At 73.5% G+C, this 56615-nt stretch carries 53 protein-coding genes and 1 other RNA gene (2 of these 54 running past the window's edge); 19 read left to right on the top strand and 35 right to left on the bottom strand.

The window, feature by feature from the left end; genetic code table 11:
• A protein-coding gene (mdlC, locus tag ACIBPB_RS00775; protein WP_396837571.1) for a benzoylformate decarboxylase crosses the window boundary here: on the top strand, positions 1-231 show its 3' portion. The gene continues 1365 nt to the left of window position 1, outside the view; only the last 231 of its 1596 coding nucleotides appear in the window; its start codon lies beyond the left edge, outside the window; the stop codon is at positions 229-231.
• Here mdlC and ACIBPB_RS00780 read toward each other — a convergent pair.
• From ACIBPB_RS00780 to pruA, 10 genes are all read right to left on the bottom strand, one after another.
• Positions 224-1234, bottom strand: coding sequence for a hypothetical protein (locus tag ACIBPB_RS00780; RefSeq protein ID WP_396837572.1), 1011 nt, complete (start codon positions 1232-1234; stop codon positions 224-226). The two genes, mdlC and ACIBPB_RS00780, sit on opposite strands and share 8 nt — an antisense overlap.
• A 39-nt stretch (positions 1235-1273) precedes the next feature.
• Entirely contained in the window at positions 1274-1744 is a 471-nt protein-coding gene (locus tag ACIBPB_RS00785; protein WP_396837573.1) for a hemerythrin domain-containing protein, read from the bottom strand.
• 172 nt (positions 1745-1916) lie between these two features.
• Positions 1917-2585 (bottom strand): hypothetical protein, encoded by a 669-nt coding sequence (locus tag ACIBPB_RS00790; RefSeq protein WP_396837574.1) that lies wholly within the window; start codon positions 2583-2585, stop codon positions 1917-1919.
• 90 nt (positions 2586-2675) lie between these two features.
• Positions 2676-3051: a transfer-messenger RNA gene (gene ssrA / locus ACIBPB_RS00795) on the bottom strand.
• Between the two features lie 107 nt (positions 3052-3158).
• A complete protein-coding gene (smpB, locus tag ACIBPB_RS00800; RefSeq protein WP_396837575.1) occupies positions 3159-3638 on the bottom strand; it encodes an SsrA-binding protein SmpB in 480 nt (159 codons plus the stop codon).
• Positions 3639-3769: 131 nt separating this feature from the next.
• The gene (gene ftsX, locus ACIBPB_RS00805; RefSeq protein ID WP_396837576.1) at positions 3770-4645 is read right to left on the bottom strand and encodes a permease-like cell division protein FtsX; all 876 of its coding nucleotides are present in this window, start codon (positions 4643-4645) and stop codon (positions 3770-3772) included.
• A gap of 70 nt (positions 4646-4715) precedes the next feature.
• Complete coding sequence (gene ftsE / locus ACIBPB_RS00810) at positions 4716-5396, bottom strand: cell division ATP-binding protein FtsE (protein ID WP_357315495.1); 681 nt, start codon at positions 5394-5396, stop codon at positions 4716-4718.
• Between the two features lie 118 nt (positions 5397-5514).
• The gene (gene prfB, locus ACIBPB_RS00815) at positions 5515-6636 is read right to left on the bottom strand and encodes a peptide chain release factor 2 (RefSeq protein WP_357315498.1); all 1122 of its coding nucleotides are present in this window, start codon (positions 6634-6636) and stop codon (positions 5515-5517) included.
• A 157-nt stretch (positions 6637-6793) separates the two neighbouring features.
• Complete coding sequence (locus tag ACIBPB_RS00820) at positions 6794-7309, bottom strand: PadR family transcriptional regulator (RefSeq protein ID WP_357315502.1); 516 nt, start codon at positions 7307-7309, stop codon at positions 6794-6796.
• A gap of 256 nt (positions 7310-7565) precedes the next feature.
• Positions 7566-9194: an L-glutamate gamma-semialdehyde dehydrogenase gene (pruA, locus tag ACIBPB_RS00825; RefSeq protein ID WP_396837577.1), complete on the bottom strand. Its 1629-nt coding sequence runs from the start codon at positions 9192-9194 to the stop codon at positions 7566-7568.
• Positions 9195-9608: 414 nt separating this feature from the next.
• Between pruA and ACIBPB_RS00830 the strand changes: the two genes are divergently transcribed.
• Positions 9609-10646 (top strand): hypothetical protein, encoded by a 1038-nt coding sequence (locus ACIBPB_RS00830; RefSeq protein ID WP_396837578.1) that lies wholly within the window; start codon positions 9609-9611, stop codon positions 10644-10646.
• Between the two features lie 15 nt (positions 10647-10661).
• On the opposite strand, the gene ACIBPB_RS00835 is transcribed toward ACIBPB_RS00830, so the two are convergent.
• Entirely contained in the window at positions 10662-11171 is a 510-nt protein-coding gene (locus ACIBPB_RS00835; RefSeq protein ID WP_357315510.1) for a DUF6912 family protein, read from the bottom strand.
• 206 nt (positions 11172-11377) lie between these two features.
• Here ACIBPB_RS00835 and ACIBPB_RS00840 point away from each other — a divergent pair, with 206 nt between their 5' ends.
• The gene (locus ACIBPB_RS00840; protein WP_357315513.1) at positions 11378-11605 is read left to right on the top strand and encodes a helix-turn-helix domain-containing protein; all 228 of its coding nucleotides are present in this window, start codon (positions 11378-11380) and stop codon (positions 11603-11605) included.
• 105 nt (positions 11606-11710) lie between these two features.
• Complete coding sequence (locus ACIBPB_RS00845) at positions 11711-12298, top strand: Rv3235 family protein (protein ID WP_396837579.1); 588 nt, start codon at positions 11711-11713, stop codon at positions 12296-12298.
• Positions 12299-12418: 120 nt separating this feature from the next.
• Here the strand turns inward: ACIBPB_RS00845 and secA are convergent, their stop codons facing one another.
• Entirely contained in the window at positions 12419-15325 is a 2907-nt protein-coding gene (secA, locus tag ACIBPB_RS00850; protein WP_396837580.1) for a preprotein translocase subunit SecA, read from the bottom strand.
• 168 nt (positions 15326-15493) lie between these two features.
• Here secA and ACIBPB_RS00855 point away from each other — a divergent pair, with 168 nt between their 5' ends.
• Both ACIBPB_RS00855 and ACIBPB_RS00860 read left to right on the top strand, forming a co-directional pair.
• Positions 15494-16651 carry a GNAT family N-acetyltransferase gene (locus ACIBPB_RS00855; protein ID WP_396837581.1) on the top strand — a complete coding sequence of 386 codons (1158 nt, stop codon included), beginning with the start codon at positions 15494-15496 and terminating at the stop codon, positions 16649-16651.
• Complete coding sequence (locus ACIBPB_RS00860; protein ID WP_396837582.1) at positions 16648-17808, top strand: GNAT family N-acetyltransferase; 1161 nt, start codon at positions 16648-16650, stop codon at positions 17806-17808. The genes ACIBPB_RS00855 and ACIBPB_RS00860 overlap by 4 nt, the downstream gene beginning before the upstream one ends.
• Before the next feature lie 34 nt (positions 17809-17842).
• Here ACIBPB_RS00860 and hpf read toward each other — a convergent pair whose 3' ends face one another.
• The 5 genes from hpf to mtrA form a co-directional block, all read right to left on the bottom strand.
• Positions 17843-18493, bottom strand: a complete 651-nt coding sequence (gene hpf, locus ACIBPB_RS00865; protein ID WP_357315530.1) for a ribosome hibernation-promoting factor, HPF/YfiA family — start codon at positions 18491-18493, stop codon at positions 17843-17845.
• Positions 18494-18742: 249 nt separating this feature from the next.
• Positions 18743-19495 carry a ComF family protein gene (locus ACIBPB_RS00870; protein WP_396837583.1) on the bottom strand — a complete coding sequence of 251 codons (753 nt, stop codon included), beginning with the start codon at positions 19493-19495 and terminating at the stop codon, positions 18743-18745.
• 20 nt (positions 19496-19515) lie between these two features.
• Positions 19516-21357: an LpqB family beta-propeller domain-containing protein gene (locus ACIBPB_RS00875; RefSeq protein ID WP_396837584.1), complete on the bottom strand. Its 1842-nt coding sequence runs from the start codon at positions 21355-21357 to the stop codon at positions 19516-19518.
• Positions 21354-23051 carry an MtrAB system histidine kinase MtrB gene (mtrB, locus tag ACIBPB_RS00880; RefSeq protein WP_396838147.1) on the bottom strand — a complete coding sequence of 566 codons (1698 nt, stop codon included), beginning with the start codon at positions 23049-23051 and terminating at the stop codon, positions 21354-21356. Before mtrB ends, ACIBPB_RS00875 begins: the two co-directional genes overlap by 4 nt.
• Positions 23052-23120: 69 nt before the next feature.
• A complete protein-coding gene (gene mtrA, locus ACIBPB_RS00885; protein ID WP_091670731.1) occupies positions 23121-23810 on the bottom strand; it encodes an MtrAB system response regulator MtrA in 690 nt (229 codons plus the stop codon).
• Positions 23811-24026: 216 nt separating this feature from the next.
• Here mtrA and ACIBPB_RS00890 point away from each other — a divergent pair, with 216 nt between their 5' ends.
• The 7 genes from ACIBPB_RS00890 to ACIBPB_RS00920 all read left to right on the top strand — a co-directional run bounded on the left by ACIBPB_RS00890 (position 24027) and on the right by ACIBPB_RS00920 (position 30213).
• Positions 24027-24866, top strand: a complete 840-nt coding sequence (locus ACIBPB_RS00890) for a hypothetical protein (protein WP_396837585.1) — start codon at positions 24027-24029, stop codon at positions 24864-24866.
• Positions 24863-25459, top strand: coding sequence for a DUF4129 domain-containing protein (locus ACIBPB_RS00895; protein ID WP_396837586.1), 597 nt, complete (start codon positions 24863-24865; stop codon positions 25457-25459). The genes ACIBPB_RS00890 and ACIBPB_RS00895 overlap by 4 nt, the downstream gene beginning before the upstream one ends.
• Positions 25456-26772, top strand: a complete 1317-nt coding sequence (locus ACIBPB_RS00900) for a DUF4350 domain-containing protein (protein WP_396837587.1) — start codon at positions 25456-25458, stop codon at positions 26770-26772. Before ACIBPB_RS00895 ends, ACIBPB_RS00900 begins: the two co-directional genes overlap by 4 nt.
• The gene (locus tag ACIBPB_RS00905) at positions 26769-27755 is read left to right on the top strand and encodes an AAA family ATPase (RefSeq protein WP_396837588.1); all 987 of its coding nucleotides are present in this window, start codon (positions 26769-26771) and stop codon (positions 27753-27755) included. The genes ACIBPB_RS00900 and ACIBPB_RS00905 overlap by 4 nt, the downstream gene beginning before the upstream one ends.
• Positions 27752-29062: a DUF58 domain-containing protein gene (locus ACIBPB_RS00910; RefSeq protein ID WP_396837589.1), complete on the top strand. Its 1311-nt coding sequence runs from the start codon at positions 27752-27754 to the stop codon at positions 29060-29062. The genes ACIBPB_RS00905 and ACIBPB_RS00910 overlap by 4 nt, the downstream gene beginning before the upstream one ends.
• 49 nt (positions 29063-29111) lie before the next feature.
• Positions 29112-29684 carry a TetR/AcrR family transcriptional regulator gene (locus tag ACIBPB_RS00915; RefSeq protein WP_396837590.1) on the top strand — a complete coding sequence of 191 codons (573 nt, stop codon included), beginning with the start codon at positions 29112-29114 and terminating at the stop codon, positions 29682-29684.
• 103 nt (positions 29685-29787) lie between these two features.
• Positions 29788-30213 (top strand): ester cyclase, encoded by a 426-nt coding sequence (locus ACIBPB_RS00920; protein WP_396837591.1) that lies wholly within the window; start codon positions 29788-29790, stop codon positions 30211-30213.
• Between the two features lie 33 nt (positions 30214-30246).
• Here ACIBPB_RS00920 and ACIBPB_RS00925 read toward each other — a convergent pair whose 3' ends face one another.
• Positions 30247-31251, bottom strand: a complete 1005-nt coding sequence (locus tag ACIBPB_RS00925; protein ID WP_396837592.1) for a stage II sporulation protein M — start codon at positions 31249-31251, stop codon at positions 30247-30249.
• 41 nt (positions 31252-31292) lie between these two features.
• Between ACIBPB_RS00925 and ACIBPB_RS00930 the strand changes: the two genes are divergently transcribed.
• On the top strand, positions 31293-32267 hold the full coding sequence (locus ACIBPB_RS00930) for an RDD family protein (protein ID WP_396837593.1): 975 nt from the start codon (positions 31293-31295) through the stop codon (positions 32265-32267).
• 129 nt (positions 32268-32396) lie between these two features.
• Here the strand turns inward: ACIBPB_RS00930 and efeB are convergent, their stop codons facing one another.
• Genes efeB through efeU form a run of 3 tightly spaced genes read right to left on the bottom strand, consistent with a single transcriptional unit; the run spans position 32397 to position 35799 of the window.
• Positions 32397-33749 (bottom strand): iron uptake transporter deferrochelatase/peroxidase subunit, encoded by a 1353-nt coding sequence (gene efeB, locus ACIBPB_RS00935; RefSeq protein ID WP_396837594.1) that lies wholly within the window; start codon positions 33747-33749, stop codon positions 32397-32399.
• Complete coding sequence (efeO, locus tag ACIBPB_RS00940; protein ID WP_396837595.1) at positions 33746-34879, bottom strand: iron uptake system protein EfeO; 1134 nt, start codon at positions 34877-34879, stop codon at positions 33746-33748. Before efeO ends, efeB begins: the two co-directional genes overlap by 4 nt.
• Before the next feature lie 29 nt (positions 34880-34908).
• A complete protein-coding gene (gene efeU, locus ACIBPB_RS00945) occupies positions 34909-35799 on the bottom strand; it encodes an iron uptake transporter permease EfeU (RefSeq protein ID WP_396837596.1) in 891 nt (296 codons plus the stop codon).
• A gap of 174 nt (positions 35800-35973) precedes the next feature.
• On the opposite strand from efeU, the gene ACIBPB_RS00950 reads away from it, so the two are divergent.
• Together ACIBPB_RS00950 and ACIBPB_RS00955 are read left to right on the top strand one after the other, a co-directional pair.
• The gene (locus ACIBPB_RS00950) at positions 35974-36426 is read left to right on the top strand and encodes a hypothetical protein (protein ID WP_396837597.1); all 453 of its coding nucleotides are present in this window, start codon (positions 35974-35976) and stop codon (positions 36424-36426) included.
• Positions 36423-37292 carry a tetratricopeptide repeat protein gene (locus ACIBPB_RS00955; protein WP_396837598.1) on the top strand — a complete coding sequence of 290 codons (870 nt, stop codon included), beginning with the start codon at positions 36423-36425 and terminating at the stop codon, positions 37290-37292. Before ACIBPB_RS00950 ends, ACIBPB_RS00955 begins: the two co-directional genes overlap by 4 nt.
• A gap of 78 nt (positions 37293-37370) precedes the next feature.
• Here the strand turns inward: ACIBPB_RS00955 and ahcY are convergent, their stop codons facing one another.
• From ahcY to ACIBPB_RS01015, 12 genes are all read right to left on the bottom strand, one after another.
• Positions 37371-38870: an adenosylhomocysteinase gene (gene ahcY, locus ACIBPB_RS00960; protein WP_396837599.1), complete on the bottom strand. Its 1500-nt coding sequence runs from the start codon at positions 38868-38870 to the stop codon at positions 37371-37373.
• A 313-nt stretch (positions 38871-39183) separates the two neighbouring features.
• Positions 39184-40335: a mannose-6-phosphate isomerase, class I gene (gene manA, locus ACIBPB_RS00965; protein WP_396837600.1), complete on the bottom strand. Its 1152-nt coding sequence runs from the start codon at positions 40333-40335 to the stop codon at positions 39184-39186.
• A gap of 2 nt (positions 40336-40337) precedes the next feature.
• Positions 40338-41345, bottom strand: a complete 1008-nt coding sequence (locus ACIBPB_RS00970) for a cation diffusion facilitator family transporter (RefSeq protein ID WP_396837601.1) — start codon at positions 41343-41345, stop codon at positions 40338-40340.
• A gap of 25 nt (positions 41346-41370) precedes the next feature.
• Positions 41371-42567 (bottom strand): SIS domain-containing protein, encoded by a 1197-nt coding sequence (locus tag ACIBPB_RS00975; RefSeq protein WP_396837602.1) that lies wholly within the window; start codon positions 42565-42567, stop codon positions 41371-41373.
• Complete coding sequence (locus ACIBPB_RS00980) at positions 42564-42776, bottom strand: Trm112 family protein (RefSeq protein WP_396837603.1); 213 nt, start codon at positions 42774-42776, stop codon at positions 42564-42566. The genes ACIBPB_RS00975 and ACIBPB_RS00980 overlap by 4 nt, the downstream gene beginning before the upstream one ends.
• A 186-nt stretch (positions 42777-42962) precedes the next feature.
• Positions 42963-43967 carry a hypothetical protein gene (locus ACIBPB_RS00985; protein WP_396837604.1) on the bottom strand — a complete coding sequence of 335 codons (1005 nt, stop codon included), beginning with the start codon at positions 43965-43967 and terminating at the stop codon, positions 42963-42965.
• 139 nt (positions 43968-44106) lie between these two features.
• Complete coding sequence (gene nfi / locus ACIBPB_RS00990) at positions 44107-44793, bottom strand: deoxyribonuclease V (RefSeq protein ID WP_396837605.1); 687 nt, start codon at positions 44791-44793, stop codon at positions 44107-44109.
• Positions 44790-45461, bottom strand: a complete 672-nt coding sequence (locus tag ACIBPB_RS00995; protein ID WP_396837606.1) for a tetratricopeptide repeat protein — start codon at positions 45459-45461, stop codon at positions 44790-44792. The genes nfi and ACIBPB_RS00995 overlap by 4 nt, the downstream gene beginning before the upstream one ends.
• Before the next feature lie 159 nt (positions 45462-45620).
• Entirely contained in the window at positions 45621-46061 is a 441-nt protein-coding gene (locus tag ACIBPB_RS01000) for a hypothetical protein (RefSeq protein ID WP_396837607.1), read from the bottom strand.
• Positions 46058-50365: a toxin glutamine deamidase domain-containing protein gene (locus ACIBPB_RS01005; protein ID WP_396837608.1), complete on the bottom strand. Its 4308-nt coding sequence runs from the start codon at positions 50363-50365 to the stop codon at positions 46058-46060. Before ACIBPB_RS01005 ends, ACIBPB_RS01000 begins: the two co-directional genes overlap by 4 nt.
• Positions 50366-50383: 18 nt before the next feature.
• On the bottom strand, positions 50384-50740 hold the full coding sequence (locus tag ACIBPB_RS01010) for a hypothetical protein (RefSeq protein ID WP_396837609.1): 357 nt from the start codon (positions 50738-50740) through the stop codon (positions 50384-50386).
• Positions 50741-50744: 4 nt separating this feature from the next.
• Entirely contained in the window at positions 50745-51176 is a 432-nt protein-coding gene (locus ACIBPB_RS01015; RefSeq protein WP_396837610.1) for a YbaB/EbfC family nucleoid-associated protein, read from the bottom strand.
• Between the two features lie 61 nt (positions 51177-51237).
• Between ACIBPB_RS01015 and ACIBPB_RS01020 the strand changes: the two genes are divergently transcribed.
• The gene (locus ACIBPB_RS01020; protein ID WP_396837611.1) at positions 51238-52470 is read left to right on the top strand and encodes an SUKH-3 domain-containing protein; all 1233 of its coding nucleotides are present in this window, start codon (positions 51238-51240) and stop codon (positions 52468-52470) included.
• A gap of 7 nt (positions 52471-52477) precedes the next feature.
• Here ACIBPB_RS01020 and ACIBPB_RS01025 read toward each other — a convergent pair whose 3' ends face one another.
• Both ACIBPB_RS01025 and ACIBPB_RS01030 read right to left on the bottom strand, forming a co-directional pair.
• Positions 52478-53092 (bottom strand): DUF2625 family protein, encoded by a 615-nt coding sequence (locus tag ACIBPB_RS01025; RefSeq protein WP_396837612.1) that lies wholly within the window; start codon positions 53090-53092, stop codon positions 52478-52480.
• Between the two features lie 30 nt (positions 53093-53122).
• Positions 53123-54562 carry an aldehyde dehydrogenase family protein gene (locus ACIBPB_RS01030; protein WP_396837613.1) on the bottom strand — a complete coding sequence of 480 codons (1440 nt, stop codon included), beginning with the start codon at positions 54560-54562 and terminating at the stop codon, positions 53123-53125.
• Between the two features lie 140 nt (positions 54563-54702).
• Here ACIBPB_RS01030 and ACIBPB_RS01035 point away from each other — a divergent pair, with 140 nt between their 5' ends.
• Both ACIBPB_RS01035 and gabT read left to right on the top strand, forming a co-directional pair.
• Positions 54703-56139 carry a gamma-aminobutyraldehyde dehydrogenase gene (locus ACIBPB_RS01035; RefSeq protein WP_396837614.1) on the top strand — a complete coding sequence of 479 codons (1437 nt, stop codon included), beginning with the start codon at positions 54703-54705 and terminating at the stop codon, positions 56137-56139.
• A gap of 123 nt (positions 56140-56262) precedes the next feature.
• On the top strand, positions 56263-56615 hold the start of the coding sequence (gabT, locus tag ACIBPB_RS01040) for a 4-aminobutyrate--2-oxoglutarate transaminase (protein ID WP_396838148.1). Its footprint extends 919 nt past the window's final position; the window shows 353 of its 1272 coding nt (coding positions 1-353); the start codon lies at positions 56263-56265; its stop codon lies beyond the right edge, outside the window.

Consider the following 56615-nt stretch of genomic DNA (forward strand, 5'->3'; position numbering starts at 1 on the left):
CAGCAGTACGCCATCCTGAAGGCGTTCGCCGAGCTGAAGCACGCCCCGGGGGTGCCGGCGCTGGACCTGCCGGGGCTCGACGTGACCGCCATCGCCCGCGGCTACGGCTGCGCGAGCCGGGTGCTGGAGTCACCGGAGGCGCTCGGCCCGGCGCTGCGGGCCGCGCTGGCCGCCGACCGGCCCACCGTGCTGCCGGCGCCGATCAGCACCGACGTGCCGCGGATCATCTAGGCCCCCTCGCGGTGAGCGGGGTGCCACTCGCCACGTCCAGCACCGCCCGGCCGCCGAGCGGGGCCTTCAGCGTGACGCTCACCGGCTTCATCACCAGCTGCATGGTGCACGGGCCGGTGGACCGGGTGACTCCGGCCCCGACCACCACCACGTCGTCGCGTTCCAGCACCAGCGGGGTGATCCCGGTGTCGCAGGCGCCCACCCCGACCCGGTAGTCGAGCCGGGTCCCGTCCGCGGTGTCCAGGCTCTGCGCGGTCACCAGGCCGTCGGCGAGCGGGCGTTCCGGGTCGGTGGCCGCCGGCACGGCCCCGATCGCCGGCTTCGCGACGGCGAGCCGGGCGACCGGCGTCCGCAGGCCCTCTACGGTGAACAGCCAGGCCGGCACGGTCGCCTGCCCCCGGCTGGTGCGGACCGACGCGCTGCCCAGCTTCACCCCGGTGACCGTCAGCGGCACGCACGGGTGGTCCGCGGTGATGGAGACCGGCCCGTCCGGCCCGGGTTCGACGGTGGGGCCACCGCCGGGCTTCGGCACGCCGCCGTCCGGCGGGGGCTCCGCCGGCCGCCCGGCGCAGGGCGGTGGGTCGCCCTTGTCCAGCTGGGCGTACGCCTCGGCGGCGCTGATCAGCGGCACCCGGAGGGTGCCGTCGGGGAAGCGGATGGTGCCGGCGGCCGGGGTGGCGGTCGGCAACTCGATCTGCTCCCGGAACCAGCCGTTGCCGAACGCCATCTTGGCGTCGGCGGTGAAGCCCGGATCGCCGGTCAGCACGGTGCCCTCCTCCAGCGGCACGTAGCCGCTGCGCCACGCCTGGCCGGGACGCCAGGCGTCGGCCACCTCGCCGGCCCGCTGGTAGAAGGCCGCCCACCGCTGGTCGGGGGTGGTGGTCGGCGGCGCGGACGCCGGCGCGGCCGGTCCGGAGCCGGGCGCGGCCGGTCCGGAGCCGGGCGCGGCGCAGCCGGCGAGGACCAGGATCGGCAGCCCCAACAGGGCGATCGAGCGACGCATGCCCGGTTGGACGCGGGCCGCGCCCGCCCGGTTCCGGGCTCAGTCCTCCCCGCCCAGATCGGCCTGGTACGCCTCCCAGAGCAGGTCGGCGCCGCGCTGCCGGTGCCGGCGCAGCGCCCGGAGCAGCTCACCGACCCGCGCGCGCAGTTCCTCGGCGGGCACCTCGGGCAGCGCGGCGGCGTGGTGCAGCGCGCCGAGCGCCGTCACGATGAGGGCGTGCTCGCGGGTCAACCGGCGTACGCCCCGGGTGAGCCGCGGGGCTTCGCAGAGCACCTCGGCGTAGAGCCCGGTCGGGCCCTCGGTCAGCCGGACGTGCTCGGCGAAGCCCTGCCGGACCGGGCCGAGGTGCTGGATCAGGCGCTCCCGCCAGTGCGGCTCGCCGACCGGCCCGTCGAGCGCCCGGACGAGGGCGGGCACGGCGCCGGGCAGGGTGGGCCAGGGCAGGGACGCGGCGGGCGGTCGGGCCACCGCGGCGACGGTGGACGGCTGCGGGATCGGACCGGTGACCATGGCGCCTCCCGTCCGACGACTCCGGCTCGGACGCGTCTGCCGCCACGCCGCAGACCCAGGGCCGTCAGCTGCTTCGCTATCGCGTACAGCGATGGTGGACCCGGCCGGGATGGCTGTCCAGGCCCGTCGACCGCCTCATCTGCCCCACCGGCCCCTTCCGTCCCAGGCGTCCCTACCGCCCCAGCGGGTCGGCCGCCATGGTACGCAACTGCCCGGCGAGCGCGTGCGCGTCCGCGTCCCGGCCGCCGGTCGGCCGGCCGGCGGTGATCGCGTCGGCGAGCGCGCGCAGTTCGTACGGGGGCAGCGCGGTCAACCCCACGCCCTGCAGCGGGACGGTGACCCGCCGGCCGCTGTCCGGATCGCGGGCGACCAGGGTGGGCACCCGCACCGCCGCCTCGTCGCCGACCGGGTGCCGGAGCACGCCGCCGCCCCGCACCTCGGCGGTGGCCAGGTCGACGGTCCGGGTGCCCAGCGCGCCACGGACCGAGGCCCGGGTCCCGTCCAGCCAGGCGGCGGTGCGCAGCACCCGCAGGAGCAGGTAGAGCCCGAGCAGGACGACCGGCAGTCCGCAGAGCCCGACGAACCGGGCCGGCCCGAGGGCCGACGTGGTGGATCCGTCGTGCAGTTCCGGCGGGAGCAGCCCCGGGGGCAGGTCCCGCGCCTCGTCGTACGACGGGAAGGGGTCGCCGGTGCCGGTGAGCCGGGACAGCAACCGGTCGGCGAGGAGCGGCAGCAGCACGAAGACCGCCCCGAAGGCGGTGCAGAGGACGCCCACGACCGCGGCGAACACGCGCTGGCCGGGCGACGCGCCGACGGAGAGCCGGATCTTCTCGTTCGTCACAGGCCGCAGCGTAGAGCGCGCCGGCGGCGGCACGGAAGGTGCAGACGACTGTGCGCCCCGGTCCAGGTGGACCGGGGCGCACAGGTCAGGTGGTGGAGGTGCCGGGAATCGAACCCGGGTCCTTCGCCGCCTTGTCAGGGCTTCTCCGAGCGCAGCTCGCTGTGCCTCTACTCGGCCCCTCCGATCACGCGAGCGAGTCGGTGTGACGGGCCCAGTCGCTGATTGATCTCGCCGCACGGACCCCGCGACCGGGTCCGATTGGCCAGCCTCCTAGCTGATGCCGGCTATCTGGGTCGAAGGCGCTCCCAGGCCGACAGACTCGCTACTCGCCTCAGGCGGCGAGAGCGAAGTCAGCGCGATTGTTCTTGGCGCTTATTGGTTTCCGACGACCGATTCACGAGACGACGTCGGCTTCCTCGGCTCGCTTCCCCTGCCGCAACGTACGAAGTCGAAACCAGTCACCCCCTCGACAGGCCGCCCAACTAACTGGCGGCTCCGACAAGCGTAACGCCTGCCGCAACGGGTTTCATCCCGCACCCCGGCCGGCACGCCGAACCGGACAGAACGGACAGGTCAGCCGTCCATTCCCTTGCCGCGCCGGCCCGCCACCCGGGCGATCTCCCGGTCGGCGTCCCGCTTGGCGAGGTCCTGCCGCTTGTCGTACGTCTTCTTACCCCGGGCCAGGCCGATCTCCACCTTCGCCCAGCCGTCGGAGAAGTAGACCTGCAACGGCACCATGGTGAGACCGCTCTCCCGGGTCTTGCCGATCAGCCGGTCGATCTCCAGGCGCTTGAGCAGCAACTTCCGGGTCCGCCGGGGCTCGTGGTTGGTCCAGGTGCCCTGGGTGTACTCCGGGATGTGCATGCCGTGCAGGTAGAGCTCGCCGTTGCGCTCCTGGGCGAACGCGTCGACCAGCGACGCCCGCCCGGCCCGCAGCGACTTGACCTCCGTGCCGGTCAGCGCCATGCCCGCCTCGTACGTGTCGAGGATGGCGTAGTCGTGACGGGCCTTCTTGTTGGAGGCGACCACCTTGCGGCCCTTCTCGCGTGGCACCGGCGCCACCCCCTTCCGATCGGTCCCCGACCACCGGTCGCGGAGCGGAGATCATGCTACCCCGTACACAAGGGCCCTCCCGCGCCGTTTATTCCGGCGCGGAAGGGCCCTCGGAGAGCCGTACGCGGAAACTAGACCCGCAGGTAGAAGCGGAGCGTGACCCAGGCGGTGATCGCGCTGACCAGGCCACCGACCGCGGCCATCAGCGGGAAGGTCAGCATGATCTCCGACCACGAGATGGGGGTGATCAGGCCCTCCAGGGCGGCCAGCGATCCGCCGCCGGCGACCAGTTTCACCCCGATCAGGGCCACCAGGCCGAGGATCGAGCCGAACAGACCGGCGACCACCGCCTCCAGCACGAACGGCGCCTGGATGAACCAGTTGGAGGCGCCGACCAGCTTCATGACCGCGACCTCGCGCCGCTTGCTGTAGGCGGCCACCTGGATGGTGTTGGCGACCAGCAGCAACGCGGCGATCGCCATCACGATCGCGATGGCCAGCGCGAAGTTCTGGATCCCGGTGAGCACCCCGAACACCTTGTCGAGCAGCTTGCTCTGGTCGACGATCTCGTCGACGCCCTCGCTGTCCTTGTACTGGTCGTAGATGTTCTTGTACTGCTCCGGGTTCTTCAGCTTGAGCCGGAACGACTCGGGCAGCTGGTCCGGCTTGACGGCGTTGACCAGGTCGGGCGCGTCGGCGTACATCTGCTTGAAGCGGCTGTACGCCTCGGCCTTGTCGACGTAGGTGACCTCCTTGACCAGCGGGTCACCCTTCAGCTTCGCGTCGAGGTCGGTGCGCTGCTGCTCGTTGACATCGGTCTTCAGGAAGATCGAGACCTCGACCTGCTCGTAGTAGAGGGCCTTCATGTCGCCGACCTTCTGATAGAGAAGGCCGCTGCCGCCCAGCATGAACAGCGACACCGCCATCGTGATGATCATCGCGATGGTCATGGTCACGTTGCGCCACAGTCCGACCAGTACCTCGGACAGGACGTACTTCATCCGCATCGGGAATTCCTCCGGCTCTCCGGCGTGAGGTGTTCGTCGTCAGGATCTACGGATCGTCGGCCGGGCCGGCTCAGCCGTAGACGCCGCGGGCCTGGTCGCGCACGATGCGGCCGCTCTCGATCTCGACGACCCGGCGGCGCATCTGGTTCACGATGTTGGAGTCGTGCGTGACCATCACGACGGTTGTGCCAGTGCGGTTGATCCGGTCCAGCAGGCGCATGATCTCGATCGACGTGTCCGGGTCCAGGTTTCCGGTGGGCTCGTCCGCCAGCAGGATCAGCGGCCGGTTCACGAACGCCCGGGCCACCGCCACGCGCTGCTGCTCGCCACCGGAGAGCTCGTGGGGGTAGCGGTGCTCCTTACCCCCGAGCCCGACCAGCTCCAGAACCTCGGGCACGACCCGGCGGGCGACCGCCTTGGTCTTGCCGATCACCTCCAGCGCGAACGCCACGTTCTCGTAGGCGGTGCGGTTCGGCAGGAGACGGAAGTCCTGGAAGACACAGCCGATGGAACGCCGGAAAGCGGGTCGCTTCCAGGAACGCATCGACGTGACGTCCTTGCCGTTCACGAGGATCCGCCCCTTGTTGGGGGTGACCTCGTGGAGCAGCATTTTGATGATCGTGGACTTGCCGGAGCCGGATGGGCCGATGAAGAAGACGAACTCGCCCTTCTCGATCGAGACGGACACGTTGTCGAGCGAAGGCCGGGACGCCTTCGGGTACGTCTTCGTCACTTGCTCAAGCTGAATCACGGGTCGAGAGTCTACGCGGTGTAACGGATGAGCCAAGCCCCCCGTCCCGTCCTTACCGGCCGCGTCGTCGATTCATCCCGTTACCTGGAGATCGACGACGCGCTCCGTCGAAGGCCGATCACGCACCGTCAGCGATCAGCTGCTGCTGCTTCCGCCAGCGGATACCCGCCTCGATGAAGCTGTCCAGTTCGCCGTCGAAGACCGCGGACGGATTGCCCGTCTCCTGCTCGGTCCGCAGATCCTTCACCATCTGATACGGGTGCAGGACGTACGAGCGCATCTGGTCGCCCCACGAGCCGGCCGCGTCGGTCTTCAGGCCCTGAAGCTTGGCCTGCTCCTCCTGCCGCTTGCGCTCCAGCAGCCGGGCCTGGAGCACCCGCAGCGCGGAGGCCTTGTTCTGCAGCTGGGACTTCTCGTTCTGGCAGGTGACCACGATGCCGGTCGGGATGTGGGTGATCCGGACCGCCGAGTCGGTGGTGTTCACGCTCTGCCCGCCCGGCCCCGACGAGCGGTAGACGTCGATCCGCATCTCGTTCTCGGGGATCTCGATGTGGTCGGTCTGCTCGACGACCGGCAGCACCTCGACGCCCGCGAAGCTGGTCTGCCGGCGGCCCTGGTTGTCGAAGGGACTGATCCGGACCAGCCGGTGGGTGCCGGACTCCACGCTGAGCGTGCCGTAGGCGTAGGGCACCTTGACCGTGAAGGTGGCCGACTTCAGGCCCGCCTCCTCGGCGTACGAGGTCTCGTAGACCTCGGTGGGGTAGCCGTGCCGCTCAGCCCAGCGCAGGTACATCCGCAGCAGCATCTCGGCGAAGTCCGCGGCGTCCACCCCGCCGGCCCCGGCCCGGATGGCGACCAGCGCCTCCCGGGAGTCGTACTCGCCGGAGAGCAGGGTGCGGACCTCCATCTCCTGGATGGCCTTGGTCAACCCGGCGATCTCCGACTCCACCTCGGCGAGCGTGCCCGGGTCCGACTCGGCCTGGGCCAGCTCCAGCAGCACCCCGGCGTCGTCGAGACGGGAGCGCAGGCTGCCCAGCTTGCTGATCTCACCGTTGACGTACGACAGCTGCGACGTCACCTGCTGCGCCTTGGCCTGGTCGTCCCACAGGTCCGGCGCGGACGCCTCCTGCTCCAGGCGGTCCTTCTGCTCGTGCAGCTTGTCGAGGTCGAGCACGGCCTCGATGTTGCGCAGGGTGGCGTCGAGTTCCTTGAGCTGTTCGGCGTAATCGGCAGCGGTCACGACTGACAAGCGTACTGCGCGGGCGAGGAGTGAGCTTGCGAGCCCCGCAGTCACGCGCGAAAAGTCGGCACTGCGCGGGCGAGGAGTGAGCTTGCGAGCCCCGCAGTCACGCGCGAAAAGTCGGCACTGCCTCGGCGGCCCGGCCCGGCGCAGGTGGTCAGCCGACCGGGGCGCTCTTGAGCCAGGACAGCGCCGCCTTGTGGTAGGCGACGGCGAACTCCAACGCGCTGGCGTCGTAGTCGTCGCCTTCCTTCTTGGCGTTCTTGACCTGCTCGCGCACCGCGGCCAGCGCCTCGGTGTGGTACTCGTTCGCCGAGGCGTACAGGTTCTTGAGCTGGCTCGCCGAGTGCAGGTTGCCGAAGGCGATCCGTAGCGCGATCGGGTTGCGGATGGTGTCCCGGCCCGGGTTCTCCGCCAGCCAGCGGGAGAATGTCCGTTTTCCGGCCGCAGTGATCGCGTACGGCTGGCTCAACCGCGGCCCGGGCTTGCCGAGCCGCACCAGACCCTTCTCGGCCAGCACCGGAAGCTCCCGGTAGACCTGGCTGCGGGTCATCGACCAGTACGGCGCCAGCCGGCGCTCAGCGGCGGCCATGAGTTGGCCGCCTGTCATCGGGCCGTCGTGCAGCAGGCCCAGCAGGGCCGCCGCCGTCGGGTTGACTCCGGATTCCGCCATGCCCTCTAAGCTGCCACTTTGTCGGACCTGGCGTCCAGGATTTGCCGTTTTAGCCCCCCGTCGGCTGGTCCGATGTGCACTGTCGGCCGACGACAGTCCGCCGCGGACGTCCACACCATCCCCCGGCCGGCCGGTACGGCCGGGCCGTCGGTGGGGCCCGGCCGGTGGCGCGGCCCCAATGGGCCCGGCCGGTGGCGCGGCCCCAGCGGGCCCGGCCGGTGGGGCGGGGCCCCTCGGTGGGGCCCCGCCGCACGGATCAGCCCATGTGCGGGTAGGTGTGGTCGGTCGGCGGGACGAAGGTCTCCTTGATCGTCCGGGGCGACATCCACCGGACCAGGTTGTGCCAGGAGCCGGCCTTGTCGTTGGTGCCGCTGGCCCGGGCGCCGCCGAACGGCTGCTGCCCGACCACCGCACCGGTCGGCTTGTCGTTGATGTAGAAGTTGCCGGCCGCGTACCGCATCTTCTCCGCCACCTGGTCGATCACCCGGCGGTCGGTCGCGAAGATCGACCCGGTCAGCGCGTACGGGGCGATCGACTCCGCCTGGGTCACCACCTCGTCGAAGCGGGCGTCGTCGAAGACGTGCACGCCGAGGATCGGGCCGAAGTACTCGGTGGTGAAGGTCTCGTGCGCCAGGTCGGAGCACTCGAAGAGGGTCGGCCGGACGAAGTAGCCGACCGAGTCGTCGGCGGTGCCACCGGCCAGGATCCGGCAGCTGTCGTCCCCGCTGATCAGCTCCAGCGCGGCGGTGTGCCGGCCGAACGCCTTGTCGTCGATGACCGCGCCGCCGAAGTTGCTGAAGTCGGTGACGTCGCCGTAGGTCAGCGAGTCGGCGGTGGCGGCGAGCCGGTCCCGCAGCCCGCCCTCCCAGATCGACCGGGGGACGTACGCCCGCGACGCGGCCGAGCACTTCTGCCCCTGGTACTCGTACGCGCCCCGGATCAGCGCGGTGTGCAGGGCGTCCACGTCGGCGCTGGAGTGCGCGACCACGAAGTCCTTGCCACCGGTCTCGCCGACCAGCCGGGGGTAGCCCCGGTAGCCGGCGATGTTCTCGCCGACCGTCCGCCACAGGTGCTGGAAGACCTTGGTCGAGCCGGTGAAGTGGATGCCGGCCAGGTCCGGGTCGGCCAGCACCACGTCGGAGACCTCCTCGCCGCGCCCGGTGACCATGTTGATCACGCCGGGCGGCAGGCCGGCCGCCTCGAAGAGCCGCATGGTGAAGTGCGCGGCGAACTGCTGGGTCGGGCCCGGCTTCCAGACCACGGTGTTGCCGAGCAGGGCCGGCGCGGACGGCAGGTTGCCGGCGATCGCGGTGAAGTTGAACGGGGTGACCGCGTAGACGAAGCCCTCCAGCGGGCGGTGGTCGAACCGGTTCCACACCCCGGGCGAGGAGAGCGGCTGCGCGGCCAGGAGCTCGCGGGCGAAATGCACGTTGAACCGCAGGAAGTCGATGAACTCGCAGGCCGCGTCGATCTCCGCCTGCACCACCGTCTTGGACTGGCCCAGCATGGTGGCCGCGTTCAAGGTGTCCCGCCACGGGCCGGCGAGCAGGTCGGCGGCGCGCAGGAAGATCGCGGCCCGCTCCTCGAACGGCAGCGCCCGCCACATCGGCGCGGCGTCCTTGGCGGCCTTCACCGCGGCGCGGGCATCGTCGTGGGTGGCGTGCCCGGTGACGCCCAGCACGTGCGCGTGCTTGTGCGGCTGGACCACGTTGATCGGGTCGCCGCCGGCCATCCGCTGCTCGCCGGCGATGGTCATCGGCAGGTCGATCCGCTCGGCGGCCAGCTCGGTCAGCCGCCGCTGGAGCCGCTCCCGCTCGGCGCTGCCGGGCTGGTAGGTGTGGACCGGCTCGTTGCGCGGCTCGGGTACGGAGAACACGGCGTCCATCAGAGGCTCCTGTGCGATCTCGACGGCGGTGGCGAAATCGGACCCGCGGGCACCGGCCGGACGGCCGGCGTGCCGGACACCGCGCGGCGGACCGGTCGCGGCGGCGGGACCTCGGCCAATTCTTCCATGCGGCGCCGCCCCGCACCCCGCTGGTGCCGTCTCCCGCCGCGACACCGGACGTCGCGCGACACAACGGACCGTAGGCAAAGACCAGGCAGATCCGACGAACCGTCAGCACCGGGCCGGTCCGCACCTGTGATCCGTCACCCTCTCGCCGGGGCGGTGCGACCCGGTCCCGGCGGTGCCGGGGCGCGACACGGCCGCGCCGGGCGGGTCCGGGGCGACGCGTACCCTGGATGGCCGGTGACCCGCCCGGCCCCGCGAGGCGATCCGGGGTCCGTCGAAGGGGAGACGATGAGCAAGCAGCCCGGCAGCTCCACGGCCGCGGAACCGGACCAGCCCGAGCTCGCCCCGGTCGAGGCGGCGGAGCAGCCCGAGGCCGCCCCGATCGAGGCGCCGGAGCAGCCCGCGGCCGCCGGCGACGGGCGCGCCCCCGTCGCCCCCGGTGCCCTGGTGCTGGCGCTGGTGGCGGTGGGCTGGCTGGCCGCGATGCTCTGGTCCACCCGGGCCGCGATCAGCTCGGCCGCCGCCGGGGTCACCGCGATCAGCCTTTCCGCGTACGCGCTGCCCGGCGTGATCACCGCCGCGCTGGTCGCCGGCGCCGCGGTCGCCCTGGCCGTGGCGAACCGGTTCGAGCGGGCCACCGTGCGCTTCCTCGCCGCCGTGGGCACCGGCCTGCTGGTCGGGCTCGCCGCCGCCGTGGCGATCAACCTGACGTACGCCGACAACGCGACCACCAACACCATCGCCGGCACCACCGCGGCGGCGGCCATCATCGGCGGCGCCCTGGCCGGCGCGCGCAACGCTCCCGTGGTCGGCGGGCTGGCCGCCGCCACGCTCGCCGCGCAGCTCTTCGTGGTGCTGTTCAGCCGGGCCCGCGACCCGCTCTCCGACCTGTTCGGCGCCGGGGAGAGCCAGCAGTCGATGCTCGACGCCGCCAAGTGGGTGTCCCGGACGGAGTCGCTGCTCGCCGGGCTGGTCGCCGGGCTGGTCGCCTTCGGCTACCTCACCTGGGCCCGCCGCCGCGCCGCCCGCCGGGACGGGGCCGTCGGGCAGCCGCGCTGGCCGGCGTACCTGCTCGCCGGGGCCGGGCCGGGCCTGCTCCTGCTGCTCACCGAGGTGATCATCCGGATCGGCGGTCGGGGCCTGCTGGACCTGGCCGCCGCGCTCAGCGAGGCCGACGAGGTGGCACAGACCGCGCTCGGCACCTCCCGGGTCGACAACGGGATCTGGGTGCTCTTCGTGGGGGCGCTCACCGCGCTCATCGCGTTCGGCCGCACCCTCGGGCCGCGTCCGGTCGTGAACGAGGACGAGGAGGAGCCGGCCGGCTGACCGGCGACGCGACGGTCAGGAGGCCTCGCGCAGCAGCAGGTCCAGCTCGGTCACGTCGTACCACTCCAGCTCGTGGTCCTCGGCGCCGTCGACGGTGAACTGGGCGTCCGGGTCACCGGCCTGCGCCTCGGCGATCACCTCGGCGGCGGCCGCCACGTCGTCGACCGCCTCGGCCCCGTCCACGTGGATCGCGGCGACCCGCTTCACCGGCACCGCCCCGCTCAACCCGACCAGGCTGGCGCCCAACTCGCCGCCGGCCCGGCCGACCGCCCGCGCCGGCAGGTCCGCCGACACGACCACCCGCCGCCGGGGCGCCGCCGGGTCGGCCCGGAGCAGCAGCAGCGCGTCCTGGGCGGCCCGGGTGAAGGCGACGTACTCCAACTCCTCCTCGTCGCCCTCGGCGTACCACTCGCGCAGCTCCGGGGTGACCGCGTGCGCCTCGGCCGCCGGCAGGCCCTCCTCGCGCAGCCGCGCCAGCATCGGGACGGTCGCCGGCACGTACACCCGGACAAGCTCGTCGGTCACCGCTATCTCCCAGGCTCAGGCACCGGCCGGCGGACACCGGCCCCGGGCGCCGATCATGCCGTACGCCGTGACCGTCATACACCTCGCACCGGCCCTGGAGAAGCCTGCCGCCGGTGTGTCCGATCCCGGATCGACGTCGCGGCGGCTGGGGCGCGGGCACGCCTGATGGCAAACTGAGGCAAACGAAACGAAGTACGGGAGTCGCCGTGGAGCCGAGGTTCCTGCTGCTGTCCGACGTCGCCGCCGAGCTGAACGTGTCGGACTCGCAGGTCTACCACATGGTACGCAGCGGCGAGCTGCCCGCCATCAAGATCGGCGGACGCGGGCAGTGGCGGGTGGAGCGCGCCCAACTGGAGGAGTACATCTCGCGCAAGTACGCCGAGACCGCCGAGTGGGTACGCGGCAACCCGCTCACCGAGCGCGACGCCGAGTAACCGCGCGGTCCCGCAGCGGCATTGACGATCGGCGTTGTGCTGCCCGAGAATGATAGCCTGTCGGAGGCAAACGAAGGCAAACGCAAGGAACAGGGGTCACGAGGAATGGTCGACACCCGCCGCCCGCCGGCACCGCGTCCCCCGGTCCGCCTCCGCCCCGCGCCACCGATCGACCCGCCGCTGGTCGACGACGACGTGCCGTGGGCCGACGTCGACCAGCTCACCCTCGACCTGTTCGACCCCCGCCGCCGCGACCCGGGACGACCCACCGGCCGCCTGGCCGAGGTCCGGCCGGCGCCCACCGGCCCCGGGCGGCACCCGGCCGGACCGCCCGCCCCGCTGGCCACCGCGACCCCGGAGGCCACCCGCGCGGCTTACCGGTTCGTCCGCACCTTCCTGGAGATCGTCAACGGCTACCGCCCACCGGGGCAGCTCCGGCCGCTCTGCCTGCCCGACGCGGCGACCCGGGTGGCCGCCGAACTGACCCGGGCGGCCCGCCGGGTGACCCCGGTCCGCCGTCGCGCCGGCCGACCCGTCCTCCAACTCCGCCGGCTACGAGCCTGCGAACCACGCTCCGGCGCCGTCGAGGCGGCCGCCGTACTCGCCGGGGCGCAGGGCACGAGCTGGGCGATCGCCCTGCGCCTGGAACATCGGCGAGGCGCCTGGCTCTGCACCGTCCTCGACGTCCTCTAACACCCCCGCCGCCCACCCCGGCCCCGGAATCGGGCGGGGCGGCGACCACGACGCGACGGGGACGGCAACAGGCCCCGGCCGGGGGCCGGGGCCTGTTGCGAGGTGGTGCGGGGGCGCGGGTCAGTTGCCGCCGTTGGGGGCGCCGTGGCAGCGCTTGTACTTGCGGCCGGAGCCGCACGGGCAGGGCGCGTTGCGGGACGGGCCCTCGCTGCTGCCGTCCACCTGACCGGGGGCGGCCCGCCGGGCGGCGGTGCTGGCGGCGACGGCCTGGCCGCTCATGCCGTTCGGCGCGCGGCGGGGACCGGACGTGGCGGGCCGCTGCGGGTTCTGGGTACGCCCGACGCCGAGGGCCGGCGCCTCCTGCTCGGCGCGCTCGATCACCGGGGCGCCCCGGCCGGCCTCGCCGTCCACGGCGGGCGCCGAGTATTGCAGGCCCTGCTGCGGAGCGTGGCCGAGGCCCTTGGCCCGGATCTCCACCGGCTTGTCCAGCAGCTGCACCTCCTCGGGCTCCGGCTCGGCCTCCTGGACCTGCACCTCCACGTTGTAGAGGAAGCCGACCGTCTCCTCCTTGATGCCGTCCATCATGGTGGCGAACATGTCGAAGCCCTCGCGCTGGTACTCGATGACCGGGTCGCGCTGGGCGTACGCCCGCAGGCTGATGCCTTCCTGGAGGTAGTCCATCTCGTACAGGTGCTCGCGCCACTTGCGGTCGATCACCTGGAGCAGGACCATCCGCTCGAGCTGGCGGACCGCCTCCTCGCCGAGCTGCTCCTCGCGCCGGTCGTACGCGGCGTGCGCGTCCTCCTTGAGGCGGGCGAGCAGGAAGTCCTGGTCGAGGCCGGCCCGGGAGCCGACCTCCTCCTCCAGGTCCTCCAGGGTCACGGCGACCGGGTAGAGCTGCTTGAGGCTGGACCAGAGCTGCTCCAGGTCCCAGTCCTCGGCGTAGCCGTCGCTGGTGGCGCCCACGACGTACGCGGTGATCACGTCGTCGATCATGTTGCGGACCTGCTCGGAGAGGTCCTCGCCGTTGAGTACCCGGAGGCGCTCGGCGTAGATCACCTGGCGCTGCTTGTTGAGCACCTCGTCGTACTTGAGGACGTTCTTGCGGATCTCGGCGTTCTGGCCCTCGATCTGGGCCTGCGCGCTCTTGATCTGGCGGGTGACCATCTTCGACTCGATCGGCACGTCCTCCGGGATGTTGAAGCGGTCCATCACCGCCTCGACCGCGCCGGCCCGGAAGCGCTTCATCAGGTCGTCCTGCAGCGACAGGTAGAAGCGGGACTCGCCCGGGTCACCCTGCCGGCCGGCGCGACCGCGCAGCTGGTTGTCGATCCGCCGGGACTCGTGCCGCTCGGTGCCCAGCACGTAGAGGCCGCCGGCGGCGGCGACCTCCTCCGCCTCGACGTCGCAGGCCTGCTTCCACTTCGGCAGGATCTCCTCCATCGCCTTGGCGTACTCCTCCGGCTGCTCGACCGGGTCGAGGCCGCGCTGGCGGAGTTCGTTGGCGGCGAGGAACTCGGGGTTGCCACCGAGCAGGATGTCGGTGCCGCGGCCGGCCATGTTGGTGGCGACGGTGACCGCGCCCTTGCGCCCGGCCTGGGCGACGATCTCCGCCTCCTTGGCGTGGAACTTCGCGTTCAGCACGGAGTGCGGGATGCCCCGGCGGCGCAGCAGCTGGGAGAGGATCTCGGAATTCTCCACCGAGACCGTGCCGACCAGCACCGGCTGGCCCTGCTCGTGCCGCTCGGCGATGTCCTCGACCACGGCGTTGAACTTGGCCTTCTCGGTCTTGTAGATGACGTCCGCCCGGTCGAGGCGGACCATCGGCCGGTGCGTCGGGATGGTCACGACGCCGACCTTGTAGACCTTGTTGAACTCGCTCGCCTCGGTCTGGGCGGTACCGGTCATGCCGGAGAGCTTCTCGTAGAGGCGGAAGTAGTTCTGGAGGGTGATGGTGGCCAGGGTCTGGTTCTCCTGCTTGATCTCCACCCCCTCCTTGGCCTCGATCGCCTGGTGCATGCCCTCGTTGTAGCGGCGGCCGTGCAGGATGCGGCCGGTGAACTCGTCGACGATCAGGACCTCGCCGTCGCTGACGATGTAGTCCTTGTCGCGCTTGTAGAGCTCCTTGGCCTTGATCGCGTTGTTCATGTAGCCGACGAGCGGGGTGTTCACCGACTCGTAGAGGTTGTCGATGCCGAGCCGGTCCTCGATCTTGGCGACGCCGCGCTCGGTGATGGCGATGGTCCGCTTGGCGTGGTCGACCTCGTAGTCGCCCTCGCCGTCGGTGCCGGGCTGGAGGCGGGCCACCACGGCGGCGAACTCCTGGTACCAGCGGGCGGAGTGCTCGGCCGGGCCGGAGATGATCAGCGGGGTCCGGGCCTCGTCGATGAGGATCGAGTCGACCTCGTCGACCACCGCGAAGAAGTGGCCGCGCTGGACCAGTTCCTCGCGGGACCAGGCCATGTTGTCCCGCAGGTAGTCGAAGCCGAACTCGTTGTTGGTGCCGTAGGTGATGTCACACTCGTACGCGGCGCGGTGCTCGCTGGCCGGCCGGTTGGGCAGCACCACGCCGACGCTCAGGCCGAGGAACTCGTGCACCCGGCCCATCCAGGCGGCGTCGCGCTCGGCCAGGTAGTCGTTGACCGTGATCACGTGCACGCCCTTGCCGGCGAGCGCGTTCAGGTAGACCGGCATGACCGAGGTCAGGGTCTTGCCCTCACCGGTCTTCATCTCGGCGATGTTGCCGAAGTGCAGCGCCGCGCCGCCCATCACCTGGACGTCGTAGGGCCGCTGGCCGAGCACGCGGGCGGCGGCCTCCCGGCACACCGCGAACGCCTCGGGCAGCAGGTCGTCGAGGGTTTCACCGTCGGCGAGCCGCTCCCTGAACTGGTCGGTCATGCCGCGCAGTTCGTCGTCGGTGAGGTTGACGTAGTCGTCCTCGATCGAGTTGACGGCGGCGGCGATGGCCTTGAGCCGACGCACCATACGGCCCGCGCCCGCGCTAAGGACCTTTTCCAGAATCGACACGGATCAACGCTCCCCTAGACAGTCTCGAACCATCGTAGGCGCTTCGACCCGGCGATGGTCACTGGTGGCGGCGGTCCGGGGCGGGGAACCCGACATATCGCCCCAGCGCCTCGCTGGCCGGCGGTTATCCGGTTACGCCCAACGCGAACGGTCCGGCAGGATGGCCCGATGGAGCCCGTGGAGATCGTCGAGGACGGCCTGCTGCTGCGACCCTGGCGGCCCGAGGACGCCGACGCGGTGTACCGCGCCTGCCAGGATCGGGACATCCAGCGCTGGACCACCGTACCCCGCCCGTACCTGCCCGAGCACGCCCTCGGCTTCGTCACCGGGGTCAGCGCCCGGGCCTGGGCCGAGGGCACCGGCGCTCCGTTCGCGGTCTGCGACGAACGGACCGGCGAACTCCTCGCCTCCTGCGGACTCGTCTCCGTCGACCGGGCCCTGGACTCCGCCGAGGTGGGCTACTGGACGGCACCCTGGGCGCGGGGCCGGGGGGTGGCCGTCCGGGCCACCCGGGCGGTCGCCCGCTGGGCCTTCGACACGCTCAAGCTGCGCCGGTTGACCTGGCAGGCCGAGATCGGCAACCACGCCTCCCGGCTGGTCGCGCTCCGGGCCGGCTTCCGGGTCGAGGGCGAGCTGCGGCTCGCCCACCCGTCCGTCGACGGCCGCCCGGAGGGCTGGCTCGGCTCCCTCCTCCCGGCCGAGCTGGCCGCGCCCGGCGAGCCCACCCCGTACGGCCCGGACACCCTGGCCGCCCGCCGCGCCGCCGTCTTCGGCCGGCCCCAGCCCGTCCTGTTCGCCACCGCGATCGACACCGAGTTGCGGCTGCGCCCGCTGGACGACCGCGACCTCGACCCGATCGTGGCGACCTGCCGGGACGAGCAGACGGTCCGCTGGACCAGCGTCCCGCACCCCTACCAGCGGGCGGACGCCGAGGGCTTCGTGCGGGACTTCGCCGTCGCGGCCTGGGCCCGGGGCATCGGGGCGTACTACGCGGTCGCCGACGCCGACGACCGGTACCTCGGCTCGCTCGACCTGCGGATCTCCCCCGCCGACCCGCTGGTCGCCGATGTGGGCTTCATGACCGCCCCGCCGGCCCGCGGCCGGGGCTACCTGCCGGCCGCGCTGACCGCGCTCTGCGCATGGGGGTTCACCACGCTGGGGCTGGCCCGGGTGGAGTGGCGGGCCAACGTGGGCAACACCGCCTCCCGCCGGGCCGCCGAGAAGGCGGGCTTCGTCTTCGAGGGCACCACCCGGGGCGGGCTGCAGCACCGCGGCGAGCGGGTGGACGTCTGGGTGGCCGGGCTGCTCCCGGAGGACCTGGCGTGACCCCGGAGATCATCGAGGGGCACGGGGTACGGCTGCGGCCGTCCCGGCTGAGCGATCTGGCGGACACCGCCGCGGCCTGCGCCGACCCGGACATCCGGCGGTTCCTGCCCTTCCTGCCGAACCCGTACACCGAGGAGAGCGCCCGGTGGTGGATCACCGAGGGCGAGCCGGCGGTCTGGGCACGCGGCGGCGCGGCGTACACGGTCGCCGACCCGGCCACCGACCGGCTGCTCGGCGCGGCCGGCCTCAGCCACCCGCTGCCGGAACGCCGGCAGGCCGAGATCGGCTACTGGGTCGCGCCGTGGGCGCGCGGCCGGGGGGTGGCCACGGCCGCCACCCGCGCGCTGGCCGAGGCGGCCTTCGCCGCCGGCACCGCCCGGCTCGAACTGCTCACCCAGGAGGAGAACGCGGCCAGCCAGCGGGTGGCGCTGGCCGCCGGGTTCCGGTCCGAGGGGGTACGCCGGTCGGCCGGCCAGGGCCGGGACGCGCGGCACGACCTGGCGGTCTGGGTACGCCTGGCCGACGACCCGCCCGGGCCGACCGCCCGGCTGCTGCCCGACCTGCCCGACGGCCGGCTCACCGACGGCGTGGTGACGTTGCGCCGGGTGGGGCCGGCGGACGCCGACGCGCTGTACCGGCTGCACACGCTGCCGGAGGTGGTGGCGAACCGGGTGCCGCCGGTCCCGCCGACCCGGGAGGCGATCGCGCGGCGTTGCCGGCTGGCGGAGAGCCACTGGCTGGCCGGCCGCTCGGCCGACTTCGCCGTGCTGGACGCGGCCACCGGCGAGGTGGCCGGCGGCTGCGCGCTGGTCTACGACGAACCGGCCACCGGCCAGGCCATGCTCGGCTACAGCCTGCTGCCCGAGGCGCGCGGCCGGGGCCTGGCCACCCGGGCGGTACGCCTGATGGCCGGCTGGGCCTTCGACGTGGGGCTGGCCCGGCTCTGGGCCGGCACCCGGCCGGAGAACCTGGGCTCGCAGCGGGTGCTGGCGAAGGCCGGCTTCGGCCGGGAAGGGCTGCTGCGCGGCCGGCTCCCCGGCCCGGACGGCACCCGCACCGACTCGGTGATCTTCGGGCTGCTCGCCACCGACGTCGCGCGGCGCCGGCGCGCCGGGGCGGCGGCCGGGGGTGGAACGGCGGGAGCCGCGGCGGGCTGACCCACCACGGCTCCCGATCCGCACCGCGGGATGGTCAGGGTCCGGTGTCCAGCGAGATGATCCCGTAGTCGTAGGCGCGCCGGCGGTAGACCACGCTCGGGCGGCCGGACTCCTTGTCCTGGAACAGGTAGAAGTCGTGGCCGACCAACTCCATCTGGAAGAGCGCGTCGTCGACGGTCATCGGCTCGGCGGGGTGCACCTTCGCCCGCGCGATGTGCCACGGCTGGTCGTCGTGTTCCTCGAGGCCACCGTCGTCGGGCCGGTCGGCGACCGCGGTGGCCGTGGCGTGGCCGTTCAGCACCGCCATCCCCGGCCCGTCCAGGTCGGCGACCGGTAGGTCGGCGGTGGCGGCCGCGACGGAGAGCGGCGCGTGTCGGCCGCGGTGCACCCGGCGCCGGTCGGCCGCCCGGCGGAACCGGGTGTCCAGTTTGGCGATCGCCGCGTCCAGCGCGCTGTAGAAATCATTCGTGCAGGCCTCGGCCCGGATCACCGGGCCGCGCGTCACGCAGGTGATTTCCACCCGCTGGCAGTGATCGGCCTGGCGCGGATTGCGCTCGTGGAACAACTCGACGTCCACGCGAATGAGCTTGTGGTCGTAGCGTTCGATCTTCGCGAGCTTTTCGGCTACGTGCACCCGGTAATGGTCCGGCACTTCGACGTTACGGCCCTTGACCACGATGTCCACGTGACCTCCCTTGTTCGGACGGTCGTTCGGTCCGGATCTTCGGAGTCGACGCGCCCTGGGAAAGTCCCGCTCGGCGTCGACCGATGTGTACGGCTACGCCTCCTTCCAGTGCCGGGGAAGGTTGGAAACCTCCTACCCCCGACACCAGAACGCTAACTCCTGTTCGGCCACCAGTCACCCCCAGTTGCCGAGGGAGGCCGCGAAATTTAACAGGTCATACACCTTGGGGTGAAAGGGAAACACGAAGCGTCACGAATGGTGCCGCTTTTGCGTTGCGGCGAGCACGGCCGCGGCGTTTGGCGTCATTCCCGCGCCGCGCAGGACCCGACACACCGCCGCCAGGGTGGCCCCGGTGGTGACGATGTCGTCGAGCAGCACCACCGGCCCGTCCAGCGGCGCCGCACCCAGGCGGCGGCGCAGCCGGAACGCGGCGTCGGCCGCGGCGGCCCGGCCGGCGCTGTCCAGCGCCACCGAGTCCGGGCGGGGCAGCGCCCGCAGCGGCCGCAGCACGCGTACCGGCCAGCCGGCGCCGCGCAGCCGGGCCGCCGCGTGGCGGGTCAGCCGGCCCAGGTGGTCGCCGTAGCGGGCCCGGGCGGCCCGGGCGGTGTCCGGCACCGGCACCAGGGTCACCGGCCGCTCGGGGCCTACCGCCGCGGCCACCACCTCGGCGAGCAGCGCGCCCAGCGGCCGGGCCAGCCCGTGCCGGCCCCGTTCCTTGTACGCCAGCAGCCCTTCCCGCAGCGGGCCCGCGTACGGGCCGAGGGCGACGCAGGGCGGCAGGCCGGGCGGACAGGGATCGGGACGGGCCGGCGCGGGACGCAGCGCCGCCAGTTCGCCCGCGCAGGACGGGCAGAAGCCCTGCCGCAGGCCAGCGGACCGGGCGCGGCAGCCGGCGCAGGCCGCCGGCAGGACCAGATCGGTCAGGTCCGACCAGAGGCCGCCCAGGTCCGGCAGGCCAGTACCGCCCCGGTCCGACAGGCCGCCACCGCGCCGGTCCGGCATGTCAGTACCGCCCCGGCATCTCAGTAGAGGAAGAAGGGCGCGGTCGGGTCGGTCGCCCGGCTGCCGGCCGGCACCTCCAGCACCTGCTCCCGCTTGATGTTGTCGAACGGGTTGTTCCGGTAGGCGGCCCGGTCCCCGCCGCTGCCCGCCTCGTACATGTAGGAGAAGGACGGCGGCCCCCCGACGGCGCCGCCGGGGTACGCGGCCAGCTGGGTCACCTCGGCGCCCACGTTCGTCCGGAGAGCGGTCGCCTGGGTGCCGTCGACGGAACTCTGGTGGATCGCCGGTCGCCGGTCCGCCTCCTCGCCGGCGAGGATCAGCTCGTTCTCCGCGATCCAGTCGACGGCGGTGATCGCGGTGAGCAGGGTGGCCAGCCGGCGGGGCTGGCCCAAGTTGATCACGCCACCGTCCACGCTCACCGCGGCGACGTAGAGCGCGCCCCCGCTGACCAGGGCGATCCGGTGCCCGTCGAGGGAGCCGGCAACCGCCACGACCGGTCCGGGGACCGCCAGCGACACCAGGCTCATCGCGGCCGACGTCCCGTCGAACCGGTAGAGCTTGCCGTCGGCCGTCACCAGCCCGGCCGGGTGGTCCTTGTCCAGGGAGCGGAGCCAGGTGGGCCGCCCGATGGCGCGGTACGCCCCGCCGCTGGTGTTGAAGACGGTGACCGGCGCCGGACCGGAGCCGACCTTGAGCCGCTGCCGGCCGCCGGCCCCGGTCACCACGAGCGCGGCCAGGACCTGGTCGTCGGCGCGGGCCAGCGCCGCCGAGAACACGTTCTTGTTGTCGGCGGGCTCGATCGGCACGCCCACCGTGGGCTCGTTGCCGATGGCGAGCGGGCGGATCGCCCCGTCGTAGACGGTGAACCGGGCCGGGAGGTCCCCGTGCGGGTAGGCGGCGTGCGCCGCCCGCTCCGGCTCGAGGTCGACGGTGCGGCGCTTCTGGTTCTGGATCTTCAGGTCGAGCTTGCCGACCAGGTCCGGCAGCGACCAGGCGAGCTGGGTGCCGAGCAGGGCGAGCTTCCCGTCGTTCGCTCCCGGCATGGTGAGGTTGACCTCCCAGTGCCCGTCCGCGCCGGTGGCGTTGTTGATCGGCCGGGTACCGTCGGGAAGCCCGGTGACCCCCGGGGCGAGCCAGTCGGAAGGCCCGCCCGCGAGCCACTTCACCACGTCGGTGACCCGCCGCTCCGTCGACACGGACGAGGGGAGGTACCGCAGGTCGGGCACCAGCCGGGTCTGGTCCGAGTTCCAGAAGTAGATGGTGCGCGACCGGTAGTACTCGCGCAGCGCGGTGTCCCGTACCAGCAGCACGTTCGGCAGGTCGGTGATCAGCAGCCCCTGGCCCGGCTCGGTGCGGCGCAGCCGGAACACGTACTCGGTCTCGCTGGCCACCGGCGGGGCCAGGGTGCCGTCCGCACGCAGCACCCCGACCTGCTGCACCTTGACGGTCACCGCGCTGGTGCCCTGGTTGTTCGGCGGCGTGACCTCGAGCTTCTCCCGCAGCCGCACCACGGTCAGCTCGATCTCGCTGCTCTGTTTCTCGCGCAGCCGGGCCTGCGACTCCTGCGCGACGAATTCCTTCACCCGGGTGTACGCCTGCTCGCGCTCCCCGGCGGCGGCCGCCCGCAGGTAGTTCTCGATGAACTGCCCGGGCTCGTTGCTGTCCTCCGGCTTGGGCGGCCGGGCCGGGCTGCCGTTGAGCGCGCCGGCCTCGGCGGCCGGACCGGAGCCGTCGACCTGGACCTCGGTCTGGTCCGGCAGGCCGCAGCCGGTCAGCCCGGCGGGGAGCAGCGCGCCGGCCAGCAGCGCGGTCAGCAGGCGCCGCCGCCCGGCGCGGCGGACCGGCCCGCCGTACCCGCTCACGAGGTCACCTCGGCCCGGTCCGCGCCGTCCGCCGGCCCGACCGCCAGCGCGCCGGCCCCGCTGCCCGGCCCGATGGCGAGCAGGCCGCCGTCGCGGGGGCCGCCGAACGGCAGCGCGGCGTCGGCCGGCACCAGCCGCAGCGGGGAGGTGGTCAGCCGGTCGCCGGCCCGGGCCGGCAGGGTCAGCCGGAACTGGGCGCCCTGGCCGGGCGCGCCCCAGGCCTCCAGCCAGCCGCCGTGCAGCCGGGCGTCCTCCCGGCTGATCGACAGCCCCAGGCCGGTGCCGCCGGTCTGCCGGGCCCGGGACGGGTCGGCCCGCCAGAACCGGTTGAAGACCAGCTTCTCCTCGCCCGGCTTGAGCCCGACGCCGTGGTCGCGGACGGTGACCGCCACCGCGCTCTGGTCCATCCCCAGGGTGATCCGGACCGGCTTGGCCTCGCCGTGCTCGACGGCGTTGCCGACCAGGTTGCGCAGCACCCGTTCGACCCGGCGCGGGTCCACCTCGGCGATCACCGGTGTGTCCGGCAGGTCCAGCTCGATGGCCACCCCGACCCGCTCGGCCAGCCCCGCCAGCCGCTCGGCCACCCGGTGCACCACCGGCACCAGGTCGGTGGGCTCGGAGTCCAGCACCGCGAAACCGGCGTCGAAGCGGCTGATCTCCAGCAGGTCGGTGAGCAGTTCCTCGAACCGGTCCAGCTCGGCCTGGAGCAGCTCGGCGCTGCGGGCCACCGCCGGGTCGAACTCGTCCCGCTCGGCGAAGATCAGATCGGCGGCCATCCGGACCGTGGTCAGCGGGGTGCGCAGCTCGTGCGAGACGTCGGAGGTGAACCGCCGCTGCAACCGGGACATCTCCTCCAGCCGGAGGATCTGCCGTTGCAGATTGGTCGCCATCTGGTTGAACGAGGCGGCGAGCAGGGCCAGGTCGTCCTCGCCGTTGACCACCATCCGCTGGTCGAGCAGGCCGGCGGAGAGCCGCTGGGCGGTCCGGGCGGCCACCCGGACCGGGGTCACCACCAGCCGGGTGACCAGGGCCGCGAGCAGCCCGAGCAGGAGCACCAGGGCGGCGCCGGTGGCGACCACGGTGGCCCGGGCGTCGGCCGCGGTGGCGTCCTGCCGGGCCAGCGGTACGAGGTAGTAGAGCTCCACCTGGCCGAACTTGGTCGGCACCGGCGAGCCGTACACCAGGTATTTGGTGCGTTCGCCGTCGAGCGTGCCGGTGCGGATCTGGTGGGCGATCTTGCCGGCGGCGACCTTGGACCGCAGCTCCGACCCGATCAGCGGGCGGATCTGGACGTCCGGCGAGGTACGCGGCTCGATGAACGCGGTGAAGTTGTCCGCGGTGATCGCCACGACCACCCCGCTGGTCTGCGCCGGGTCACCGCCGGCCAGGTAGTTGACCGTGCCGTCGATGGTGTCCTGGAGCTGGGCCTCCTGCGGCGAGCTGTAGAGGTTGAACTGCTTCGAGGCGTACTCGCTGCCGTTGCGCAGCCGCAGCAGCACGTCGGTCTCGGCGTTCTCCAGCAGGATGCCGGTGATCTTGTCGGCGATCAGATAGGCGAACCCGCCCACCAGCAGGCTCGACGCCACCAGCGTGATGGTCACCACCCGGACCTGGAGCGACCGCCGCCAGGTGCGGTGCAGGCCGGAGGTGAGCCCGGCCGCCTGCCCGGCCAGCGCACGCCACAGCGCCCGCACGGCGCGCAGCCGGCGGGTCACCAGGGTCGGCGGGTCGGAGGGTGGCGAGGTCAGCACAGTGCGACCAGGCTATCCGGTGCCCGCCTTGTAACCCACGCCCCGAACCGTGAGGATGATTTCCGGTCGCTCCGGATCCGGCTCGATCTTGGCGCGCAGCCGCTGCACGTGCACGTTGACCAGCCGGGTGTCGGCGGCGTGCCGGTAGCCCCAGACCTGCTCCAGGAGCACCTCGCGGGTGAACACCTGGCGCGGCTTGCGGGCGAGCGCGACCAGCAGGTCGAACTCCAGCGGCGTCAGCTTCACCTCCTCGCCGTCCCGGCTGACCGTGTGCGCCGGCACGTCGATGGTGATCTGGTTGCCGGGCGGGCCGATGGTGAGCAGTTCCGGCGCCACGTCCTCGCCCCGGCGCAGCCGGGCCCGCATCCGGGCCACCAGTTCCTTGGGCTTGAACGGCTTGACCACGTAGTCGTCGGCGCCGGACTCCAGCCCGAGCACCACGTCGACGGTGTCGCTCTTGGCGGTGAGCATGACGATCGGCACGCCGGACTCGGCCCGGATCGCCCGGGCCACGTCGATGCCGCTCATCCCGGGCAGCATCAGGTCGAGCAGGACGATGTCGGGCCGACTGTCACGGAACGCGGCCAGTGCCCGTTCCCCGTCCGCGACGAAGGAGGGCACGAAGCCCTCGCTGCGCAGGACGATGCCGAGCATCTCGGCGAGCGCTGGGTCGTCGTCGACGACCAGTACCCGGGCTCTCATGGGGTTTATCGTTCCATCCCCGTTCGTTTCGGAGGGTTCGGCGTCATCACACGGCACGGTACTGCGGTGGGCGGCCCGGCACCACAGCCGCCGACCAGGACGGCCCGCGTGGCGTGCCGCGGGTCGGCGGGTCAGCCGGAACCGGACCGGCCGTGCAACCATGATCCCCCGGGCGCGCCGCCGCCCGCCACCACCGCTCGTCCAGCAGGAGTACGCGTGCCCGACGCCGGCCCGACCGCCGTGCTGCCGCGCCGCCCGCTGACCGTGGGCGAGTTGCTGGACTCGGCCGTCCTGCTGCTGCGCGACCAGGCCCGGCTGCTGGTCCCGCTCGGTGTCCTGCTGGCCCTGGGCGAGCAACTGCTGCTGCACCCGCTGCGGGTGCTGGCCGCCGCCCGGCCGCCCGAGTGGCTGCCCGACAGCGATCGGCTCGGCACGTACTGGCTGCTGCTCGCGGTGGGAGCGGGCACCGAGGCGGCGATCATCGCGCTGCTCGGCAACCCGGCGGCCCGGGCCGCCGGAGCGGCGCTGCTGGGCCGCCGGGCCGGCCCCGCCGAGCTGCTCCGCCCGGCCCGCTGGGTGGGCACCCTGTTGTTCGCGGCGGCAGCCGGCTGCGCCGTCGGCCTGGCCGGGTTGGCCGGGCCGGCCTGGTTCGTGGCGTACGCGCTGCTCGGGGCGCTGATCCCGGCCCTCGTGGTGGACCGGGTCCCGGCCCACCGGGCACCGGGACGGGCGCTGCGGCTCGCGGTGCGCGGCGGCGGGCGGGCCGGCGGGATCCGGCTCCTCGGCTATCTGGGCTGGTGGCTGCTCCGGCTGGGGGTCGGCCTCGGCGGCTACCACGGCCTCGAACTGCTCGGCCTCTTCGACGTCCAGGCGTGGGCGCTGCCGATCGCCACGGTCTGCTGGGTCGCGGTGAACGCCGTCGCCTACCCGGCGCTGGCCTGCCTGGACGCGGTGTTGCACCTGGAGACCCGGATGCGCTCCGAAGGGCTGGACATCCGGCTCTCCCGGGCCCCGGCCGGCGTCCCGGAACCCGTCCTGCTGGCGGTGCGGCGGTGAGCCGCTGGTGGACCGAGACGGTCGCCGCGCTCGGCGACGTCGTACCGCTGCCGCTGGCCGCCCTGCTCCTGCTGCTGGCCGCCCTGGGCTGGTACTTCTTCCCGGCCTGGGTGCCCCGCCGGCTGCCGCGGCTGGGCCTGCCCCGGCTGCGGCTGCCCCGACTGCGGCTGCCCCGACTGCGGCTGCCCCGACTGCGGCTGCCGCGCCGCCGCCGGCGGGCGGTCCGGACGGCCACAGTCGTGCCGACGGTGCCCGCGCCGCGGGCGCCGGACGCGGGTCCGACCGGCCTCGCCGACCGGCTCGCGGCCGAGGGGCGGTACGCCGAGGCGGTCCGGGAACGGCTGCGCGAGATGGTCGGCGACCTGGTGGCCCGGCAGGTGGTGGCGCACCGCCCCGGGATGACCGTCACCGAGCTGACCACGGCCGTGGCGCACGCCCGGCCCCGGGTGCAGCCGACCCTGCACGCAGCCGGCACGATCTTCTCCGACCTCTGGTACGCGCAGCGTCCCGCCACCCGGCAGCACGACGACCGGATGCGCGACCTCGCCACCGAGCTGCACCGGCACCTGGCCGGCGAGGGTGCGCCCGGATGACCGCCGTCCCCGCTCCGCCCCGGCCGGCCGTCGCCGCGCGCCCGCGCCGCCGGCACCGGCTGCTGATCCCGCTGGCGGTCGCGGTGCTGCTGATCGTGGCCACCCTGGTCCTGCACGCCGTGGACCAGCCCGACCCGGACGACTCCGGTTTCCTCTCGCCGGTCGCCACCGGGGGCGACGGCGGCAGCCGGCTCGCCGCGGCGCTGCGCGACCAGGGCGTACCGGTGCGCCGGGAGACCGACACCGGGCGGGCGCTGGCGGCCGCCCGGACCGGCCCGACCACCCTCTTCGTGCCCGCCCCCGGCCTGGTCCACCCGGCCACCCTGGACGAGCTGGGTTACCTGCCGCCCGGCAGCCGGCTGGTCCTGGTCGACCCGTCCCGGCGGGTGGTGGACGGCCTGGGCCTGCCGCTGCGCCCGACCGGGCGGCGCTGGGCCACCCGGGTCAGTGCCCCGGACGCCGACGGTCGCCCGTGCCCGCTGCCCGAGGCCGCCCAGGCCGGCGCCGCCGCCGCCGACCGCCAGCGGTACGCCGCCCGCCCCGGCCGGCCCGCCGACCGCTGCTACGCCGGCGGCCTGGTCCGGGTGCCGTGGCGCACCGAGGTGGTGGTGATCGGGGCCAGTGACCCGTTCCGCAACGACCGGATCGACGAGGGGGGCAACCGGGACCTCGCCACCGGCCTGCTCGGCGGCGCCCGACCGGTGGTCTGGCTCGACCTGCCCGGCCCGGCCCCCGCGCCCACCGGCCCGAGCGCGTCGCCGACGCCGGGCGACGGGGACCGGCCCGGCCGGGGAACAGGCGACGGGCGGGACCCGGCCGGCTCGGACGGCCGCGAACAGGACCGGGCGGGCGAGCGGCCGCCCTGGGACAACCCGCTCTGGGACGCCTTCCCGGCCTGGTTCTGGGCGCTGCTGGCCCAGCTCGCGCTGGCCGGCCTGCTGGTGCTGCTCTGGCGGGCCCGGCGGCTCGGCCCACCGGTGCCGGAGCCGCTGCCGGTGACCGTCCGCTCCGCCGAGACGGTGCTCGGCCGGGCCCGGCTCTACCAGCGGGCCGGCGCCCGGGACAGCGCCGCCGAGACGCTGCGCGCCGCCGCCCGCGACCGGCTGCTGCCCCGGCTCAACCTGCCCGCCGACGCCGCTCCGGCCGAGGTGGCCGCCCGGGTCGCTGCGTACACCGGCGACGACCCGGACCGGGTGGCGGAGCTGCTGCACGGTGCCGCCCCGGAGAACGACCAGGAGCTGCTGGCGCTGGCGCGCGACCTGGACGCCCTGACCCGTACCGTCGCTCATCCGACCGAAGGAGATCCCCGGTGACCGGACCCGTCATCGCCGCGCCGACCGTCGCGCAGCCCGACGCCCGCGCCGCCCTGCACCGGCTGCGGGCCGAGGTGGCCAAGGCCGTGGTCGGCCAGGACGCGGTGGTCACCGGCCTGGTGCTCGCCCTGCTCTGCCGCGGGCACGTGCTGCTGGAGGGCGTGCCGGGGGTGGCCAAGACGCTGCTGATCCGGACCGTGGCCACCGCGCTGGACCTGGGGTCCAAGCGGGTGCAGTTCACCCCGGACCTGATGCCGGGTGACGTGACCGGCTCGTTGATCTTCGACCCGCACACCGCCGCGTTCACCTTCCGGGAGGGGCCGGTCTTCACCAACCTGCTGCTCGCCGACGAGATCAACCGGACGCCACCGAAGACCCAGTCGGCGCTGCTGGAGGTGATGGAGGAGCGGCAGGTCTCCGTCGAGGGCGAGCGCCGCCCGCTGCCCGAGCCGTTCATCGTCGCGGCCACCCAGAACCCGATCGAGTACGAGGGCACCTACCCGCTGCCCGAGGCGCAGCTCGACCGGTTCCTGCTCAAGCTGACCGTGCCGCTGCCCACCCGGGACGAGGAGCTGGGCGTGCTGCGCGCCCACCACGCCGGCTTCGACCCGCGGGACCTGCGGGCGGCCGGCGTACGGCCGGTGGCCACCGCGGCGGACCTGGCCGCCGCCCGCGAGGCGGTCGGCCGGGTGCACGTGGCCGAGCCGGTGCTCGGCTACATGGTGGACCTGTGCCGGGCCACCCGGGCCGCCCCCGCGCTGGAGCTGGGCGCCTCGCCCCGGGGCGCCACCGCGCTGCTCAGCACCGCCAAGGCGTGGTCCTGGCTGGCCGGGCGGGACCACGTCACCCCGGACGACGTGAAGGCGGTCGCCCGGCCCACCCTGCGGCACCGGCTCCGGCTGCGCCCGGAGGTGGAGCTGGAGGGCGTCACCGTCGACGCGGTGCTGGACGCGGTGCTGGCCACCGTGCCAACCCCGCGATGACCCGGCGGGCGGCGCTGCTGCTCGGGCTGGGCGCGGCCACCCTCCCGGCCTGGCCGGCGCCGTTCCTCGGCGTCGCGCTGATGACCGGGGTGGTGCTGCTGCTCGTCGCGTTGGACTGGGCCCTCGCCGCGCCGCTGCACGCGCTCACCGCCACCCGCGACGGGGACCGGGTGGTCCGGCTGGGCGGCACGGCCACCGTCACGCTGCGGCTGGCCAACGGCTCCGACCGGACCCTGTACGCCCAGGTGCGCGACGCCTGGGTGCCCTCGGCCGGGGCCGGCCCCGACGTGCCGCCCGAGCGGGTGCTCACCGTCGAGCCGGGCGGCGTCGCCACGCTGCCGGTGCGGCTCACCCCGACCCGGCGCGGCGACCGGCCCGCGGCGGCGCTGACCGTACGCTCGCTGGGGCCGCTGCGGCTGGCGTTCCGGCAGCGGGCCGGCCGTCCCGGCACGCCACCGTGGACGCTGCGCGCGCTGCCCCGCTTCGACTCCCGGCGGCACCTGCCGGAGAAGCTGTCGAAGCTGCGGATCATCGACGGCGTCCAGGTCACCCGGGGGCGCGGCCAGGGCACCGAGTTCGACACCCTGCGCGAGTACGTGATCGGCGACGACGTCCGGTCGATCGACTGGCGGGCCAGCGCCCGCCGCGCCGACGTGCTGGTGCGGACGTGGCGGCCGGAGCGGGACCGGCGGCTGGTCTGCGTGCTGGACACCGGGCGCACCGCCGCGGTACGGGTCGGGGACGAACCGCGGCTGGACACCGCGATCGACGCGGCGCTGCTGCTCACCGCGCTGGCCGCCCGCGCCGGCGACCGGGTCGACCTGCTCGCCGCCGACGCCACGGTCCGGGCCACGGTCACCGGCAGCGGCCGGCCGGCGCTGCTCGCCCGGCTGGTCGACGCGGTCGCCCCGCTCCAGCCGGCCCTGGTGGAGACGGACTTCGAGCTGATCGCCGGGGAGGTGCTGCGCCGGGAGCGGCAGCGCAGCCTCGTGGTGCTCTTCACCGCGCTGGAGGCGGGCGCGCTCGGCGAGGGGCTGCTGCCGGTGCTGCCCCGGCTGGCCGCCCGGCACCGGGTGGTGCTCGCGGCGACCCACGACCCGGTGCTCACCGGGCTGACCGTCGGGCCACCGGCGACGCCGGACGACGCATACGCCGCCGCGGCCGCCTGGCGGGCCCTGGCCGAGCGGGAGCGGGTCCGGGCCGCGCTGTCCCGGCACGGGGTGACCGTGGTGGACGCGCCGGCCGACCGGCTCGCCCCGGCGGTCGCCGACACCTACCTGCGGCTCAAGTCCCTCGGCCAGCTCTGACCCGACCCATTCTTGACCCGAAGGTACAGAACCGCGTAGCGTCCCCGTCATGGGCAGGCCGAAGCAGTTCGATCCCGACGCGGCCGTCGACAAGGCGATGGGACTCTTCTGGCGCAAGGGGTTCACCGACACCACGCCGCAGGATCTCGTCGCGGAACTGGGCATCGGCAAGGGCAGCCTCTACCACACCTTCACCAGCAAGCGGGCGCTGTTCGACCTCGCCCTGGCGCGGTACGTCGACATGCGGGTGGCCGGCATCACCGAGACGCTGGACGCGCCAGGCCCCGTTGTCGAACGTCTGCGGGCGGCACTGCAACGGCTGGCCGACGGGGACGTGGCCCTGACGTCCCGTGGTTGTCTCGCCGTCAACACGGCCGTGGAGCTGGCCGGCTCCGACGAGGCGGCGTCCGACGCGGTTCGGCGGCTGTTCGAACGCATCGAGGGCGCGTTCCGGGCGGCGATCGAGGAGGGGCAGCGTAGTGGGGAGATCGCCGCGGACCGTGCTGCCCGGGACGTGGCGAGCCTGCTCCTCACCTCGTTCATCGGCATGTCGGTCCTGGCGAGGAACCGGGATGCGGAACGGTTGCGCCGGGTCGTCGACGCGGTGATGGCCCTCCTCTGACGTCCACCCACCGGATGCTCCGCCCTGCCCAGATTTTTGACCCGCAGTTACAGAAATACAGCGAGCGGCCCAGCCGTACGCAGATGAAGGGGATGCAGAAACCATGGCCCAACACAACGAAGCAGGCGAGTTGGACGGTCCGCCGAACCCGAAGCTTGACCGCAACAAGCAGACGGTCCTGGCCTTCTACGAAGCCGGCATCAACAACAAGGACTTCGCCGCGGCGTCAAAGTTCATCGGTGAGCGCTACGTGCAGCACAACCCGCAGATCGCCGACGGCGCCGAAGGCTTCGAGCGCCGCGTCGGCTTCATCAAGGAGACATTCCCCGAGCTGCGCGCCGAGGTCAAGATGATCGTCGCCGAAGGTGACTTCGTCATGGCGCACGTCCACGGGGTACGGGTCCCCGGGCAGCGTGGCACGGCCATCGTCGACATCTTCCGGCTCGACGACGACGGAAAGCTCGTCGAGCACTGGGACGTCATGCAAGACATCCCGGAGCACTCCGAAAACCAGAACGGGATGTTCTGACCAGCCGGCGCTCCGGTGTGGACACCGCGCCGGTCAGGACGGTGTCCCCGCCGGAGTGCTCTCAGTGCGGATCACACCGCCGTCGGCGGGCGGCGGGCTGACGTTGGCGGCACGGCGGCCGAGGACCAGCGCGTACGCCAGGAAGGCCAGCCAGGCCGCGGCGCCGACGGCCACCCGGACGGCGACCGGCAGCGGCGCCGGCGTGACGAACGCCTCCAGCAGCGCGGAGACGGCGAAGAGCCCGACCAGGCCGACCGCCACCACGATCGCGGAGCGGCCCGCCTCGGCGACCGCCCGGCCCCGGCTCAGGTGGGCCGGCGGCGCGATCCACGCCCAGCCGGTCCGCAGCCCCACCCCGGCGGCCACGAAGATGCCGGTGAGTTCCAGCAGCCCGTGCGGGGTGATCAGGCCGAAGAAGACGTCCGCCCGGCCGTAGGAGATCATCACCCCGCCGACCACACCGAGGTTCAGCGCGTTCTGCCAGAGCAGCCAGAACACCGGCACGATCAGCACCCCGGAGGCGAGGCACTGCGCGGCGATCCACGCGTTGTGCGTCCACAGGTGGAACGCGAAGGTCGGCGCGGTGAACTCGGTGTAGTAGCCGGCGAAGCCGGAGTCGACCAGGTCGGCGGCGGCGTCCTCGCCGATGAACGCGGCGGCGGTCTCCGGGTGCCCGGCGACGAACCAGATGAGGAACCCGCTGAGCGCGCTGAACCCGGTGGCCACCGCGCACCACCAGGGCCAGGCCCGGTAGAGGGCGGCCGGCAGGTCGGCCAGCAGGAACCGGCGGACCGCCGCCCACGACGGCCGGGGCCGGCCGGTGATCCGGGCCCGGGCCGCCAGCACCAGGTGGGACAGGTGGTTGACCAGCGCCGGGTCGGGCGAGCGGCTACGCAGCACCGAGAGGTGGGTCGCGGCCCGCTGGTAGAGCACGACCAGCTCGTCGACCTCGGCCGCGGCCAGGCGGCGCTGGCCGGTCAGCCGCGCCAGCCGCCGCCACTCGGCGGTGTGCTCCGCCACGTACGCGTCGAGATCCACACGTCCTCCCCCGTTCGGCGCTCATAGTGTTCACTGTGGCGGTGCGCGCGCAACCTCCCCCACCCCCGCGGTGGGCCGACGCCGGGTTGGTCAGTGGCGAGGCGGTCGAGCTGGACGTCCGGGCCGCCCGGCTCGGCTCCCGGGTGCTGGCCCTGCTGATCGACCTGCTGGCCCAGTTGGTGGTGGCGCTGGTGCTGTCGATCGTGCTGTCGCTGCTGCTGCTCCTGCTGCCCGGCGGCCTGGTCGACGGCGCGCTGTCCGGGGCGATGCAGACCGTGCTGCTGATCCTGGTGCTGGTCGGCTACCCGGTGCTGATGGAACGCTTCGCGGGCGGCCGGACGCTGGGCAAGCTCGCCGTGGGGCTGCGGGTGGTCCGCGCCGACGGCGGCCCGGTGGGCGTCGGCCAGTCGCTGACCCGGGCCCTGGTCGGGGTCGCGGTGGAATGGCCCGGCCTGGTGCTGCCGCTGCTGAGCTGGGCGGCGAGCGTCACGGTGATGCTCAGCGACCCACGCGGGCGCCGGCTGGGCGACCTGGTCGCCGGCACGCTGGTGGTGCACACCCGGGCCGCGGGGGTCTGGCGGCCGCTGCCGGCGGCCGTACCGCCGCTGCTGGGCTGGGCGGCGCTGGCCGACCTGAGCCGGGTGGACGACCGGCTGGCGCTGGCCGTGCGGCAGTACCTCACCCGCAGTCATCAGCTCGCCGAGCCGGAGCGGACCCGGTTGGGGCGGGAGCTGTGGGCGGAGGTCGCGGCGGTCACCGCGCCACCGCCGTCGTGGGCCGCGCCGGAGCCGGCGTACCTGGCCGCCGTGCTGGCCGAGCGGGGCCGGCGGGCGGCACACCGGCTGGGGCGTACCCGGGCGGTCACCGCCACGCTCTGGCCCGAGCTGGCCCCGCCGGCGGTCGCCGACCCGGCCCGGCCGGCGACCCGGTTGCGGCCCGCCGCGCCCACGGCCGCCGTGCCCGGCCAGCCCGAGCCGGTACGCGGACAGCCGGCCTCGGTCCGCGCGGAGCGCTGACCCGCCGGCAACAGCCCGCGTGACCCGCCGCGCGACGGTCCGCACGGAGGCTGACCCGCCGGCGGCAGCCGGCCAGCCGGCTCGGCACCCGGCCGCCGCAGGGGTCAGGGGACCCGCCGTCGTCCGGGGTCAGGAGAAGAGCGCCCGGCCCCACCAGTCGGCGGCGTCGCGCACGCCCGGCGGGCAGGCGAAGAGCGCGCTGGAGACGTGCCGCAGGTATTCGTTCATGGCGTCGTTGCGGGCCAGCCGGGTCTGGATCGGCACGAACTGCTTGCCGGGGTCGCGCTGGTAGGCGATGAAGAAGAGCCCGGCGTCGAGCCGGCCCAGCCCGTCCGAGCCGTCCACGAAGTTGTAGCCGCGGCGCAGCAGCCGGGCGCCGTCGTTCTGGTCGGGGTGGGCGAGCCGGACGTGCGCGGTCTCGGCGATCACCGGCGCGCCGTCGTCGCCCTTGGCGGCGAAGTCCGGCTCGTCGAACTCGGCCCGCCTGCCCAGCGGCGCGCCGCTGCCCTTGGCCCGCCCGACGATCATCTCCTGCTCCGCCAGGGGGCTGCGGTCCCAGGTCTCGACCAGCATCCGGATCTTGCGGGTGACCAGGTAGGACCCGCCGGTCATCCAGTCCTGGCCGTCGCCGGGCTGGGCCCAGAGCTGCTCGCGGAGCAGGTCGGCGTCCTCGGCCTTGAGGTTGGCGGTGCCGTCCTTGAAGCCGAACAGGTTGCGCGGCGTGGCCTGCCCCCGGGTGGTCGACGAGGTACGCCCGAAGCCCAGCTGCGACCAGCGGACGCTGACCACGCCCATCCCGATCCGGGCCAGGTTACGGATGGCGTGCACCGCCACCTGGGGGTCGTTGGCGCAGGCCTGGACGCAGATGTCCCCGCCGGAGAGCTCCGGCTTGAGCGCGTCACCGGCGAAGTGCGGCAGGTCGGCCAGGGCGGCCGGGTGCCTGCCGGCGATGCCGAACCGGTCCCGGCCCTGGGCGTCGCGGAACAGCGTCGGGCCGAAGCCGACGGTGAGGGTGAGCTGCGACGGAGGCAGCCCGAGCGCCTCGCCGGTGTCGTCCGGCGGGGCCTCCGGCATGCCGTCGACCGCACCGATCAGCCCGGCGTCCTTGCCGGCGGTCATCCGGGCCGCGGCGGCGGTCCACTCCTGGAGCAGCGCGACCAGCTTCGCCCGGTCCTTGGTGATCACGTCGAACGCGACGAAGTGCAGCCGGTCCTGGGCCGGGGTGGTGATGCCGGCCTGGTGCTCGCCGAAGAACGGGACGGCTCCGGCGGCGGTCGCGGTGGCCGACGCCTGGTCTCCCCCGCCGAGGAGGGCGCCGGCGCCGGCGGCCACCCCGGCCACGCCGGCGACACCGGCCCCGGCCAGGGTGATGGCCCGGCGCCGGGACACCCCGCGCGCGGTCTCCCCGGCGCTCGGCGCGCGCACCGCGCCGGCCGGCTCGCTGGGCTCACTCATCGCGTCACCTCCCGGTCGGGTCGTCATCGAGCGACGACGGCGGCAACCTTGCTGATCGGCTCGGCCAGGGCGTTGATGCTGTCCGACAGCTCCTTCAGCTCGGCCTTGCTGAGCTGGTTGTGCAGCTTCCAGCCGTCGCCGACGCGGTGCTTGCCGAGCGCGGCCTCGACGGTGCCGAACTCGGCGTCGAGCTGCTTGACCAGGTCGGGCGAGCGCTGCTCGAGGGCGGGCCGGAGGGCCGCGATGGCCGCCTTGGAACCTTCGAGGTTGGCGTTGAAGTCCCAGAGGTCGGTGTGCGAGTAGCGCTCCTCCTCGCCGGTGATCTTGCCGCTGGCGACCTCGTCGAGGAGCGCCTTGGCACCGTTGGCGAGCTGGAGGGGGGTGAGCTTCTCGGCGTTGGCCTTCGCCACGATCGCCTTGACGTCGGTGAGCAGCTGGTCGGCGAGCGCGCCGTCCTTGCTGACGTCGCCGGTTGTCCAGAGGTCCTTCTCGATCCGGTGGAAGCCGGTGAACTCCATGCCCTCCTCGACGACCTCCTCCCGGCCGTCGATCTTCGGGTCGAGGTCGCCGAAGCTCTCCGCGACCGGCTCGATCCGCTCCCAGTAGGTGCGGGTCACCGGGTAGAGCTGCTTGGCCTTGGCCACGTCGTTGGCCTTGACGGCGGCGACGAACTCCTCGGTCTTGGTGAGCAGCGCCGCGGTCTGGCTCCGCACGTAGCGCTGGTAGCTGGCGGTGGCCTCGCTGAGGGCGGCGTCGGGCGCCACGGTGGCGGCGGTGCCGCTGACCTTCAGCGCGCCTCGGATGCCGCGCCCGCTCATGCCCGGCTTGCAGGCCGTCTCGTACGTCCCGGCGGGCAGTTCGACGCGCAGTTCGCGGCTCAGGCCGGGGGCGATGTTCTCCACCTCGCCCATCACCCGGTCACCGGCGGCGTAGACGTAGAACTCGTTGACCTTGGACCCCGAGTTGGTCACCTTGAAGGTGACCTGGCCGGCCTCGATCTGGGTGGCGGCGACCTCGCAGGCGCTGTCGGTGGCCTTGACCTCGATCGGGCCGCCGGACCTGGCGTCCGGCTGGTCCCCGCCGCCCCCGCAGCCGGTCAGTCCGGCCAGGGCGAGCAACCCGGCGGCGGCGGGCGCGACGAATCGAGTGGTACGCATCGGTGCGGTGTCTCCTCGGAAGGCGGGCATCAGGCGCGTTGCGGCGCGGTGACCGGGGTGTCGGTGCCGGCCGACGGGGTGCCGGCGGGCGGGGCGGCGGGCCGGGCGGGTGCGGCCGGCTTGCGCAGGAAGAGCAGCAGCACCGGGACCGCGTACGCCACCCAGGCGATCACCTCGAGCACGGACGGGGTGGCGGTGATGTTGAACATGCCGCTGAGCAGGGCCGCGTACCAGGTGCTCGGGTCGAGCACCGAGGAGATGTCGAAGGCGTGGTTGTTCAGGCCGGGCAGCACGCCGGCCTCCTGGAAGTCGTGCACGCCGTACTTGAAGATGCCGGCGGCGACGAGGATCAGCAGCGCCCCGGTCCAGGTGAAGAACCTGCTCAGGTTGAGCTTGAGCGCGCTGCGGTAGAGCAGGAAGCCGATCACCACGGCGGTGAGGATCCCGCCGAGCAGGGCGAGCAGCGGGCCCCGGCTGGCGCCGCCGGCCGCGCTCTGCGCCGCGGAGTAGAAGATCAGGGCGGTTTCCAGGCCCTCCCGGACGACCGCGAGGAAGGCCATGCCGGCGACCGCGAACGCGCCGACCGCGAGCGCCTCGGAGAGCTTGCCGCGCAGCTCACCGGCGATGCTCCGGGCGGCCTTGCGCATCCAGAAGATCATCCAGGTGACGAAGACGACGGCGGCCACCGAGGTGACGGCGTCGAAGAGTTCCCGCTCGTCGGAGGTGTCCAGCAGGGTGGTCGAGGTGTACTCGATCAGCCAGCCGAAGAGCACCGAGAGCGCCACGGCCGCGCCGACGCCGAGCCAGACCTGCGGCAGCCGTCCGCGCCGGTTCGACTTCACCAGGAAGGCGACCAGGATGCTGACCACCAGGGTGGCCTCCAGGCCCTCCCGAAGGCCGATCAGGTACGTGGCGAACATCGGTAACTCCGTACTCTTGGTTAGGCACGCCTCAGTTAACTTAGGGCAGCCATACCTTCCTCCTGTTCCGACGGTGCGTCAAGTTGTTCATGACAACCTTCACCTGGCCGGGGGCCACTGTTCTGCTCCCGGCTGTGGCAGGATCCGGCAGACCCCTCGCCAGACAGGACGACCGTGGCTGACGACCTCTTCACCCCCACGATCACCCCCAGCGCGTACGCCGGGCCGCGGCGCCCACCGTGGCGGCCGGGCTCACTGATCTATCCGGCCATCCTCGGTGGGGCGCTCGCCGGCACCACCCTGGCGCTGATCAACGCCGGCCGGCTCCGGCTTCCGGCCCGGGACACCCTGGCCATCGCCGGTGCCGGGCTGGTCGCCCTGGCCGCCCGGGTGCTGGTCACCACGATGCTGCTCGACGGCCGGGTGTCCGGGCCGGGCCGGGTGGTCGGCGCGCTCTGCGGCGCACTGGCCTGGGCGGTGGCCAACCTGCTGCAGAAGGGCCGGTTCCGCACATACGAGATGCGCGGCGGCGAGCCGACCTCGCTGGTGAAGGCCGGCATCGCGGCGACGCTCGGGCTCGGCCTCCTCGAAGGGCTGATCATCGTGCTGGCCGGCGGCCTGCGGTGACCGCCCCCGAGCAGCAGCTGGCGCGGGTGGTCGCGCTGCTGGAGGCCAACCGGCCCGAGCAGGCGCTCACCGAGCTGGGCAAGGTGGGCGGGTCGGCGGCCACCGGCCGGCTGGCGTACCGGTGCCGCACGATCGCGCTCAGCGAGCTGGACCGCTGGGACGAGGTCGCCGAGACCGCCCGGCGCGGGCTGGCCGAGGTGGGGCCGGACGCCGAACTGCTCGGCCGGCTCGGCCGGGCGCTGCGCGAGCAGGGCGCGCTCGCCCCCGCGGAGCGGGCGCTGCTGGACGCGCTGGCCCTCGAACCGGAGGATCCCTGGCTGCTCTGCCAGTACGCGGACCTGTGCACCTCGGTCGGGCAGACCGACAAGGCGGGCCGGCTGGTCGACCGGGCCGCCGCGCTCGCGCCGGAGGAGCCGGCCGTCTACGCCAGCCGGATCCAGCTCGCCTACGCCCGCGGCGACGACCGGAGCGCCCAGCGGGCCGCCCGCGAGTTCCTCGGCCGGCACCCGGACCATCCGGCGGCGCTGGCCCTGCACGGCAGCGTGGCGGTGGCGGCGGGGCGGGTCGGCGAGGCGCACCGCTCGTTCGGCCGGGCGGTGGCGCACGACCCGGCCGACGCCGACTACGCCGAGGCGGCCTGGGAGACCCGGGTGTACGCCCACCCGCTGCTGCTGCCGCTGCGCCCGCTCTACCGGCTCGGCTTCCGGCTCTGGTTCGCCGTGGCGGCGGCCATCGTCGTACTCAACCTGGCCGGCCTCCGGATCGTCGCGCTCGTGGTGTCGGTGGCCTGGGTGCTCTACTGCGTCTGGTCCTGGGTCGCGCCGCCCCTGGTCCGCCGCCTGGTCCGGGGACGCTGGCGGCCCTGAGCGGCACCCGAAAGGGCCCCCTGCCCACCAGACGTCTGGTCGGCAAGGGGCCCCTGCGCGCAGCGCACGGTGCGGCGGTCAGTACCGGTAGTGCTCCGGCTTGAACGGGCCCTCCTGCGACACGCCGAGGTAGGCGGCCTGCTCCTTGGTGAGGGTGGTCAGCCTGGCGCCGAGCGCGTCCAGGTGCAGCCGGGCGACCTTCTCGTCCAGGTGCTTCGGGAGCACGTACACGCCGACCGGGTACTCGTCGGTCTTGGTGTACAGCTCGATCTGGGCGATGGTCTGGTTGGCGAACGAGTTCGACATCACGAAGCTCGGGTGGCCGGTGGCGTTGCCCAGGTTCAGCAGGCGGCCCTCGGAGAGCACGATGATGGCGTGGCCGTCGTCGAAACGCCACACGTCGACCTGCGGCTTGATGTTCTCCCGGGTCACGTCCGACCGCTTCGCCAGGCCGGCCATGTCGATCTCGTTGTCGAAGTGGCCGATGTTGCCCACGATGGCCTGGTGCTTCATCCGGGCCATGTGCTCGTGGGTGATCACGCTGAAGCAGCCGGTCGCCGTGATGAAGATGTCGGCCTGCTCGACCACGTCGTCCAGGGTGGCCACCTGGTAGCCGTCCATCGCCGCCTGGAGCGCGCAGATCGGGTCGACCTCGGTCACCACGACCCGGGCGCCCTGGCCGCGCAGCGACTCGGCGCAGCCCTTGCCCACGTCGCCGTAGCCCATGACGACGGCCATCTTGCCGCCGATCAGCACGTCGGTGGCCCGGTTGATGCCGTCGATGAGCGAGTGGCGGCAGCCGTACTTGTTGTCGAACTTGCTCTTGGTCACCGAGTCGTTGACGTTGATGGCCGGGAAGAGCAGGGTGCCGGCGCGGTGCATCTCGTAGAGCCGGTGCACGCCGGTGGTGGTCTCCTCGGTGACGCCCTTGATGCCGGCGGCGATCCGGGTCCAGCGCTGGCCGTCCTCGGCGAGCGAGCGGTGCAGCAGCTGGAGGATGACCGCGTACTCCTCGGAGTCGGCGGACTCGACCGGAGGCACCACGCCGGCCTTCTCGAACTCGGCGCCCTTGTGCACGAGCAGGGTGGCGTCACCACCGTCGTCGAGGATCATGTTGGGGCCCTGCCCGTCCGGCCAGGTCAGCACCTGCTCGGTGCACCACCAGTACTGCTCCAGGGTCTCGCCCTTCCAGGCGTAGACCGGCACGCCGGCCGGCGCCTCCGGGGTGCCGTCCGGGCCGACCACGATCGCGGCGGCGGCGTGGTCCTGGGTGGAGAAGATGTTGCAGGACGCCCAGCGGACCTGCGCGCCGAGCGCGACCAGGGTCTCGATCAGGACGGCGGTCTGGATGGTCATGTGCAGGGAACCGGTGATCCGGGCGCCGGCCAGGGGCTGGGCCTCGGCGAACTCGCGCCGGATCGCCATCAGCCCGGGCATCTCGTGCTCGGCGAGCTGGATCTCCTTGCGCCCGAACGCGGCGAGCGACAGATCCGCCACCTTGTAGTCGCCCTCGGCGAGGGTGCTCGGCCGGGCGCCGGACGACGCGCCACTGGGGGCCGCCGGGAGGGTGCTGGTCATGGAAGCTCCTGTCGAACGAAGTGCTGCGCAGCCTTCCACCTTACGCGGGTCCGGTTCGTCGCCCGTGCCCGGTTGGCCGAGGCGTGCCGGTCCGGTCGGCGGACAGCGCACGGGGCGGTCGGTCATGGACGGACTTTCCGCCCACGGCCCGGCCGCCCCGTGCATCCCCCCGGTTTGGTTCCCCGCGCGTCATCGGACCTTCGTCGCGACAACGCTGCGTACCCATAGGGTCACACTGAGCAACCAGCCGGTCAAGCCATTTCGGAAAAGTCGGATTCGTCGCCGCAGCCGGTCCGGGCCGGAACCAGGATCCTCAGCAGGTGCCGCAGGTGGCGACGTACGCCTCACCCGCGCCGCCGACGAGCAGCGGGCCACCCGCCGCGGTGCCCACCGCCGCCTGCCCCGGCCCCAGGCTGACCCGGCCCACCCCGTCGTCCACGGTCAGGGTGCCCGCGCCGCAGAGCACCACCCGCGGGCCGGGCAGCGCCAGCCGCACCTCCGGGTCACCGGCCGAGAGCGCCACCCGGTGCAGCGCGAAGTCGTCCACCGGCACCGGCCAGGTCACCACCCCGGGGGCCACCGGCACGGCGCGGACCACCGGCTCGCCGAGCACCTCGAAGCGGAGCACCCGGAGCAACTCGTCCACGTCGACCCGCTTCGGGGTGAGCCCGCCGCGCAGCACGTTGTCACTGGCCGCCATGATCTCCACGCCGGTGCCGCGCAGGTAGGCGTGCAGGTTGCCGGCCGGCATCCAGATCGCCTCGCCGGGCGCCAGCCGGACATGGTGCAGCAGCAACGCCACGACCACCCCGGGGTCGGCCGGATAGTCCGCCGCCAGGGCCCGGGCCAGCTCCGCGTCGGGGCCCTCGGCGCGCGCCGCCAGCACCTCCGCCACCAGCCCGGCCCGCTCCGACTCCGGCCAGCTCAACAGCAGGCGGACGGCCTCCCGCAGCCCCGCCGGACCGGTACGCAGCGCCACCACCACCGGCGCCAACGCCGGTACGCCGAACGCCTCGATCGCCGCCGCCGACACCTCCGGGTCGCGGAACCCGCAGAGCGCGTCGAACTCACTCAGCGCGACCAGCAGCTCCGGCTTGTGGAACGGGTCCACGTAGTTGAGCCGGTCGACGTCCGCCGCGTACCCCGCCCGGGCCTGCTCGGCGTCCGGGTGCGCCTGCAGGCTCAGCGGAGCGTCCGCGGCCAGCAGCTTCAGCAGGAACGGCAACCGGGTACCGAACCGGCCGACCAGCCGCTCGCCCAGCCAGTGCTCCGGCTCGGCGACCAGCAGGTCGGTCAGGCTCACCGCGCGGCCCGCCCGGTCGACGGTGGCCGGGGCACCCGGGTGGGCGCCCAGCCACAGCTCGGCCTCCGGGCCGGCGCTCGGCACCGGCCGACCCTGCAACCCGGCGATGGCCGTGCGTGAGCCCCACGCGTAGTCCCGGATCCGTCCCCGCAACAGCTCCACGGTCAGCTCCCGTGCCGGCCGGACACCTCGTCCGCGACAACCTCGGGCTGCGCCGCCGCGGTGTGCGCCGCCTGCCCGGTGCCCGCCCGCTCGGCCGCCGCGGAGTAGATGTCCGGTTCCAGGTAGATCACCCGGGCGATCGGCACCGCGTCGCGGATCCGCGCCTCCACGACGTTGATGCCCCGGGCCAGTTCCTCGGCGGACTCGCAGGCCGGCACCGCGATCTTCGCGGCCACCATCAGCTCCTCCGGGCCCAGGTAGAGCGTCTTCATGTGAATGATCCGCTCGACCTCGGGGCCGGCGCCGACGGCCTTCTCGATCGCCGCCAGGTCGTTCGGGTCGGCGCCCTCACCGAGCAGCAGGCTCTTGGTCTCGATCGCCAGGGTGAGGGCGATGAGCACCAGCAGCACGCCGATCATCGCGGTGCCCGCGGCGTCCCACATGCCGTTGTGGGTGATCAGGGTCATGCCCACGCCGAACAGCGCGAAGACCAGACCGATCAGCGCGCCGAAGTCCTCCAGCAGCACCACCGGCAGCTCGGGCGCCTTGGCGCGGCGGATGAACCGCACCCAGGACTGGCTGCCGCGGATCAGGTTGGACTCCTTGATCGCGGTACGGAACGAGAAGCTCTCCATCAGGATCGCCGCCACCAGCACCGCCACCGGCACCCACTGCCAGCTCTCGATCGGGTGCGGATCGGCCGCCTTGTGGTACGCCTCGTAGAGCGCGAAGAGGCCACCGAGGCTGAACAGCACGATCGCCACGATGAACGCGTAGATGTAGCGCTCCCGCCCGTAGCCGAACGGGTGCTCCGGGGTGGCCTCCCGCTTGGCCCGCCGGCCGCCGAGCAGCAGCAGACCCTGGTTGCCGGAGTCGGCGACCGAGTGGATCGACTCGGCCAGCATCGACGAGGAGCCAGTCAGCAGGAACGCGATGAACTTGGTGACGGCGATACCGACGTTCGCCGCCAGGGCGGCGACGATCGCCTTCGTTCCGCCGTTGGCGCTCATGCTCCCCGCCCGGTGCCGCACGTGCTCACTGGTTTGCCAGCTCCTTCATTTCCGTGATGGCCGGGACGGCCATCGGGTCCAGCCCGTGTGCCAGGGCGAGGTAGACCGAGGCGAAATCCGGCACCGCCATCAGCGAGGCCAGCCGCTCCAGCGCGGAACCCCCCTCGGCGGTCACCACGTCGCAGCGCACCCCGCGCCGCTCGGCGAGGGTCTGCACCGCGTCGGCCCGGCGCTCCTCCACCGCGAGCGGCTCGTCGGTGTCGTCCTCGGCGTTCAGCCCGCCGTCGCGCAGCAGCACCAGCCGCAGCCGGGTGGCGCTGCTCTCGGTCTCGTCGGGGTCGGCGAAGATGTCCCGCTCCCCCTCGGCGAGCCCGCCGAAGACGCCGTCGAGCAGACCGACCCGGCCCCGGCCCGCCTCGCCGAGCGCCCCGGCGACCACCGGGTAGCGGGCGTTGGCGGAGAGCGTGTCACCGAACCGCCGGGCGGCCACGGTGGCCAGCGGGGACGAACCCCAGACGATCGGAATCGAGCCGGCCAGGCCCAGGGCCAGCGACTTCGCCGGGTTCACGAAGGACTCGGCGGTGGGGCGGCAGCGGTCGGCCTCCGCGTCCAGCCGGGCCGCGGTCTCGGCCAGGTCCGCCTCGTTGACCTTCACCAGCCCGAGCGTACGGGCGGCGAGCAGCACCGGCACGGTGAGCGCCCAGAGACTGGCCCGGGCCGGGGCCCGCCGGGGCACCGGGATGAACGGCGCCCGGGCCCGCTCGGCGACCGACTGGAGCTGGGAGTCCGGTGCGCCGACCGCGACCAGCCGGGCGCCCCGCCGGTGCGCCGCCTCGGCCGCGCCGAGCGCCTCGGGGCTGCGACCGGAGGCGCTCACCGCGATGACCACGTCCGCCGCGCCCACCCAGCCGGGCACACCGGCGCTGCGGTGCGGGATCACCGGCACCGGGCAGCGCGGCCCGGCGACCGTGGCCAGCACGTCACCGGTACGCCCGGCGGTGCCGATGCCGGCGATGACGACCGCGCGGGGCCGCCCCTCGTCCGCCAGCACGGTCAGGTTGGCCTCGGCGGCCAGCGCCGCGGACTCCCGCACCTGGGCGCCGGCCGACGCGGTGAAGCGCAGCATGCCGCCCGGATCCTGCTCGGCCAACCGCCGCGGGTCGTCCAGCAGTGACTCGTCGGCGTGCCGGTGCCCGCTGACCCCGGCCGTACCCTCCATCACGGCTGCGGCGCGGAGCCGCCGCGCGCGTCCTCCGCCGCGGGCCCGCCGCGCGCCTCGTCCAACAGGAGCACCGGCACGTCGTCGCGCACCTCGAAGATCCGACCGCACTCGGTGCAGGTGAGGGTCTGCGCCTGCGCGTCGTAGTCGAGCGGGGCGTGGTGCGTGTCCGGGCAGGCGAGGATCTCGAGCAACTGCGGGTCCAGGGCCACAGCGCGGCTCCTTCCACGTATGCGGTCTCACCGGTCGGCGGTGCCACCCGGCGCAGGCGATCTTATCGGCGAACCGGCGCGGGCACCGGGGCACGTCTCAAGCACCGGCGGGCCGCCGGCGCGGGCCTCCGGTCCGGTGGTCGCCCGCCACCGTCACGGTAACCCCGGCGCGGGGCCGGGGCCGGCTCAGCGGGGCGGACGGGGCAGCACGCTGGTGGCGTCGCCACCGGCCGGGGCCGGCGGCTCACCACCGGGTCCGCCGGTCGGCGCGGCGGCGCCGTAGACGTTGCCGGCCGGCCGGGGCGCGGGCGCCCCGTAGACCCTCGGGGTGGGCGGCTGCTGCCCGTACACCGGGCCCGCCGGCGCGCCGGCGCGGTACGTGGTGCCGCCCGTGCCGCCCGCCGCCGGCACCGGCGGGTGACCGGTGGCCGGCTCGTCGGTCCGGTCGGCCCGGTTGCGCCGGACCAGGAGGACGATCAGGGCGGCGCCGACGAGCACCAGCAGGATGCCGATCCACATGACGAGGGAACCTCCGGAGGACGTGTCGGCCGCGGCGGTGCGGGACCCGGCGGCCGGGCCGGCGGCGGCCAGCGCCGGGGCGCTGTCGTCGGCCGACGCGACGGTCACCTCCCCGCTCGGGCTCGCGCTCGGGGTCGGGGACGGCTTCCGCGTCGGCGTCGGCGAGGCGGCCGGCGCACCACCCACCACGCGGGCCGAGGCGCCGGCGCGGCCCAGCACCCGGCCGCTGGCGGCGGTCGCCTCGCCGACCACCGCGAGGCGCCCGCCCGGCGCACCGGCCAGGAAGGCCACCCGGTAGCGGACCGTGATGCTCTTGCCCTTGCACAGGGTGGGCTTCGCCGGCGCGGTCCGTGGCGTGGTCACCGTGCCGCCGCCCCCGGAGACCGCCACCGGCCACCACCGGCCGGCGCTGTTCACCTGCACCCGGACCTGCTCGGGGCGCACCCCGTCGAGGTGCAACCCGAGGGCGGTCCGGAGCAGCACGCAGCCGTCGGTGCGCTTGCGCACCTCGACCGCCATCGAGCCGGCCGACCCGCCGACGGTGAAGCTGCTCGCCGCGCGCACCTCCACCCGGTCGTCGGCGGCCGACGCCGGGGACGCCGCGACGGCCAGCAGGCCGCCCAGCATCGCGCCGACCGTGGCCAGCCGCGCCGCGTGCCGCCTCACCGACATCTCCACCTCACCTGTCCCACCCGACCGGGTCCGCCGGTCAGGTTACTACCGGGTCCTGGTGATACCCGCCCATCGAGGGCTCAGCATGTGTGCCGCGACACCCCGCCGCGTCGCCGCACCTGGTCGACCGGGCGCGACCTCAGCCGGATACCGCGGCCAGGGCCCGCCGGCACAGCCGATCGGCGGTACGGGTGGTCTCCGGCAACCGGTACCGCGGACACAACGCCAGCACCCGGTCCGCGGCGTTGTCCAGGCTCATCCGGTGCCCGACGCTGACGAACACCGGCTTCACCCCGTCCCGGGTCCGCAGCACCCGACCGACCACCTCGCCGCCGTCCCGCAGCGCGCTCCAGGCGCCGCGCTCGGGGCCGGGCGGCGCCCACTCCCCGACCAGCGGCGTCTTCGCCACCCCGATCGCGGGCAGACCGGTGACCAGGCCGAGATGGCAGGCCAGCCCGAACCGGCGCGGGTGCGCCAGCCCGTGCCCGTCGCAGACCAGCAACTCCGGCCGGACGGTCAGCCGGTCCAGGGCGGCCAGCAGGGCGGGCAGCTCGCGGAAGGCGAACAGCCCCGGCACGTACCCGAAGGCCGGCCGACCCACGCTCACCGCCTCGTCCACCACGGCCAGCGTGCCGGCGTCGAGCACCGTCACGGCCGCCGCGAGCCGGTCACCGCGCTCGGCGTACGCCACGTCGAGGCCGGCCACCGTCGTGGGCGCGGTGGGTCCCGGCCCGACCAGGTCCACCCGCGACCGCAACTCCTCCTGTACGCGCAGCGCCTCGGCGACGTCGGCCGGCGGCACGTACCGGACCGGTCCCGCCGTCACGGCCGCCCGGCGCCCTCCCCGGCCGGCGCGAGGTCCGTCCGGGCCTCCTCGGCCCAGCGCAGGATGCCGTGGGCGCTGGACGCCTCGGCCACCTGGGTCGCCTCGTCGACCAGGCCCAAGGCCCGCTGCGGATCGCCCTGCTCCGCCGCGAGGTAGCCGAGCGCGAGCAGGTTCGCCGCCACCCCGGGCAGGAAGCCCACCTCCCGGCGCAGTCGGGTCGACTCCTCCATGAGCTGCCTTGTGGCGTCGAACCGGCCGGCCGCCTGATCGAGGAACGCGAGGTGCCGCAGCACGTACGACAGGGTCAGCTTGTCGCCGGCCCGGGTGGCCAGTTCCCGGGCCCGGGCGAAGGCCGGCGCCGCCGCCTCACCGTCGCCCCGGATCACCTGGTGCAGGCAGCCCACCCAGAACCGGGCCTCACCCTCGCCCCGCTCGTCGCCGAGCTGCCGGTACAGCTCGGCGGCCCGCTCGAACAGCTCCAGCTCCCGCGGATCCTCGACCTCCTCCGCCAGGTAGCGGGCGTGCAGCACCCGCCCCCGGGCCAGGGCGAGATCGGCCTCCACCCCGTCCAACGCCCGGTCGGCCGTGACCAGCGCGTCGGCGTCGCCGCCGAACACCGCCTGCTCGTACAGCTCCCGCGCCAGCTCGATCCGATCCGCCGTCGTCATGCTGCTTCCGCTCCTGTCGTTGGTTACTGGTGTCGTTCGTTGCTGGTGTCGTCCGTTGCTGCTGTCGTTAGTTGCTGGGTCGACGCGGGCGTGGGTTCTCCCGTGGGATCGGTCCGGGCGGGCCACTCCTCGTCATGGGCGACCCGTGCGGGAAGGTCGTCAGAGGGCGGCGATGGTCGGGTCCGCGCCCGGGTCGCCCGCCGCCCGCAACTGCTCCTCGAACATGACGAACGTCCTCCGCCGGATCCCTCGAACGAGTGCCGCCTCTTCAGGGGTGTAGGCACGCCGCTCGGCGATGGCGACGTCCTCGATCGCCTTGACCGTCTCGTAGAGGGCGAAGATCGGGCCCTCCCCCTTGAGATAGCGAGCCCGCTCTTCCTCGGTCCGCTGGACGAACCGCTCCGCCGAGCGGACGTAGATGTCGCCTCCGATCGCGAAGAGGATCTCGTCCACGATGTCGTTCGCCGGCTGCCAGCCGCCCGTCTCCCGGTCAAGACGCCAGGCTGTGAGCCCGCCGTCCGGCGTCGGGACGAACTTCACTGGCGTCTCGTAGTAGTCGTAGTAAGACGGCAGATCAATCCCGTATCCCGAGGCGGTCAATCGCTTCCTCCATCCAGCGTTGATCGGAGCGCTGCCCAGAAGCATTCGCGCTGACGTCGGATGATGCCGTTGCTGATGGCAAGCTCCGCCTGAGACGGAGGGCGGCGCTGTTCGCGCGCCACCGCCTCCAGATCACGCCTCACCTCGAAGAGGGAGTGCTCCCACTCCGCGACATTGTCCAGCGCGGCAAGCTGTAGCCGGAATTCCGCGACGTGGCCCGAGGACGTCGACAGCATCATTTGCACGTCACGGTAGCCGCCGTCCTGCGGGTCAAGAAAGCGGTCCTCGAACCTGACGATCCTCACCTGGGAATCCTGTTGTAGCGCAACCAGGCCCGAGTAGAGATCAGCCAGTCGCTGGTAAGAGAGTCGGCCAGCTGCGAGGTCCAGGAGCCGAGAGACGTCCCCTCCGTACTTGGCAATCTTGTCCTCGGCTCTTTTCCTCGCCTTCGGGCCCGGCCGGGGCCGATACTCCGCGCTGGCCTGAGCTGCGAGCTTCTGTCCCAGGCGGTCTATCTCAAGCTGCGCCACGGCGGCAGCCTCATACAACTGGTCCAGGAACTGGCGCTGGTAGGCGACGTCACGCCGTCGGCCCTGATCAAAGCCGGGCTGCAGCGCAGGGGGTCGATCAGCGGTGAGGCTTGAACTAATCGCCATCTGCTCAGCAGTGAGCGGAGTAGGCAGATTCGGAGGAATCGAGGCCGTAGCCGCTATCTCGGCACCTCGTTCGACGATCTCCTCCAGCACTTCACCGAGCACGTCGATCGCCTTCTGGTGGCTGGCCAGGTGGTGCAGGGTGATCGGCCGGGCGGTGAGCGAGGTGGCCAGCTCCGGCGTCGCGAGGATCATCCGAACCAGATCGGGTTGCCGGGCCAGCTGATGGAGCAGCGTCTCGGCGAGCAGCGGGTCGCCGCGCGGTGGCGCCTCCCAGGCCTGGTCGAGCATGTGCCGCACCCGGGGGTCACCGAGCAACCGGGCCAGGTCGCCGGCGGCCGGCTCGTCCAGCGCCGGGACCAGCCGCCGCAGCGCCGCCGGGTCCACATGGTGCGCCAGCTCGACCGGGGTCACGCCGGCGGCGAAGACCTCGTCGAGGTGCGCGCTCGCGGCGATCGCGTCCCGGACGAAGAGCCCGGCTCCGATCCGTTCCGCATGGGCGGCGAGGTGGGCGCTCCGCGTGGCGTCGTCCCGGCCCGGCTCGGGCGGGCCACCGGTCGGCGGCGGGACGTCGCCGTGGTGAAAGGTCGTGCCCTCGCCGAGGAGGTGGACCCGGTTGAAATCCGGTGCGGGCTCGTCGCCGTCGTACGGGGCCGGGGGATCCGGCGGCGGTGGCGGCTCGGGACGTTCGTCCGGGGCGGGGAGCACGTGGTAGACGCCGGGCGGCCGGCCGGGCACCGGCATCGGCCGGCCGTCCGGGCCGAGCACCAGCGCGTCGAGGCCCACGACGTTGTTGTCGTGCGGCACCCCGCTGTGCGCGTAGAGCGGCTGATCCCAGACGACACCCTGCTGCGGGTCGAGGTAGAGCACGACGCCGTTCTGGTTCAACGCCACCCAGGCGTGCGACGCGCCGCTCTGCCAGCCGGTGATCAGGAAGGCGTAACTGCCGTGCCCGCCCGCCAGCAGCTGCCGGTGCAGGTCGCGGTAGCCGTGTTCGACCCGCTGCCGTACCTCCAGGTCGGTTGTCGGCTCAGGGCCCGGGCAGAGGTCCTGGAACTGACCACCGGTGATCTCCTCGACGCGCCGGGGCCCGTCCGCCTCGCCGCCGACCGGTTGGCGCACGTCCCCCATCAGGTAGCCGTCGAAGGTACGCGGCGCGGAGACCCGGGGGCGGCCGTGCACCCAGGTCTCGTAGAGCGACAGGGTGCAGTCGAGACAGTTGATGCTCCGGGTCGCGTCGGCCTGCGGACCGCCGTCGTTGGCGAGCTGGAGCCAGCCGCCGTGCCGCGGGTCGGCGGTCCGCACCACGCTGCCGTCCGGGTTGCGCGGCATCTGCCGTTCCAGATCGGTCTGGTGCAGCGCGAGCGGCGGACGCAGGCCCCCTCGTACGCCGTAACGACGGGACCGGTCGATCGGCGGTGGATGGCCGTCGCCGGTGAGGGCCGACAGGTCCGACGATTCGACGGCGCCGACCGCCAGATCGGCAACGTCGTCGTTGATCCGGGAGAAGTCCGCCTCGTCCTCGACGGCAACCTGAGCCGGCACCACCGTCCCGGCGAGTACCTGCCGGGCCAGTTCCCGCAGCTCTTCGCTCTCCCGGCTGGAGTCGTACGCCTCACGGCGGTAGCGCTCGGCGAGCAGCGTGCGGCCGGTGTGGTGGAGCTCTGCGGCTTGGGCGGCCCAGTCGCTGGCCTGTTCCTCGTGGTAATCGGCTCGCTGACGGAGCCAATCCGCCCGTTGTTGCCGTCGGTTTTCCTCATACCAACGGCGTTGGCTCTGGAGGAATGCCTGGTAGCGACGTCGGTCAAGACCTTCCCGCTCGGCCGCCCGGTGGGCGGCCAGTTCTTCTGGGGTGGGTCGGCGAGGCGGCAGCGGATCGAAGGGGCCCGGCAGGGGTGGTGCCGGGTCATGGGCAGGTTGCTGAGCCAGTGCCTCCAGCAGCGGGAATCGTGGGTTCGGTGTCGGCCGGGGGTTGACGGCCGGGGGCGCGGCCAGCGGGTCGGCCGGAGGTCGCAGGTACTGATGCGGTGCCGGGGAGGCCAGCGGCCCGGCTTGCGCTGGTAGAGCACCGCTCGGTGGGCGGTCAGGGACCACCGGGGTGGGGGCGTTCGGCTGCGTGACGGGTGCCGGACTGTTCGCCGACGCGGGCGCGGGATTGGTGTGCACCGGTACCGGCTGGCGCGACCCGCCGAGGTCGACGCCGGGAGTGGTGCGCACCGGCCCGGAGCTGAGGTCGCCGGCGCCGCCGAGCGCCCCGATGGTGGTCGCGGACGCCGCCGCGAGCGGCGGCTCAACGGTCACCGAGGAGAGGGTGGGGTTGGCCGCGGCCCCGGTGTGCGGCAGCGGCGCGTCGAGGCCCGCCAGTGGGTGCGTGTCCGACGGACCGGCTGCGACCGCCGCGCGGTCCGGATGGCCGGGTGTGGACCGGTGCTCGGCACCGCCGGCGGGCGGGCCCGCCTCTCCCGCGACCGGGTGCGGGTTCGCCACGAGGGAATGAGCCACCACCGGCTCCGGCTGCGTGGGGGAGGCGGAGCCGGCATCCGCTGCGAGCGGATCGAACGTCGGCTGTGCCGGGACGAGCCCCGCCCTGTCCTGCGCCGCCCCGGGGACGGAGAGTTCCATCGGCGGCGCGGTGAGGGCGGTCAGCTTCCCGTCGAGGTGGTTTTGCAGGGCGGTATCGGCCTGGCTGGTGGCGGAGCCGCTGGCCCCGGAGACCGCCGCGCGGGCCAGGTCTTCCAGCGACGCGTTCTGCCCGGTGGCCAGCCCGGCGGCCCCTTCCGCCAGGGTCTCGCCGGCCATCTCGCGGCCGAAGCGCTCGCCGACCCCGGAGAAGCCGCCGGGCGCGTGCCGGCCCAGGCCGGCCAGCGGCGCCACGCCACCGCCGGCGAAACCGCCGAGCGCCGACGTGCCGACGTCGGTCAGGTCCAGCCCGTCGCGGCGTCCGGTGGAGTTCTGGTACGCCTGGGTGGCCAGGCTGGTGCCGGCCTCCTGCCCGGCCTCGACCAGCCCACTGATCGCGGCCCGGCGGGCGAACCCGCGTACGCCAGTGCGGGCGGCCTCCTTGGCGGCCCGCTCGCCCGCCTCCTTGAGGCCTTCCTTCATCGCCTTGCGGGCCAGCTGCGCGACGAGGCGCTTGAAGATCTGTTGCACCACCATCCGGCTGGCGGTGACGGCCGCGCCGGCGGCCGGCGAGGCGGCGCCCAGGGTGAGCACGGTCGCCACCGCCAGGGACAGCAGCTCGACGACGAGGATGCCCAGCTCGATCCAGACCTCGAGCTTGGCGCCCTCGATGTCGCAGCCGCAGGACTCGACGATCCGGCCCATCTCATCACCGATCGCGAGTACCGCGTGCAGCGGCGCGTCCTCACCCTTCGCGACCTTGTCCCAGGCGGTGTCGAAGACCTCGGCGACGATGCCGATCCCGCCGTAGCCGCTGCGGACCTCGCCGGCGGCGGCCATCGCGTCGGCACGCGGGACGCCGAGGACGTCGGAGACGGCGTACCACTGGTCGGCGAGGTCCCAGACGGCCCGCTCGTTCCCGTCCGGCCACTCGACCCCGACAACCCAGTCCAGCGCCTCGTAGATCCAGCCGGGCAGGTCCCAGGGGCAGTGGTCGAGCGGATGCGGGATCGGGCTGGGCAGCAGGCTCACGCGCGGATCCTCCAGAGGTCAGCGCCAGTGCCGAGGCGGGGAAGGGTGCCGCCGCGAGATATCACCGAGGCGCCGCGCCGCGCCGTCATCGGTTTCCACAGTGGACGAAACCGACCGGACCACGCTGCCGCCCAGCCCCTGCACGGACCTGCCCAGCAGTTCCCACGCCCGCAGCAGGGTCTCCTCGTAGCCCCGGTAGTGCTTCTCGAAGGCGGCGCCGATGTCGTCGCGTCCCCACGGATGCTCCGCGCTCGCCGCCGCGATCGCGCCGCCGGCCTCCCGCCGGGCCGCGCCGATCGCCTCCCCCGACAGAGCCAGGTCGACACCGCCCCGGCGGGCCCGCTCCGGGTCCAGCCAGATCTGCGCCTCGGTCACCGGATCACTCGCCGCGTGACATGACCGCGTCGGCGCGACCCAGCAGCGCGCCGAAGTCATGGGTACGCAGGAACTCCACCGACGGCGAGCCAGGTGGCAGGTAACCGGCGACCAACTCCCGGGTGGCGTCGACGGCGGCGGCGGAGGCGCGCCCCACCGTGGCGGTGACCTTGCGGCCGAGCGCCTTGGCGTCCCGGTCCTGGAAGACCGAGGGGGTGAACTCGACGCTGATCAGCTCGCCCCGGGCCCCGACCACCGCGGTGACCTGGCCGTCCTCGGAGCGCTCGGTCACCCGCAGCTCGGCGAGTCGTGTCTGGAGTTCGTCCAATCCGGACCGAAGCCGCTGGTACTGGCCGTACACCTCGTCGAACCGCGCGCGCAGCGCACGATTGGCGTCCCGGTCCGCGTTCTCGGCCACCGCCACTCCCTCCGTCACCGTCGGTAGGGAAGACCATACCGGGCGCCACGAAATCCGTGGGGTCCGGTAGTTTCGGTCCGTGATCGAACGACAGCAGGCCGAACAACTCGCCGCCGTCTGGGCACGGCGGGATTCCGAGCGCCTCGGGTTCCCCTGCACGCCCGTGGTCGAGGAGTTCGACCTGGGCTACCTGATCACGTCCCGGGTCGCTCGGGAGGCCCGGGCGCTCCCCGGCGACCTGCCTGCGACCGTGGTGGACAAGGAGACCGGCGAGGTCTCCAGCTGGCCCCGCCTGCCGCTGCCGGCGGTGGCGCAGCTGTTCCGCCAGCGGCGGTCGCCGGCTCCGCGCGCGCCCCGCACGGTCGACCCGACGATCCAGTTGCTGCGCGAGTTGACCCGGCTGCCGACGCCCGGCGCCGCCGCGCATCTCACCCTCGACGGTCGTGTGCACGTCGCACATGGTGCGAAGGGAGACGTCGAGCTTCACCATCACCCGCTCGTTCAGTCCTATCTGGACAACCTGCCCGCCGGTCACCTGGTCCGCGGCGGGGAACGCCACGCCGAGATGATCGTCGTCTCCGACCTGCTGCACGAGCACGACCACCGTCGCACCGCAGATGGCCTGTCGCCGGTAGAGCTCTCGGATGCCAAGGCACTTCTCAGGCGGGCGAGGATCGAGTTCTTCCACATCCGCGAGGCAGGCGACCCTGCCGCCGGACCAACCGAGTTGCGCTGCGCGTCGTGCATCCGATTCCTGGTGCACTTCAATGTGCTCCCGTGGTCGGAATTGGCATACGCAGAGGAGTCGCGGTCCGACCCCCAAGTGGACCCAGATCCGGGCCGCTTTCCTCCCGATGTCGCAAATGCCCTTGTCACTGCCGGCTGGCGGCCACACTTCGGCGACGAGGTCCTCGCCGAAGCAACTGTTCGCAGGGTGACTGCGATCCGGGGTAGGCAGCATCTGCACGGCGCTTTCCCCGCCGCTGTGCAGACCCTCACCGCATTCCCTGGCCTCGTCGGAGCACGACAGGGTCCTGGAGAAGGCGTCTGGATCTCGCGGTTCAACATCCGACCACGCCACGCCGCGTACACCGCCGACACGCTCGCCGATTTCGGCGCGGTCCTCGGCGTACGGCTGTTTCCGCTGGGCACCGAGCGCGGTGACAGCATCATCGCGGTCGACGAGCGGGGCCGGATCTTCGCGCTGGACCAGGCCGGCGAGTGGTTCCTGGGCGCGGACATCGACGCCGCGCTGACCACCCTGCTGCTCGGCCGGGCACCCGCCCGGGTACGGGACGACGGCACCTGGTGACCGGCGGTCAGGAGCCGAGCTGGCGCGCCGCGTCCTGGTAGAACGAGACCGCCTCGGCCAGTGGCACCGCCCTGCGGGAGACCACGGAGAGGTCCTTGCCCTCGCGGGTGAACGGCGGCGGCCAGACGCTGAACGCCTGGTCGGGCGCGAGGCCCGCGACCTCCGACTCCCAGCCCGGCCAGCGCAGGGTCTCGTAGAAGGCGGTGAGGGAGCCGGCGAGGACGGCGTACAGCCAATCCGCGTACCCCTGCTCCAGGTCGAGCCAGCCCAGGTCGTCGGGGCCGAAGTAGTGGACGGTGGGCCGCGCCCTCGGCTGAGGCTGCGCCCAGACGAACTGGCCGCCCAGCACGTCGTAGCCGATGGTCACCAGACCGCGCGCCGGGTCGGATTCAGCGGGCACGTCGGGCAGGCCGCCGTGCCCGCTGCCGAGCACCCGCAGCCAGCCGTGGTCGACCAGCAGTCCACCGGTGTTGGCGACGACCGCGCCGAGCCACGACCGGGTGGTGACCTCCAGGGCCGCCAGACACCCGGCGGCTCGTGCCGGGTCGGCCGGCAGCACCTCGACCGGATACGGCGCGGCCGTTACGACCGCGGCCACCTCGGGCCATGCCGACTCGTCCACCGGCTCAGCCTGCCATCCCCCGGCGACGCGCTACAGCGCCACCCCGGTGAGCACCATGACCCGCGGCTCGGTGTAGTCGTCCATGGCGCTGCGCAGCCCTTCCCGGCCGACGCCGGAGCCCTTCACCCCGCCGTACGGCATCTGGTCGGCCCGGTACGACGGCACGTCGCCCACGATCACCCCGCCGACCTCGAGGGTCCGGGCGGCGTCGAACGCGACGTCCAGCCGGTGGGTGAACACGCCGGCCTGCAGCCCGTACGCGGAGTCGTTGACCGCGGCGAACGCGGCCCGGTCGTCCGGGACCGGGGCGACCACCAGCACCGGCCCGAAGACCTCCTCGCGGCAGACCCGGGCGGACGAGGGCACCCGGGACAGGACGGTGGGCGGGTAGCCGGCGCCGTCCCGGCGTCCGCCGACCTCGATGGTGGCCCCGGCGGTGACCGCCTCGTCCACCCATTCCTCGACCCGTCGCGCGGCGTCCTCGGAGATCAGCGGTCCGACGTCGGTGAGGTCGGAGGTCGGGTCGCCGGTGCGCAGTTCCTGCACGGCGGCGACCAGCCGGGGCAGGAAGCCGTCGTAGATCCACTCGTGGACGTAGACCCGCTGCACGGCGATGCAGGACTGCCCGGCCTGGTAGTTGGCGAAGGTGGCGATCCGGTGCGCGGCGAAGGTCAGATCCGCGTCGGAGTTCCAGTCTTCGCAGATCACCGCCGCGGCGTTGCCTCCCAGTTCGAGGGTCACGTGCTTCTCGGGCGCGGCGCGGCGGATGGCGGCGCCGACCGGCCCGGAGCCGGTGAACGACACCACCGGCAGCCGGGGGTCGGCGACCAGTTCGGCGGCGCGCTCGTTGGGCAGCGGCAGTACCGAGAACATCCCCTCGGGCAGCGCGGTCTCGGCCAGGAGTTCACCGAGCAGCAGCGCGGAGAGGGGGGTGGCGGGGGCGGGCTTGACCACGATCGGCGCGCCGACGGCGAGGGCGGGGGCGACCTTGTGCGCGATGAGGTTCAGCGGGAAGTTGAACGGCGCGATGCCCAGCACCGGGCCGCGCGGCACGCGCCGGACCAGGGCGATCCGTCCGGTGGCCGCCGGGTCGGTGTCCAGGCGTTGCAGTTCGCCGGAGAAGCGGCGGGCCTCCTCGGCGGCCCAGCGGAAGGTGGAGACGGCCCGCCCCACCTCCGCCTTCGCCCACTTGATCGGCTTGCCGTTCTCGGCGGTGATGAGGGCGGCTGCCTCGTCGGCCCGTTCGGCGAGGCGCCGGGAGACGTGGTCCAGCGCCGCCGCGCGGGCGTGCGCGGGCAGGGCCGCGGCCGCCGCGGCCACCCCGGCGGCTGCCGCGACGGCGGCTTCGACCTGCTCCGGCGTGGCGAGGGTGGTACGCCCCACCGTCCGGCCGTCGTAGGGGTGGGTGACGGTCAGCTCGCCCGCACCGTGGGCGGGGCGGCCGGCGACATAGAAGGCTCTCGGCTCCACGATCGGCAGCGTAGTCCACCCGGGTTCGCGCGGAAACAGTTGCTCAAACCCTTGTCTGCCGCGAATTCAGTGGCCAAGATGGCAGTCAGATTGCGATAACCTCCGCCGACCTTGCCCCGGCCACCCCTCGGAGACTACTGATGAGCGATCGGCAACAGCTGCGCAACTTCGTCAACGGCGAGTACGTCGACCCGGTGGACGGCGGCTACGCCGACCTGATCGACCCGTGCACCGGCGAGGTCTTCGCCCAGGCGCCGGTCTCCGGGTCGGCGGACGTGGACCAGGCCATGAAGGCGGCCGCCGCCGCGTTCGAGACCTGGCGGGACGCCACCCCCGGGGAGCGGCAGAAGGCCCTGCTCAAGCTCGCGGACGCGGTGGAGGCCCGGGCCGCCGAACTGGTCGACGCCGAGGTCCGCAACACGGGCAAGCCGCGCCAGCTCACCGCGGACGAGGAACTGCCCCCGGCGGTGGACCAGTTCCGCTTCTTCGCCGGCGCGGCCCGCCTGCTGGAGGGCCGCTCGGCCGGCGAGTACCTGGCCGGGCACACCTCCTACGTGCGGCGCGAGCCGATCGGCGTCTGCGCGCAGGTCACGCCCTGGAACTACCCGCTCATGATGGCGGTCTGGAAGATCGCCCCGGCCCTCGCGGCCGGCAACACGGTGGTGCTCAAGCCGTCGGACACCACCCCGGTGTCGACGCTGCTGCTGGCCGAGATCGCCGCCGAGTTCCTCCCGCCGGGCGTGTTCAACGTGGTCTGCGGCGACCGGGACACCGGCCGGGCGCTGGTGTCGCACCCGACCCCGCAGTTCGTCTCGATCACCGGCTCGACCCGGGCCGGCATGGAGGTCGCCGCGGCGGCCGCCCCGGATCTCAAGCGGACCCACCTGGAGCTGGGCGGCAAGGCCCCGGTGGTGATCTTCGACGACGCGGACGTGGCGGCGGCCGCCGAGGCCATCGCGGTGGGCGGCTACTTCAACGCCGGGCAGGACTGCACGGCCGCCACCCGGGTCCTGGCCGGCCCGGGCATCCACGACGACTTCGTGGCCGCCCTCGCCGAGCAGGCCCGGAACACGAAGACCGGCGCCCCGGACGACGAGGACGTGCTCTACGGCCCGCTGAACAACGCCAACCAGCTGGCCCGGGTACGCGGTTTCGTGGACCGGCTGCCGGACCACGCGAGCGTCGAGACCGGCGGCTCCCAGCTCGGCGAGCGCGGCTACTTCTACGCCCCGACCGTCGTGTCGGGCGTCCGGCAGGCCGACGAAATCATCCAGGACGAGGTGTTCGGCCCGGTCATCACCGTGCAGCGCTTCTCCGCCGAGGACGAGGCGGTGCGCTGGGCCAACGGCGTGGACTACGGCCTCTCCGCCTCGGTGTGGACGAAGGATCACGGCCGGGCCATGCGGATGACCCGCCGGCTCGACTTCGGCTGCGTCTGGGTGAACACGCACATCCCGTTCGTCTCCGAGATGCCGCACGGCGGCTTCAAGCACTCCGGGCACGGCAAGGACCTCTCGGTCTACAGCCTGGAGGACTACACCCGGATCAAGCACGTCATGCACAACATCGAGGGCTGACCGGTGAGCGCGAGGAGTGAGCCGGGCCTGCGAGCCCCGCAGTCGCGAACGGAGGGCTGATCGGTGAGCGCGAGGAGTGAGCCGGGCCTGCGAGCCCCGCAGTCGCGAACGGAGGGCAGCCCGGTGGCGTCGTCGGACGAGCTGCACAAGCGCCGCGGGGCCGCGGTCGCCCGGGGCGTGGGCAGCACCATCAGCGCGTACGTCGACCACGCCGGCGGCGGCACCATCACCGACGTCGACGGGCGGGAGTGGATCGACTTCGCCGCCGGCATCGCGGTGGCCAACGTGGGCAACTCCGCCCCGAAGGTGGTCGAGGCGGTGCGGGCGCAGGTGGAGCGCTTCACCCACACCTGCTTCATGGTCGCGCCGTACGAGTCGTACGTGGCGGTCTGTGAGCAGCTCAACGCGCTGACCCCGGGCGGTTTCGAGAAACGCTCGGCGCTGTTCAACTCGGGCGCCGAGGCGGTGGAGAACGC

This window comes from Micromonospora sp. NPDC049836 (genome assembly GCF_044465125.1).
Taxonomy (GTDB): Bacteria; Actinomycetota; Actinomycetes; order Mycobacteriales; family Micromonosporaceae; genus Micromonospora.

What these genes read in the sequence shown, in the direction of transcription:
- ACIBPB_RS00785 (WP_396837573.1), bottom strand. Translation starts at nt 1,744, where the DNA reads ATGGTCACCGGTCCGATCCCGCAGCCGTCCACCGTCGCCGCGGTGGCC.
- ACIBPB_RS00820 (WP_357315502.1), bottom strand. Translation starts at nt 7,309, where the DNA reads ATGGCGGAATCCGGAGTCAACCCGACGGCGGCGGCCCTGCTGGGCCTG.
- ACIBPB_RS00870 (WP_396837583.1), bottom strand. Translation starts at nt 19,495, where the DNA reads ATGCCGGACCGGCGCGGTGGCGGCCTGTCGGACCGGGGCGGTACTGGC.
- ACIBPB_RS00915 (WP_396837590.1), top strand. Translation starts at nt 29,112, where the DNA reads ATGGGCAGGCCGAAGCAGTTCGATCCCGACGCGGCCGTCGACAAGGCG.
- ACIBPB_RS00910 (WP_396837589.1), top strand. Translation starts at nt 27,752, where the DNA reads ATGACCCGGCGGGCGGCGCTGCTGCTCGGGCTGGGCGCGGCCACCCTC.
- ACIBPB_RS00970 (WP_396837601.1), bottom strand. Translation starts at nt 41,345, where the DNA reads ATGAGCGCCAACGGCGGAACGAAGGCGATCGTCGCCGCCCTGGCGGCG.
- efeO (WP_396837595.1), bottom strand. Translation starts at nt 34,879, where the DNA reads ATGCGTACCACTCGATTCGTCGCGCCCGCCGCCGCCGGGTTGCTCGCC.
- ACIBPB_RS00855 (WP_396837581.1), top strand. Translation starts at nt 15,494, where the DNA reads ATGGAGCCCGTGGAGATCGTCGAGGACGGCCTGCTGCTGCGACCCTGG.
- ACIBPB_RS00780 (WP_396837572.1), bottom strand. Translation starts at nt 1,234, where the DNA reads ATGCGTCGCTCGATCGCCCTGTTGGGGCTGCCGATCCTGGTCCTCGCC.
- pruA (WP_396837577.1), bottom strand. Translation starts at nt 9,194, where the DNA reads ATGGACGCCGTGTTCTCCGTACCCGAGCCGCGCAACGAGCCGGTCCAC.
- ACIBPB_RS00985 (WP_396837604.1), bottom strand. Translation starts at nt 43,967, where the DNA reads ATGTCGGTGAGGCGGCACGCGGCGCGGCTGGCCACGGTCGGCGCGATG.
- ACIBPB_RS00830 (WP_396837578.1), top strand. Translation starts at nt 9,609, where the DNA reads ATGAGCAAGCAGCCCGGCAGCTCCACGGCCGCGGAACCGGACCAGCCC.
- ACIBPB_RS01035 (WP_396837614.1), top strand. Translation starts at nt 54,703, where the DNA reads ATGAGCGATCGGCAACAGCTGCGCAACTTCGTCAACGGCGAGTACGTC.
- mtrA (WP_091670731.1), bottom strand. Translation starts at nt 23,810, where the DNA reads ATGAGAGCCCGGGTACTGGTCGTCGACGACGACCCAGCGCTCGCCGAG.
- ACIBPB_RS00900 (WP_396837587.1), top strand. Translation starts at nt 25,456, where the DNA reads ATGACCGCCGTCCCCGCTCCGCCCCGGCCGGCCGTCGCCGCGCGCCCG.
- efeU (WP_396837596.1), bottom strand. Translation starts at nt 35,799, where the DNA reads ATGTTCGCCACGTACCTGATCGGCCTTCGGGAGGGCCTGGAGGCCACC.
- ACIBPB_RS00995 (WP_396837606.1), bottom strand. Translation starts at nt 45,461, where the DNA reads ATGACGACGGCGGATCGGATCGAGCTGGCGCGGGAGCTGTACGAGCAG.
- ACIBPB_RS00920 (WP_396837591.1), top strand. Translation starts at nt 29,788, where the DNA reads ATGGCCCAACACAACGAAGCAGGCGAGTTGGACGGTCCGCCGAACCCG.
- ahcY (WP_396837599.1), bottom strand. Translation starts at nt 38,870, where the DNA reads ATGACCAGCACCCTCCCGGCGGCCCCCAGTGGCGCGTCGTCCGGCGCC.
- ftsX (WP_396837576.1), bottom strand. Translation starts at nt 4,645, where the DNA reads ATGCGGATGAAGTACGTCCTGTCCGAGGTACTGGTCGGACTGTGGCGC.
- ACIBPB_RS00845 (WP_396837579.1), top strand. Translation starts at nt 11,711, where the DNA reads ATGGTCGACACCCGCCGCCCGCCGGCACCGCGTCCCCCGGTCCGCCTC.
- efeB (WP_396837594.1), bottom strand. Translation starts at nt 33,749, where the DNA reads ATGACGACCCGACCGGGAGGTGACGCGATGAGTGAGCCCAGCGAGCCG.